The sequence below is a fragment of the Vibrio sp. A37 genome, from assembly GCF_059777565.1.
The window spans coordinates 288,358-346,028 of the sequence record NZ_JBLNLI010000005.1; the positions used below are offsets into that span (position 1 = coordinate 288,358).

At 42.3% G+C, this 57,671-nt stretch carries 60 protein-coding genes (2 of these 60 only partly in view); 34 read left to right on the top strand and 26 right to left on the bottom strand.

What is annotated here, in order from left to right:
• A protein-coding gene (locus tag ACM2FC_RS11425; RefSeq protein ID WP_498481032.1) for a DUF4910 domain-containing protein crosses the window boundary here: on the top strand, positions 1-167 show its end. Its footprint begins 1,126 nt before the window's first position; only the last 167 of its 1,293 coding nucleotides appear in the window; its start codon lies beyond the left edge, outside the window; the stop codon is at positions 165-167.
• Between the two features lie 386 nt (positions 168-553).
• Here ACM2FC_RS11425 and ACM2FC_RS11430 read toward each other — a convergent pair whose 3' ends face one another.
• The gene (locus tag ACM2FC_RS11430) at positions 554-709 is read right to left on the bottom strand and encodes a hypothetical protein (protein WP_498481033.1); all 156 of its coding nucleotides are present in this window, start codon (positions 707-709) and stop codon (positions 554-556) included.
• Between the two features lie 136 nt (positions 710-845).
• Positions 846-1,556 (bottom strand): class I SAM-dependent methyltransferase, encoded by a 711-nt coding sequence (locus ACM2FC_RS11435; protein ID WP_498481034.1) that lies wholly within the window; start codon positions 1,554-1,556, stop codon positions 846-848.
• Positions 1,557-2,034: 478 nt separating this feature from the next.
• Between ACM2FC_RS11435 and rfaD the strand changes: the two genes are divergently transcribed.
• The 14 genes from rfaD (at position 2,035) to ACM2FC_RS11505 (ending at position 16,924) form a co-directional block, all read left to right on the top strand.
• Complete coding sequence (gene rfaD / locus ACM2FC_RS11440; protein ID WP_498481035.1) at positions 2,035-2,976, top strand: ADP-glyceromanno-heptose 6-epimerase; 942 nt, start codon at positions 2,035-2,037, stop codon at positions 2,974-2,976.
• A gap of 386 nt (positions 2,977-3,362) precedes the next feature.
• Positions 3,363-4,529, top strand: coding sequence for a nucleotide sugar dehydrogenase (locus tag ACM2FC_RS11445; RefSeq protein WP_498481126.1), 1,167 nt, complete (start codon positions 3,363-3,365; stop codon positions 4,527-4,529).
• A gap of 16 nt (positions 4,530-4,545) precedes the next feature.
• Entirely contained in the window at positions 4,546-6,315 is a 1,770-nt protein-coding gene (locus ACM2FC_RS11450; protein WP_498481036.1) for a bifunctional glycosyltransferase family 4 protein/polysaccharide deacetylase, read from the top strand.
• Between the two features lie 34 nt (positions 6,316-6,349).
• Positions 6,350-6,910 (top strand): acyltransferase, encoded by a 561-nt coding sequence (locus tag ACM2FC_RS11455; RefSeq protein ID WP_498481037.1) that lies wholly within the window; start codon positions 6,350-6,352, stop codon positions 6,908-6,910.
• Positions 6,911-6,931: 21 nt separating this feature from the next.
• A complete protein-coding gene (locus ACM2FC_RS11460; protein ID WP_498481038.1) occupies positions 6,932-8,158 on the top strand; it encodes an O-antigen ligase family protein in 1,227 nt (408 codons plus the stop codon).
• Positions 8,155-9,189 carry a lipopolysaccharide heptosyltransferase II gene (waaF, locus tag ACM2FC_RS11465; protein WP_498481039.1) on the top strand — a complete coding sequence of 345 codons (1,035 nt, stop codon included), beginning with the start codon at positions 8,155-8,157 and terminating at the stop codon, positions 9,187-9,189. Before ACM2FC_RS11460 ends, waaF begins: the two co-directional genes overlap by 4 nt.
• A gap of 41 nt (positions 9,190-9,230) precedes the next feature.
• Positions 9,231-10,292: a glycosyltransferase family 9 protein gene (locus ACM2FC_RS11470; RefSeq protein ID WP_498481040.1), complete on the top strand. Its 1,062-nt coding sequence runs from the start codon at positions 9,231-9,233 to the stop codon at positions 10,290-10,292.
• On the top strand, positions 10,289-11,077 hold the full coding sequence (locus tag ACM2FC_RS11475; RefSeq protein WP_498481041.1) for a glycosyltransferase family 32 protein: 789 nt from the start codon (positions 10,289-10,291) through the stop codon (positions 11,075-11,077). Before ACM2FC_RS11470 ends, ACM2FC_RS11475 begins: the two co-directional genes overlap by 4 nt.
• Positions 11,074-12,339 carry a lipid IV(A) 3-deoxy-D-manno-octulosonic acid transferase gene (waaA, locus tag ACM2FC_RS11480; RefSeq protein WP_498481042.1) on the top strand — a complete coding sequence of 422 codons (1,266 nt, stop codon included), beginning with the start codon at positions 11,074-11,076 and terminating at the stop codon, positions 12,337-12,339. The genes ACM2FC_RS11475 and waaA overlap by 4 nt, the downstream gene beginning before the upstream one ends.
• Position 12,340: 1 nt before the next feature.
• On the top strand, positions 12,341-12,721 hold the full coding sequence (locus ACM2FC_RS11485) for an HAD-IIIC family phosphatase (protein WP_498481043.1): 381 nt from the start codon (positions 12,341-12,343) through the stop codon (positions 12,719-12,721).
• A complete protein-coding gene (locus ACM2FC_RS11490; protein WP_498481044.1) occupies positions 12,712-14,298 on the top strand; it encodes a capsular biosynthesis protein in 1,587 nt (528 codons plus the stop codon). Before ACM2FC_RS11485 ends, ACM2FC_RS11490 begins: the two co-directional genes overlap by 10 nt.
• Positions 14,295-15,029 (top strand): glycosyltransferase family 2 protein, encoded by a 735-nt coding sequence (locus ACM2FC_RS11495; protein WP_498481045.1) that lies wholly within the window; start codon positions 14,295-14,297, stop codon positions 15,027-15,029. Before ACM2FC_RS11490 ends, ACM2FC_RS11495 begins: the two co-directional genes overlap by 4 nt.
• Positions 15,030-15,034: 5 nt before the next feature.
• The gene (locus ACM2FC_RS11500) at positions 15,035-15,961 is read left to right on the top strand and encodes a WavE lipopolysaccharide synthesis family protein (protein WP_498481046.1); all 927 of its coding nucleotides are present in this window, start codon (positions 15,035-15,037) and stop codon (positions 15,959-15,961) included.
• A 12-nt stretch (positions 15,962-15,973) separates the two neighbouring features.
• A complete protein-coding gene (locus ACM2FC_RS11505; RefSeq protein ID WP_498481048.1) occupies positions 15,974-16,924 on the top strand; it encodes a WavE lipopolysaccharide synthesis family protein in 951 nt (316 codons plus the stop codon).
• On the opposite strand, the gene ACM2FC_RS11510 is transcribed toward ACM2FC_RS11505, so the two are convergent.
• Positions 16,909-17,616 (bottom strand): 3-deoxy-D-manno-octulosonic acid kinase, encoded by a 708-nt coding sequence (locus ACM2FC_RS11510; protein ID WP_498481050.1) that lies wholly within the window; start codon positions 17,614-17,616, stop codon positions 16,909-16,911. The genes ACM2FC_RS11505 and ACM2FC_RS11510 overlap by 16 nt on opposite strands.
• 95 nt (positions 17,617-17,711) lie before the next feature.
• Here ACM2FC_RS11510 and ACM2FC_RS11515 point away from each other — a divergent pair, with 95 nt between their 5' ends.
• From ACM2FC_RS11515 to ACM2FC_RS11525, 3 genes are all read left to right on the top strand, one after another.
• Entirely contained in the window at positions 17,712-18,767 is a 1,056-nt protein-coding gene (locus ACM2FC_RS11515; RefSeq protein WP_498481051.1) for a glycosyltransferase family 9 protein, read from the top strand.
• Positions 18,768-18,831: 64 nt separating this feature from the next.
• The gene (locus tag ACM2FC_RS11520) at positions 18,832-19,599 is read left to right on the top strand and encodes a glycosyltransferase family 2 protein (protein WP_498481053.1); all 768 of its coding nucleotides are present in this window, start codon (positions 18,832-18,834) and stop codon (positions 19,597-19,599) included.
• Between the two features lie 94 nt (positions 19,600-19,693).
• Positions 19,694-20,821: a glycosyltransferase family 4 protein gene (locus ACM2FC_RS11525; RefSeq protein WP_498481054.1), complete on the top strand. Its 1,128-nt coding sequence runs from the start codon at positions 19,694-19,696 to the stop codon at positions 20,819-20,821.
• Here ACM2FC_RS11525 and ACM2FC_RS11530 read toward each other — a convergent pair.
• Entirely contained in the window at positions 20,781-21,824 is a 1,044-nt protein-coding gene (locus tag ACM2FC_RS11530; RefSeq protein ID WP_498481055.1) for a glycosyltransferase family 9 protein, read from the bottom strand. The genes ACM2FC_RS11525 and ACM2FC_RS11530 overlap by 41 nt on opposite strands.
• Before the next feature lie 116 nt (positions 21,825-21,940).
• On the opposite strand from ACM2FC_RS11530, the gene coaD reads away from it, so the two are divergent.
• Entirely contained in the window at positions 21,941-22,435 is a 495-nt protein-coding gene (gene coaD / locus ACM2FC_RS11535; protein WP_498481056.1) for a pantetheine-phosphate adenylyltransferase, read from the top strand.
• A 2-nt stretch (positions 22,436-22,437) separates the two neighbouring features.
• On the opposite strand, the gene mutM is transcribed toward coaD, so the two are convergent.
• The 5 genes from mutM to radC form a co-directional block, all read right to left on the bottom strand.
• Complete coding sequence (gene mutM / locus ACM2FC_RS11540; RefSeq protein ID WP_498481057.1) at positions 22,438-23,247, bottom strand: bifunctional DNA-formamidopyrimidine glycosylase/DNA-(apurinic or apyrimidinic site) lyase; 810 nt, start codon at positions 23,245-23,247, stop codon at positions 22,438-22,440.
• A 30-nt stretch (positions 23,248-23,277) separates the two neighbouring features.
• Entirely contained in the window at positions 23,278-23,742 is a 465-nt protein-coding gene (locus ACM2FC_RS11545) for a hypothetical protein (protein WP_498481058.1), read from the bottom strand.
• Between the two features lie 126 nt (positions 23,743-23,868).
• A complete protein-coding gene (rpmG, locus tag ACM2FC_RS11550) occupies positions 23,869-24,036 on the bottom strand; it encodes a 50S ribosomal protein L33 (RefSeq protein WP_237363291.1) in 168 nt (55 codons plus the stop codon).
• Between the two features lie 13 nt (positions 24,037-24,049).
• A complete protein-coding gene (gene rpmB / locus ACM2FC_RS11555) occupies positions 24,050-24,286 on the bottom strand; it encodes a 50S ribosomal protein L28 (RefSeq protein WP_021704597.1) in 237 nt (78 codons plus the stop codon).
• 307 nt (positions 24,287-24,593) lie between these two features.
• Positions 24,594-25,268: a RadC family protein gene (gene radC / locus ACM2FC_RS11560; protein ID WP_498481059.1), complete on the bottom strand. Its 675-nt coding sequence runs from the start codon at positions 25,266-25,268 to the stop codon at positions 24,594-24,596.
• Positions 25,269-25,475: 207 nt separating this feature from the next.
• On the opposite strand from radC, the gene coaBC reads away from it, so the two are divergent.
• From coaBC to lpxM, 4 genes are all read left to right on the top strand, one after another.
• A complete protein-coding gene (coaBC, locus tag ACM2FC_RS11565) occupies positions 25,476-26,693 on the top strand; it encodes a bifunctional phosphopantothenoylcysteine decarboxylase/phosphopantothenate--cysteine ligase CoaBC (RefSeq protein WP_498481060.1) in 1,218 nt (405 codons plus the stop codon).
• 121 nt (positions 26,694-26,814) lie between these two features.
• Positions 26,815-27,405, top strand: a complete 591-nt coding sequence (gene slmA / locus ACM2FC_RS11570; RefSeq protein ID WP_498481061.1) for a nucleoid occlusion factor SlmA — start codon at positions 26,815-26,817, stop codon at positions 27,403-27,405.
• A 5-nt stretch (positions 27,406-27,410) separates the two neighbouring features.
• A complete protein-coding gene (gene lpxL, locus ACM2FC_RS11575; RefSeq protein WP_498481062.1) occupies positions 27,411-28,358 on the top strand; it encodes an LpxL/LpxP family Kdo(2)-lipid IV(A) lauroyl/palmitoleoyl acyltransferase in 948 nt (315 codons plus the stop codon).
• 32 nt (positions 28,359-28,390) lie between these two features.
• Positions 28,391-29,380: a lauroyl-Kdo(2)-lipid IV(A) myristoyltransferase gene (gene lpxM / locus ACM2FC_RS11580; protein WP_498481063.1), complete on the top strand. Its 990-nt coding sequence runs from the start codon at positions 28,391-28,393 to the stop codon at positions 29,378-29,380.
• Positions 29,381-29,434: 54 nt separating this feature from the next.
• On the opposite strand, the gene pyrE is transcribed toward lpxM, so the two are convergent.
• Entirely contained in the window at positions 29,435-30,076 is a 642-nt protein-coding gene (pyrE, locus tag ACM2FC_RS11585; protein ID WP_498481064.1) for an orotate phosphoribosyltransferase, read from the bottom strand.
• Between the two features lie 70 nt (positions 30,077-30,146).
• On the bottom strand, positions 30,147-30,863 hold the full coding sequence (gene rph, locus ACM2FC_RS11590; protein ID WP_498481065.1) for a ribonuclease PH: 717 nt from the start codon (positions 30,861-30,863) through the stop codon (positions 30,147-30,149).
• 174 nt (positions 30,864-31,037) lie between these two features.
• On the opposite strand from rph, the gene ACM2FC_RS11595 reads away from it, so the two are divergent.
• Positions 31,038-31,907, top strand: a complete 870-nt coding sequence (locus ACM2FC_RS11595; protein ID WP_498481066.1) for a YicC/YloC family endoribonuclease — start codon at positions 31,038-31,040, stop codon at positions 31,905-31,907.
• A gap of 44 nt (positions 31,908-31,951) precedes the next feature.
• Here ACM2FC_RS11595 and ACM2FC_RS11600 read toward each other — a convergent pair whose 3' ends face one another.
• Positions 31,952-33,874 (bottom strand): MHYT domain-containing protein, encoded by a 1,923-nt coding sequence (locus ACM2FC_RS11600; RefSeq protein WP_498481067.1) that lies wholly within the window; start codon positions 33,872-33,874, stop codon positions 31,952-31,954.
• Between the two features lie 294 nt (positions 33,875-34,168).
• Here ACM2FC_RS11600 and gmk point away from each other — a divergent pair, with 294 nt between their 5' ends.
• The 5 genes from gmk to recG all read left to right on the top strand — a co-directional run bounded on the left by gmk (position 34,169) and on the right by recG (position 40,204).
• Positions 34,169-34,792 (top strand): guanylate kinase, encoded by a 624-nt coding sequence (gene gmk / locus ACM2FC_RS11605; RefSeq protein ID WP_498481068.1) that lies wholly within the window; start codon positions 34,169-34,171, stop codon positions 34,790-34,792.
• Positions 34,793-34,887: 95 nt separating this feature from the next.
• A complete protein-coding gene (gene rpoZ / locus ACM2FC_RS11610) occupies positions 34,888-35,160 on the top strand; it encodes a DNA-directed RNA polymerase subunit omega (RefSeq protein WP_250610839.1) in 273 nt (90 codons plus the stop codon).
• Positions 35,161-35,192: 32 nt separating this feature from the next.
• Positions 35,193-37,313: a bifunctional GTP diphosphokinase/guanosine-3',5'-bis pyrophosphate 3'-pyrophosphohydrolase gene (gene spoT / locus ACM2FC_RS11615; RefSeq protein WP_498481069.1), complete on the top strand. Its 2,121-nt coding sequence runs from the start codon at positions 35,193-35,195 to the stop codon at positions 37,311-37,313.
• 45 nt (positions 37,314-37,358) lie between these two features.
• Positions 37,359-38,045: a tRNA (guanosine(18)-2'-O)-methyltransferase TrmH gene (gene trmH / locus ACM2FC_RS11620; protein ID WP_498481070.1), complete on the top strand. Its 687-nt coding sequence runs from the start codon at positions 37,359-37,361 to the stop codon at positions 38,043-38,045.
• A gap of 80 nt (positions 38,046-38,125) precedes the next feature.
• A complete protein-coding gene (gene recG / locus ACM2FC_RS11625) occupies positions 38,126-40,204 on the top strand; it encodes an ATP-dependent DNA helicase RecG (RefSeq protein ID WP_498481071.1) in 2,079 nt (692 codons plus the stop codon).
• Here the strand turns inward: recG and ACM2FC_RS11630 are convergent, their stop codons facing one another.
• From ACM2FC_RS11630 to ACM2FC_RS11660, 7 genes are all read right to left on the bottom strand, one after another.
• The gene (locus tag ACM2FC_RS11630; RefSeq protein WP_498481072.1) at positions 40,205-40,855 is read right to left on the bottom strand and encodes a Qnr family pentapeptide repeat protein; all 651 of its coding nucleotides are present in this window, start codon (positions 40,853-40,855) and stop codon (positions 40,205-40,207) included.
• A 232-nt stretch (positions 40,856-41,087) separates the two neighbouring features.
• Positions 41,088-41,684, bottom strand: coding sequence for a class I SAM-dependent methyltransferase (locus ACM2FC_RS11635; protein ID WP_498481073.1), 597 nt, complete (start codon positions 41,682-41,684; stop codon positions 41,088-41,090).
• A gap of 25 nt (positions 41,685-41,709) precedes the next feature.
• On the bottom strand, positions 41,710-43,023 hold the full coding sequence (gene envZ, locus ACM2FC_RS11640; RefSeq protein ID WP_498481074.1) for a two-component system sensor histidine kinase EnvZ: 1,314 nt from the start codon (positions 43,021-43,023) through the stop codon (positions 41,710-41,712).
• 76 nt (positions 43,024-43,099) lie between these two features.
• Positions 43,100-43,819 (bottom strand): osmolarity response regulator transcription factor OmpR, encoded by a 720-nt coding sequence (gene ompR / locus ACM2FC_RS11645; protein ID WP_237363314.1) that lies wholly within the window; start codon positions 43,817-43,819, stop codon positions 43,100-43,102.
• 246 nt (positions 43,820-44,065) lie between these two features.
• Positions 44,066-44,395: a DUF4870 family protein gene (locus ACM2FC_RS11650; protein ID WP_498481075.1), complete on the bottom strand. Its 330-nt coding sequence runs from the start codon at positions 44,393-44,395 to the stop codon at positions 44,066-44,068.
• A 49-nt stretch (positions 44,396-44,444) separates the two neighbouring features.
• On the bottom strand, positions 44,445-44,927 hold the full coding sequence (gene greB, locus ACM2FC_RS11655) for a transcription elongation factor GreB (RefSeq protein WP_498481076.1): 483 nt from the start codon (positions 44,925-44,927) through the stop codon (positions 44,445-44,447).
• A gap of 19 nt (positions 44,928-44,946) precedes the next feature.
• Positions 44,947-46,797: an ATP-dependent zinc protease family protein gene (locus tag ACM2FC_RS11660; protein WP_498481077.1), complete on the bottom strand. Its 1,851-nt coding sequence runs from the start codon at positions 46,795-46,797 to the stop codon at positions 44,947-44,949.
• A gap of 175 nt (positions 46,798-46,972) precedes the next feature.
• On the opposite strand from ACM2FC_RS11660, the gene ACM2FC_RS11665 reads away from it, so the two are divergent.
• Positions 46,973-49,276: a Tex family protein gene (locus ACM2FC_RS11665; RefSeq protein WP_498481078.1), complete on the top strand. Its 2,304-nt coding sequence runs from the start codon at positions 46,973-46,975 to the stop codon at positions 49,274-49,276.
• Between the two features lie 78 nt (positions 49,277-49,354).
• On the opposite strand, the gene ACM2FC_RS11670 is transcribed toward ACM2FC_RS11665, so the two are convergent.
• Both ACM2FC_RS11670 and bioH read right to left on the bottom strand, forming a co-directional pair.
• Positions 49,355-49,828, bottom strand: a complete 474-nt coding sequence (locus tag ACM2FC_RS11670) for an ATP-dependent Lon protease (protein WP_498481079.1) — start codon at positions 49,826-49,828, stop codon at positions 49,355-49,357.
• A 122-nt stretch (positions 49,829-49,950) separates the two neighbouring features.
• Positions 49,951-50,694, bottom strand: a complete 744-nt coding sequence (gene bioH, locus ACM2FC_RS11675; RefSeq protein WP_498481127.1) for a pimeloyl-ACP methyl ester esterase BioH — start codon at positions 50,692-50,694, stop codon at positions 49,951-49,953.
• Between the two features lie 81 nt (positions 50,695-50,775).
• On the opposite strand from bioH, the gene ACM2FC_RS11680 reads away from it, so the two are divergent.
• From ACM2FC_RS11680 to cysQ, 4 genes are all read left to right on the top strand, one after another.
• Positions 50,776-51,510 carry a ComF family protein gene (locus ACM2FC_RS11680; RefSeq protein WP_498481080.1) on the top strand — a complete coding sequence of 245 codons (735 nt, stop codon included), beginning with the start codon at positions 50,776-50,778 and terminating at the stop codon, positions 51,508-51,510.
• Between the two features lie 94 nt (positions 51,511-51,604).
• Positions 51,605-52,192: a Fe-S biogenesis protein NfuA gene (gene nfuA, locus ACM2FC_RS11685; RefSeq protein WP_498481081.1), complete on the top strand. Its 588-nt coding sequence runs from the start codon at positions 51,605-51,607 to the stop codon at positions 52,190-52,192.
• A 153-nt stretch (positions 52,193-52,345) separates the two neighbouring features.
• The gene (gene nudE / locus ACM2FC_RS11690; RefSeq protein ID WP_498481082.1) at positions 52,346-52,897 is read left to right on the top strand and encodes an ADP compounds hydrolase NudE; all 552 of its coding nucleotides are present in this window, start codon (positions 52,346-52,348) and stop codon (positions 52,895-52,897) included.
• Between the two features lie 22 nt (positions 52,898-52,919).
• Positions 52,920-53,747: a 3'(2'),5'-bisphosphate nucleotidase CysQ gene (gene cysQ, locus ACM2FC_RS11695; protein ID WP_498481083.1), complete on the top strand. Its 828-nt coding sequence runs from the start codon at positions 52,920-52,922 to the stop codon at positions 53,745-53,747.
• A 30-nt stretch (positions 53,748-53,777) separates the two neighbouring features.
• Here the strand turns inward: cysQ and ACM2FC_RS11700 are convergent, their stop codons facing one another.
• The 5 genes in view from ACM2FC_RS11700 to gspJ are tightly spaced (at most 6 nt apart) and all read right to left on the bottom strand, a layout consistent with a single transcriptional unit that may run on beyond the window.
• Positions 53,778-54,554 carry a type II secretion system protein N gene (locus tag ACM2FC_RS11700; protein WP_498481084.1) on the bottom strand — a complete coding sequence of 259 codons (777 nt, stop codon included), beginning with the start codon at positions 54,552-54,554 and terminating at the stop codon, positions 53,778-53,780.
• 4 nt (positions 54,555-54,558) lie between these two features.
• Complete coding sequence (locus tag ACM2FC_RS11705; RefSeq protein ID WP_498481128.1) at positions 54,559-55,050, bottom strand: type II secretion system protein M; 492 nt, start codon at positions 55,048-55,050, stop codon at positions 54,559-54,561.
• Positions 55,051-55,056: 6 nt separating this feature from the next.
• Positions 55,057-56,277 carry a type II secretion system protein GspL gene (gspL, locus tag ACM2FC_RS11710; protein ID WP_498481085.1) on the bottom strand — a complete coding sequence of 407 codons (1,221 nt, stop codon included), beginning with the start codon at positions 56,275-56,277 and terminating at the stop codon, positions 55,057-55,059.
• Positions 56,246-57,313 carry a type II secretion system minor pseudopilin GspK gene (gspK, locus tag ACM2FC_RS11715; RefSeq protein WP_498481086.1) on the bottom strand — a complete coding sequence of 356 codons (1,068 nt, stop codon included), beginning with the start codon at positions 57,311-57,313 and terminating at the stop codon, positions 56,246-56,248. Before gspK ends, gspL begins: the two co-directional genes overlap by 32 nt.
• Positions 57,303-57,671 carry the 3' portion of a type II secretion system minor pseudopilin GspJ gene (gene gspJ / locus ACM2FC_RS11720; RefSeq protein WP_498481088.1) on the bottom strand. The gene runs 294 nt beyond the window's last position, so only the last 369 of its 663 coding nucleotides appear in the window; its start codon lies off the right edge, out of view; the stop codon is at positions 57,303-57,305. The genes gspK and gspJ overlap by 11 nt, the downstream gene beginning before the upstream one ends.

The window sequence follows — 57,671 nt, forward strand, 5'->3', positions numbered from 1 at the left end:
CAGGAAAACAAGTAAGAGCGATGATGAACTTAATTACATATAGTGATGGCACAAAAGATTTACTAGAGATAGCAGAGTTAATTGAAGAAAGTTATATTTCATTATTAAGTATTGTTAAGAATCTAGTAGCTGCTGGGATAATGTCAACAAGTACAAAAAGTTTTTAAGATAAGTAATCTTCGATAGCACTCGTCACAAAATATACATCACTTACTTAGGCATGTTTGTTGTTACAATTTGGGCGATAAAGATCTATTGTTTACATTTGCTAGCTAACACAGTTTAGGACGCTTAGTTCTTACACTATAAATGGACCCACTCTTATAGCAAGAGACAATCAGAACAACTTCTGATACTCAACCTATCCCATGTATTCGGCTTTGAGTATCAGATTCACTCGCCATGATGGAAATCCGAGCATCGTTTTCATATCAATTACCACGGTTTCAATGAGGCCTTGGTATAAGCTGAGCAACATATTGAAGGGCAATTATCATGACGATATACTCGAACTGCTTAAAAACAGATCCAATAATGACACGCTCCGTAAGTTTCAATGGCAATAGTAAAAGGCCTCTTTATCAGCGAAATCGCTCACCAGTTTGTTTCTTGGCAGTTTGGCTTTTCTCAGTGTGCGCCCAAACGCATCCTTCTCAACAGTATGAAAGGTAGAATTGGCTTTATCTAAACCGACTATTGCGCTTGTCATAGGCTCCTCTCTTACTGTTATTGGTTGTCTTTTTCATCAATCAATATGGCTCATCTAAAGTCGATTCGATAGAGAGGGTCTATTACATCAATTTAAACAATATAGAGCCCTAAACGCATTGTAGATCCAAGTTTTGTTACTTTGGTCTTACATTGCCGATATTTTTATCTAGTTTTTTATTTGCTACAAATACAAACCATTTGTAAGCTAAACCAAACCATTCCATTTCAATTGTTGCAAGCCTAAAATCTGTAAAATAATCATTAAACGATTCCACCACTTCATCTTGATTCGACATACAACGCATGACTTGTCCATTTCGCACACCAAAATAGTCCTCAGTTACAATCCTGTACCCAGGTTGCTGATAAGCATCACTATTTTTAAAAATAAAACATTCACTAGTAGGCATGCTACATACAAATGTTCCTCCAGGTTTAATAACTCGCGCCATTTCAGAAACATGTGATGCAAAATCAACATTACCTTCATCCATGTAGTAACATGAGTTCCAAGAAAGTAATACATCCATACTATTCTCATCAAAGGGGATCGAACTTGCTCGACCAACTCTAACATCGCAGTTAATATCTCTCTCAAAAAGTAGTGATGATAATTTGTCAACAATCGGCTTTGATATTTCGACTGCATGGCACTCAAACTTTAAGGAATCAAACAACTGGATGTGCCTGCCATCCCCAGCCCCAAGATCCAACACTTTAGTCCCCTCACCTAAATGACCAAGGTCTAGATTCGGAAACTTACCTTTAAATATACGAATGACTCCTTCTGCAGGGTATGCTACGTTGGTGTTTTGTTTATAAACATTATTCCAATTATTTATCATTTAAAATATTTCCTTCGGGAGAATAAAATACTGCGAACAGATTTGAACCTTAAAAACTGACGCTTTCCAATCAGACTCAGATCATTCTACGGCATTTAGTTTTCAGTGTTAACTGATCATAGATAACTGTCTTGTCTTGGTATGTGATTACACATCAGAACTGTTATGACGACTTCAGAGAAATCTTACTTTAAGCGTACACAACGCGATTACACATTAGGCTTATTACATAATGATAGAACTGAGTTCTACTCCAACATAAACCAAATACAAAGTATGTATTCCCACAGTTAGACTCAGTGACCATGGCACTACCAATGCTCGAAAACTTACGTTAAGCCTGCTGGCTATTTAGCATAGCAAGAAATCAAACTCATCGTTTGAATCAAAGATTAAGTAACCAGGAGCCTACTTTTCCGTTTTTTTATTTAAGTGTTATAATTTCACACTTCAAATAACTTGAGAATTGGGAAAAAGCATGATCATTGTAACTGGCGGTGCTGGCATGATTGGCAGCAACATAGTTAAAACACTGAATAAGAAAGGAATTAGCGAAATTTTAATCGTTGACAACTTAAAAGATGGTAAGAAATTTCAAAACCTTGTCGACTTAGATATTGCTGATTACCTTGATCGTGATGACTTCCTTGCTCAAATTATGGCTGGCGACAATTTCGGCCCAATTGAAGCTGTATTCCACGAAGGTGCATGTTCTGCAACTACAGAGTGGGATGGAAAGTACATGATGCTAAATAACTATGAATATTCTAAAGAGCTTTTGCACTATTGCTTGGATAGAGAAATTCCGTTTCTTTATGCGTCGTCTGCAGCTACCTATGGTAAAACTAACAAATTCATTGAAGAGAAACGCTACGAAGGCGCTCTTAATGTATATGGCTACTCCAAACAGCAATTTGACAATTATGTGCGTCGGATATGGAAGGATGCGGAAAAGCATGGTGAAAAACTATCTCAAGTAACAGGCTTTCGCTATTTCAATGTTTATGGCCCTAGAGAGCAGCACAAAGGTTCTATGGCATCCGTTGCTTTCCACTTAAATAACCAAATGAGTGCGGGTGAAAACCCAAAACTATTCCAAGGTAGTAAAAACTTTAAAAGGGACTTTGTTTATGTCGGTGACGTAAGTGCGGTTAACCTCTGGTTTTTAGAAAAAGGAGTCTCTGGAATTTTTAATCTTGGGACAGGAAAAGCAGAATCCTTCGAGGCAGTAGCCAAGGCAGTCATAAATTATCACGGTATAGGCCACATCGAAACTATCCCATTCCCTAAACATCTAAAGGGAGCATATCAGGAATTTACCGAAGCAGACTTAACTCACTTACGTTCTGTTGGTTGTAACCATACATTTAAGTCTGTCAGCCAAGGGGTGAATGAATATTTAACAATATTAAATAGTTAGTGCGCGCGAAGCTGCTCATAATTATTTCACAAGTTGAGATTGAGTGGGTTATGCATGCTTTCGCTAAACTTTAAACAATTGAACCAATCCCTTTTTAATAGAGCACGTTTTACCGAGACTAGCGATGGCATTAAAATGGTTATCGTCACAGAGAGATTTAAGCCCTTTTCGACAATTAATAGATATCGATAACAGCTCAATGATTGGTGATTTGGCATAAAATCTCATATGTAATTGCGAACGCTCTGTCATTTGAAGACGGTTTCACTATCAGTGTAGCCCTCTTTATAGTTTAGGAAAGCTTAAACTATGTTCTTATGCTCTTTATCAATACACAGTCCTAATGTAACCTTGAATACGTTAGCTGGAAACAAGTGGAGAATATGTTGAAAATTACAGTTGTAGGTAGTGGATACGTAGGGCTTTCAAATGCTCTACTATTGGCAAAAAATAATGAAGTGATATCTTTGGATATTGTGGAAGAAAGGGTAGAAAGCTTAAATAAAAAGATATCTCCTATCTCTGACGCAGAAATAGAACGCTACTTAACAGATGATACTATAAACTTTACTGCCACGTTAGATAAAAAAATAGCTTATAGTGATGCTAACTATGTAATTATTGCAACACCTACGGACTACGATCCTACTACAAATTACTTCGATACATCCTCTATAGAGAGTGTTTTAAGCGACATCAGCACGTTCAATAAAAATGCTGTTGTTATTGTTAAATCTACGGTACCTGTCGGCTATACAGAACAGTTAAGGCAGAAGTTTTATCCCACTGAAATTATTTTCTCACCTGAATTTTTGCGTGAAGGCAAAGCTCTGTACGATAATTTAAACCCTTCTCGAATTATCATAGGTGACACTAGTAATAGAGCAAAAGAATTTGCAAGCCTTCTAGTTGAAGGCGCTGAAAAAGCAGATATTCCCGTTTTATTTACTAGCGCAACAGAAGCTGAAGCAATAAAGCTTTTCTCGAATACCTATTTAGCCATGAGAGTTGCTTATTTCAATGAGCTCGACTCTTACGCAGAAACTCACGGCTTGAATAGCCGACAAATTATTGAAGGTGTTGGGCTAGACCCTCGAATTGGAAATCATTACAACAACCCTTCTTTTGGTTATGGTGGATATTGTCTGCCTAAGGACACTAAACAATTACTTGCGAACTATAAAAATATTCCTAACAACCTTATTACAGCAATAGTAGAAGCCAATAAAACTAGGAAAGACTTTATCGCAGACGCCATATTGAAGCACAACCCGAAAGTAGTTGGCATCTATCGTTTAATTATGAAGTCAGGTTCTGATAACTTTCGTGTGTCTTCCGTGCAAGGCGTAATGAAACGACTTAAAGCTAAAGGTGTAGAAGTAATCGTCTATGAGCCCAACCTTGAAGAGAAGCATTTTTTTAATTCGAGAAAAGTAGTTAGCCTATCTGATTTTAAGCAAGAAGCGGACGTTATAATCTCAAATCGAATGGTAAAAGAGCTTATGGATGTATCCTCTAAAGTGTATACTAGAGACCTATTTGGTACAGATTAAAAATATTTAGCTAAAGATGAATATACTCATGGCACTATCCCAGTTGGAAGTAACTGGTGCTGAAGTTTACGCTACAACTCTAGGTAATGAGTTAACTCATCGAGGACATACTGTCCACTATGTTTCCGATACGCTAACAAAGCCACATAAGGGTTCTTACCATAAACTACGTTTTAATAAGCGCAGTATCGTCCAGCGTTTTTGGCAAGTTGGACGTTTAGTTTACCTAATTAGAAAACATCAAATTCAACTCGTTCACGCTCACTCACGTGCTTCTAGCTGGAGTTGTCATATCGCTTGTAAGATAACAAATACCGCTATGGTTACTACGGTGCATGGTCGTCAACCTGTTCACGCTTCTCGTAAGCGGTTTCATGCTATGGGTGATAAAGCATTACCTGTATGTGAAGCAATTTACGAGCAGCTCATATCAGAGCTTAATGTACCAGAAAATGCTCTAATTGTTAGCAGGAATGGCATTGAGACTAACCAATTTGCATGGAAATTGCCACCGAACAATAATAAGCCTGTTATCAGTATCATTGGGCGCTTAACAGGACCTAAAGGCGATCTATGCTTTCGGTTACTCGACGAATGCTTGGATTTTGAAAATCATCATATACAAGTTATATCCGGTTCAGCTATAGAAAAGCGTTTTAAAAAATTTTTAGGAAAGGCACAGTTTATTGGCTACTCTAAAGATGTGCCAGCAATTATGACGTCTTCTGACCTCGTTATTGGAGCTGGTCGAGTTGCGATAGAATCACTACTTTGTGGGAGACCTACATTGGCAGTAGGTGAAGCAAAGTCTATCGGAATAGTTAGCGTAGACAATATCCAAACTGCCATGGCTACAAATTTTGGCGATATCGGACCCAAAAACCTAGATATAGACTTTGCCAAACTAAGTCATGAGATACAAAAAGGGCTTCAAGAAAAGCACTGCTCAAAACTATTGACCGAACAGTTAAAGCAAGTCTATAACCTAAGCTCTGTTGCAGATCAGATAGAGAATATTTACCAAACTGTTTATGTTGAGAAATTAAAGCGTGAAATCCCGGTGATCATGTATCACCGGTTTATTACAAGCGATGATGATAAAGGAGTACATGGTACATACCTTCATATAGACATGTTGAGAAAGCACTTTAAACTTCTTAAGCGCATGGGTTTTGAAACTCTTACTTTTGAAGATATCGCACGTGAAGGGCTAATGCACCGTTTAGACCCACAAAAACGATATATCATTATTACTGTCGATGATGGATATAAAGATAACTACGAGCTACTATTACCTCTCCTAGAAGAATATAACTTTAAAGCCGTTATTTATGCTGTTTCAGGTGAATCTTTTAATCGTTGGGATGTCGAGGTACCAAGCAACATAGAGAAGAAATTACCTCTCATGACTCATGAGGAGATAATAAATATTTCCAACTCAGGGCTTGTGGAGATTGGTGGACATACAACCTCTCACCCCCATCTAAATAAGCTCAGCATTTTTAAACAAGAAAAAGAAATTATCGAGAATAAACGTATTTTGGAATCTTTAATTGGTAAGGAGCTCACTTCATTTGCTTATCCTTATGGTAGTCTTGATGAAAATACTAAGACACTGGTAAAGAAGTCTGGTTATAAGTTCGCAGTAGCGACTAACAGTGGCCCATTACTTTTTCATCAAGATCTACTGCAAATCCGACGAATTGGTATTTTTCCAAAGACATCAACATTTGGTTTGTGGCGAAAGGTTCGAGGCAACTATTTGTTTAAAAAAGTAAAACATTAGACTTAACATTAACATGGGTAGAGGTTGCCTATTTATGAGCGGATTTTCATTTATAAACAAGTTAAGAAATAAGATAAAAGTGGAGTCGAGTAACATTATAGAGATCGGCCCTGATTGTCGTATTAGATACTGTAATATTTATGTTGCTGGTAAAAATAATCGACTTGTATTTGAGAGCGGAGCTAATTTAAAACGGGTTAGCATAGAGTTAGTCGGTGAAAATTGTACAATAATTATAGGTTCTAACTGTGTTATCGGCGAAAATTGTTATTTGTCTTGCCGAGAAAAAAATACTGAGCTAACTATCGGCCAGTCTAGCATGTTTTCTAGGAACGTAAAACTTATGACAAGTGATGGGCATAATATTACTATCAAAGGTGAAAGGGTGAACCCCGCAAAAAGTATTCATATAGGGAAGAATGTTTGGCTAGCAGATAGTGTAACAATTTTAAAAGGTGTTACCGTTGGAGATAGTTCGATAGTAGGAATTAATGCAACATTAACAAAAAGCATCCCTAATAATTGTACTGCGGCTGGAAACCCTGCCAAAGTCGTATCTAAAAACACACAATGGTCTGAGAAATTAAACTATTAAGAAGAGCACAGTAAACTAGACATGTTACCTTATAAATTAGATGAAAATCAAATACTAAAGATTGGTATTTTTTTAGTACCCGCATTACTTCTTAGTACACCTAACCTTTCAGTTGTAATCATAGCTTTTTTTGTTATTTATTCAATTAAATACACTTTAATAAATAAAGTTAAATTCTCGAGCTTTGATAAATTAGTTTTTTTTAGTTTGGTGTTTTATTTCATATCCCATATTCCAAATGCAATTGTAGATTTAGGGAATTTTAGATATTTTAAAGGAGGTTTTCGGCTTCTCCTATGCATACCTATCTACTTCATGCTCAAGGATAAAATAAAGTCTGGGGTAGACATTAAAGCACCTCTTGCATGGGGAGTGTTTATTGGTTCAATGGGGGCATTACTAATAGCTCTATATGATTTTTATATTTTGAACGAGTCTAGGGTTAATGGGTTCTTATTTAGTATTAATTTTGGATATTTAGCCTGTTCACTTACGTTTCTTTCACTTTGTCTTATTAGCTATATTAATAGACGATATTTACTCTATATAGCCTTCTTAGCAGCTGGAATTTCAACAATACTAACAGGCACTCGCGGAGCTATGTTCGCAATGCCTATTCTGTATTTATTTTCTCTTGCTTTATCCTGGAAGAGCACATCTGTACGAACTCACGTAATTTTTATATCAATAGTTGCTGTGTTACTTTTTTCATCATATGCAATAAGCCCAACTATAAAAGAGAGAATAGACCTTGGTATACACGGAATATATCAAGTAGCGCAAGGTAAGAAAAACAACAACCAAGCAATTGAAGGAAGAGTGCTCCTTTGGAAAGCAGCTTATTATGCATTCAAAGAGAGCCCAATTATTGGCTTAGATTACCCACAAAGAGAAGAACTAAATAAAACGCTATATAAAGAAAAAAAGGTTGATAAATGGGTAGGATATGATGTTTCGAGAGGCCATGCACACAACCAATACTTTGAAATGCTCGCTAGCAGTGGTGTCTTAGGCATCATTGCCATTTTCGCCATGCTAGTCTTACCATTTTACATATTCCTCCGACATTACCTTAAAACTAAGTGTCAAATTTCGCTAACTGCATGTGTTTTTGTATTTGGTTTTATGATTTACGGCCTAACCGAAGTACCACTAATGCAAAACTTAATTAGTTCATACTATGGGTTTATGTTAGCTTTATTTTTCGCTTACATTAGCCCTAGTTATCTCGAAGAAAAAGCCTCATGAACATTTTAGTTATCGGTCCTTCATGGGTCGGCGATATGGTAATGTCGCAAAGCTTGTATTCTGAGTTAAAAAAGTTACGTACTGAAGCGAGTATTACAGTACTCGCTCCTAAATGGGCCAAGCCAATATTGGACAGAATGCCTGAGGTTGATGAAAGCCTTGAGATGCCTCTTACTCACGGAGAGTTTAACCTCCGTGAGCGTTTTAATATTGGACGACAGTTAAAGACGCGATCTTTTACTCATGCCATTGTACTACCCAACTCAGCAAAATCTGCCCTTATCCCCTTGTTCGCTCGAATTCCAAATCGCATTGGTTGGAAGGGAGAGTTTAGGTATGGATTACTTAATGACTTAAGAAAGAACAAGCGAATATTTCAATACATGGTTGAGCGTTACGTCGCACTAGCACACTCTAACGAGAGCATGCTTGAGAAGGTAAAGCTAAATCAATGCTCGAAACCAAACCTGCTCGTTAATGAAGCAAGCAAACAAGTTGTCTTGAGCAAGCTTGGCCTTTCTCTAAATAAAGTTGCCATAGGTATATGTCCCGGAGCAGAGTTTGGCCCAGCTAAAAGGTGGCCAGACCAATACTACGCTCAGGTAGCCCAAAAACTTTTAGAAAATGGCAAGCAAGTGTGGATTTTTGGTTCTCAAAAAGATCGTGAGGTCGGACAAAAAATTCTTGATGCGATACCTGAGTCATTACGGGCGTTTTGTTTCAACTTAGCAGGTCAAACCACATTAACGGAAGCACTCGACCTCCTCTCCGCGTGTCAAACGGTTGCAAGCAATGACTCGGGCTTAATGCATATATCTGCTGCAGTTGGCTGTAACATTGTTGCCATATATGGCTCTAGCTCACCAAATTATACACCTCCTCTTACAGAAAAGTTGCAGGTTGTGCATACTGACGAGGAATGTCGGCCTTGCTTCAAAAGAGAGTGCCCTCTTGGACATTTAAATTGCTTAAATAAGCTCCCGCCTCAAAGAGTTATAACGGCAATTGAAAGCTTCGACTTCTCTGGCTAAATTACTTTAAACCTTAAATAATTCGTTTAACGGAATAGACAATGCAGTATCTATGGTTTGAAAAAGGTGCATACGCATCAAAAAAAGCTCGCAATTATATAAATAATGAATTTAAACCTAATACGGTCAAAAAAATAGCTATCATTAGGCATGCCGCTTTAGGTGACCAAGTGATAACTAGACCTTTCTTAGTTGAGGCTAGAAAATTCTTCCCAAATGCTGAGCTTACGCTAGTCGGTGTTTCTAACTACCAATATGGAATGCCTTCAGACCTCGTAGATAAAGCGGTTGTTGCTGCAGGTCGAGAACAATCCAAGAATATGAGCGTTACCGAAAAAATCTCAGACTTTCGGCAACTTGGTGAACAAGATATCATTTTCGACTTAGCCGGTACCAATCGCTCATATTGGATGACGGCACTAACAAAAGCCAAGCTAAAAGTCGGCTTTCCCTATAGGCGCTACTTATGTGGAACTCTATACAACCTCGCAGTGTTCCGCTCAGACTTTCAACCCGAAGTTGAATGCATGTTGGATATGCTGAAAATCTTTGGTCACTTTCCAAATTATCCATTGGAATTTAGCCTGCCTGACAATAGAGAGCTATGCGACTACAATTCCCCTTATATTCTTTATTTTAACGGTGCCTCCCAACGTAGAAAATTACTACCTAAAGAAAAAATGCTTGAATTAATGGAAATGAGCGCAAAGAAGCTACCTCAATACAGGCATGTTTTTCTTGAAGGCAAGTGTGAGCATGAGAAAGGCGAATTCTTGCAAGAGTTAGTCAACAAGAATAAATTAAAGGTTCAACCTTGCTTACCACTGGAGGAACTCACTGAATATATCGCAAGAGCGACACTGGTAATATCTCCTGATACAAGCATACGAAATATAGCAATCGCCACACATACTCCAACTGTTGGATTTTTTTACTCTAAGGTTCCTTTTCGATATACTCCGCTTTACGAAAAACACTACGTTGCCATGAACGCTAACGGCAACATACCGACGAGTGATCAAATTTTACAAAGTATGTTACAGGCTTTGTCTGATAAAGCGGCTCCTCTTGAGCAAGAAAGTAAACGAGCACTAAACGAATGAATAATTTTCCAATCCTAATCGCTAATCGTTTGATAAGACTAACGGGTAATATCGGTAAAATATTATCTTACCCGTTTCATTGGTTGTTCCCGAAAAAGCGTTTTACGATTCCTGCTTTTTCTCCTGCGAAAGTTAGGCTATCCAGCTCTCGCCGTATTCCTCGCACCATTTGGCAAACTAACTTTACCGATCAAGCCTCACTGCCAGTTTATCTTAACTATTTATTAAATAGGCTGCTTACTCTGAATTGTGACTACCGTTATGTCAGTACTGAAGCTCGGGGGGAATACCTAAAAGCCAATGCATCCCCAGAAGTATATGAAGCATACTCGATGCTAACCAACGGAGCTGCACAAGCCGATCTATGGCGTCTAGTTGTACTCAATCAAGAAGGCGGCGTCTACATGGATATTGATGCCACAGTAGTCTGGAGCTTAGATAAACTGCTTGGCAACGATCATGATTCTCTATTCATAAAGATCGATAATGATACTCGCTTTACTAACTATTTTATCGCATCCGCTCCTGGTAATAGCGATCTTGAAAAAGCTATAGAACAAGTTGTATATAACGTTAATCACTATGAGCCATCGATGGGCGTTTATCATTCTACTGGTCCAACTGTACTGCATGATCTACTTATCGATAGAGATGACGTCAACTCACGCGACAGGAAATTTGTTTGTATTCAAGGAACCTTTACAAACGAATACTTTCAATATATTGATAAGCCGCGTGGAAAATGGATACATGCAGATCCGAACGAACTTGTTAAGAAAAAATGATAATTCGTTTTTTCTACACGATACTACTCGCTGCGATCGCTCCCTTTTTTTTATATAGCTTATTTCGCAAAAATTCAGATAAGCCAAGTATAGGTAAACGCTGGAAAGAGCATTTCGGCGTTTCTCCTGCTTTAGGAACAAGCAAACAGCCTATCTGGATTCATGCAGTTTCGGTTGGTGAAACCCTCGCAGTGAGTCCTTTAATACAAGCTCTGAAAAATAAGTATCCAGAAGTTCCAGTGCTACTCACAACAACTACCCCTACTGGCGCAGCTCAAGCTGACAAGTTAAAAGAGTTAGTTGAACATCGCTATATGCCAATAGACTTTTCTTTTGCAGTAAAAAATTTTGTTAGAGAACATAAGCCAAGCCAACTATTGATAGTAGAAACTGAACTTTGGCCAAACACACTTCATACTGTGCACAAATCGGGTATACCGATTACAGTGATCAATGCGCGTCTTTCTGACAAATCCCTTAATGGGTATAAAAAAATCTTACCTTTATTTAAACAGGCTAGCCGAAACATCACAAAGATCCTGTGCCAGCATCAGCAAGATGCTGACAACTTTCTTCGTTTAGGAGTCCCTCAACAAAAGCTTGAGATCACTGGCTCAATAAAATTTGATGTCACGATATCTCCAGAAGTCCTAGAAAGCGGATTAAAACTCAGAGAAAAACTAGGTACTGATAGGCCAGTTTGGATCGCCGCAAGTACTCATAAGGGCGAAGATGAAATAGTACTTTCAGCACATAAAAAAATACTCGATAAATACCCTACTGCGATCTTAATACTCGTTCCTAGGCATCCAGAACGTTTCATGCTAGCTGAAGAATTAGCAAAGAAAGACTTTGAGGTCGTCAATCGCACCAGTGAAGAACCTATAACCTCTTCAACAAACGTATATATCGGCAATACCATGGGAGAAATGTTGACATTACTTGGTGCTGCTGACATCTGCTTTATGGGGGGAAGCCTTGTAGGCAAAAAAGTGGGCGGCCATAATTTGTTGGAGCCCGCAGCCCTAGCCAAGCCCTGCATAACCGGGCCAAGCTATTACAACTTTACAGATATAACCGACTCATTAATAGCTGCGAACGCCTGCAGTATCATTCATGATGCAGACGAGCTTAGTAGTAAAATTTGCTATCTTTTAAGTAGTCCCGATACTATGACCAAGAACGGCAAGCATGCCCTAAAAGTTGTTCAAAATAGCTCAGGAGCTATTAACGCTACAATTAATCAATTACAAATCCATTAATATGAAAAGACTAATCGTTGACCTCGACGGAACAATTACCCAAGCAAATACGTCAGACTATAAAAATGTGCTGCCTAGACAAGATGTCATAGAGCAACTCAGGCTATACAAACAGCAAGGATTTGAGATTGTTATAGCGACAGCTAGAAACATGCGCACCTATGAGGGAAATGTCGGTAAAATTAACATCCATACTCTACCAATAATAACAGAGTGGTTGGATAAACACTCCGTACCATATGACGAAATATTGGTTGGAAAACCTTGGTGTGGCCATGAAGGCTTCTACATTGATGATCGCGCAATTAGACCCTCCGAGTTTGTAGACTTAACTCTAGAAGAAATAAACCAATTGATAGATAAGGAGAAGTCGTGCTCCTAATTATGTCAGCGGCTTATGTTGGCCAAGAGCTTGAGTCTGAGTTTGGCAGACTCCCACCGAGTTTTTTACCTCTTGGCAATCGCCGACTTTTTAAACATCAAGTATCTCTTGCACCTACCGGTGTACAAGTCTATCTATCCATTCCTGAGTCCTTTAAGGTGGCTCCACTTGATAAAGCTTGGTTAGACAAAACAGGAGTTGAAATAATTCAGACTCCAGATGGCCTGAGTTTAGGGGCCTCATTAGTCGCTGCAATTAACTTGAGCGGGCATGCTTTGGATAGACCTTTACATGTTCTATATGGCGATACATTGTACAAGCGCCTCCCCTCTGGAGATGACATCATTAGTGTTTCCTCAAACAATGATAGCTATAATTGGGCTGTGTTGACCAATGACACTGATCAATGGTTAAACGACGAAACTCCGGTGAGAACTACTGAAACAAATCGAATTATCGATGGTTACTTCAAATTTAGCCAACCTAGAGAGCTAATCAAATGTATTACACAAAGTGAATGGCACTTTATTGAGGGGTTAAATAAATATAACCAGAGTGTAGGTTTAACCCCAATTGAATCTGACGGCTGGTTGGATTTTGGACATGTAAATACTTACTATCATTCAAAAGCGGATTTCACCACTCAAAGAGCCTTCAATGAGTTAACTATTAATGCTAAATACATCGAAAAGTCGAGTATAAAAAATCAGAAAATAGCCGCTGAAGCAAACTGGTTCGAGCAATTACCTTTCTCTCTTCGAGGCTATACCCCACAATATTTAGGCAATAAGCATCAAGGCGAGAACGTATCTTATCGATTGGAGTACCTTCACCTTACCGCTCTCAACGAGTTATATGTTTTCTCAAAATTACCTAGTCATAGCTGGCAACGGATATTAACCAGTTGCATTGAGTTTCTTAGCGAGTGTACAAAAGAGCGGCCAGAAAAAGAATGTACTTCCAACACTCTAGATATATTGTTTGGTGAAAAAACCCAGCAACGCATAGACGAATACTGTAAAAGTAAAGAAATTAGCTTGACTGAAAAATGGTCATTTAATGGTCATCAAGCGGTAAGCCTTGAACAAATACTAAAAGACAGTGAACAACACTTACCTAATGCTGATTCTAAGGTTAGTGTTTTACACGGTGATTTTTGTTTTAGTAACATCTTATATGATTTTAGAGCTAGCAAAATAAAAACTATCGATCCCAGAGGCATGCTGCCAAACGGTGATCCTACTTTATATGGTGATATTCGCTACGATATTGCGAAACTTAGTCATTCTATTTTAGGCCTGTATGACTGGATCATCGCTGGCTACTGCGATGCTGAAATTAATCAACGAAACATTCAGTTTAATATCGAAGAAGACAATGATCATAAAGACACACAACAAGCCTTTATTGAGCTGATCGAACAACATTTTGGACTAGAAAGCCGTCATCTATATGCAATGCAAATTCAGCTGTTTTTATCAATGTTACCACTGCACGAAGACAGCCCTTCGAGGCAGAATGCCCTTTTTGCCAACGCATTTAGATTGCACCGCATATTAAAGAGATTAGTACAATGATAATTATCCCAATGGCTGGCCTAAGCTCACGTTTTTTTAAAGCTGGATATGACAAGCCAAAGTATATGCTTGAAGCGCATGGAAAAACCTTGTTTGAACATTCGGTCGGAAGCTTTGCCCACTATTTCAATGATAGGCCATTTTTATTTATTGTTAGAAAGGATTTTGATACGCCAGCATTTGTTACTCAACAAGCCGAAAAGCTTGGTATTAGCGAGTACTATATTGCGTCACTTGAAAACGATACTCGGGGCCAAGCAGAAACTGTAGCACTAGGTTTGGATTACTTAGAAAAGCAAGGTGTCGATTATCAGGGCAATATTACTATCTTCAATATTGATACATTTCGACCAAATTTCAGCTTTCCTGATGTCTCTCAAGCTGGTGCCGGTTACCTAGAAGTTTTTAAAGGTAGTGGCGACAACTGGTCTTTTGCTAAACCTGAATCAAATCAATCAACCAAAGTCATTCAAACCGCAGAAAAAAAACCAATTTCGGATTTGTGCAGCACAGGCTTATATCATTTTGCCTCTATTGAGCGATACCAAGATGCATATAAAGATTATCTAGCTAAGCCAAGTAGTGAATGGGAAAAAGGTGAACTTTATATTGCTCCACTCTATAACTTTCTCATCCAGCAAGGTTTAGACATTCACTACCACCTGATTGACAAAGATGAGGTAATCTTTTGTGGTGTCCCAAGAGAATACGATGAATTTTTGAAAAAGTAGAACACATGAAAATTGATGATAGTGATATCTCTTTTGTTATCCAAGGGCCCGTTAGTGCATTCAAGGGGCGCGAGCAACGTGAAGGCATTACGCAGAGGAATATAACCTCTATACGCCGACTCTTCCCTGAATCAAAAATTATCTTATCGACGTGGAAGGGACAAGACACGACTGGCTTAGATGTTGACCAAACCATACTACTAGATGATCCGGGCTCGAATCATGTCTTTAATGATGATGAAAAACAGACTCTGAATAATAATCGACAGTTGATCAGCTCACATCAAGGTTTGCTGGAAGTCAAAACGAAATATGCAGCAAAAGTACGAAGCGACAACATCATTGTTGATCGCCAGTTTATTGATCTTTATGAGCAATATGCTCATACAAAGAGAGATGAAGCATATAGCTACTTGCACAACCGCGTTATCACCAGTAGCACATTCTTTATTTCATCTCACGCAGGCCTACCTGTTTATTTTCATAAAAGTGATTTATTTGATTTTGGCGAAACAGCTGACTTACTGAAAATTTGGCCTAAAGAACCCCTTCCAGAGCTGCGCTTCCATAAGAAATCCGGGTATAAATCTCGATACCCGGCTACTGAGCAATTCCTATTTTTACATTGGTTTTCTCAACTGACGAATAAAGAACTACATATTAACAGTAAGTCTAATGATGATGCTGGACTTGGAAAAGACTTTTGGCGTAGATTTATCGCCAATAATCTAATCGTCTGTGAACCTGAAAAACTTGGCTTGGATATTACAGAGCGCTTTTATAAACGTGGTAACTTAGCCCTTGAGTACGATCTGGATGATTGGCAGCACCTTGCTGAACTAAAAGGAAAGCCAACCGATATTAAAAGAATTTACCGTGGCTATAGAGTATTAGAAAGCCGTTTACTACGCTTGCTATCTCTAAAATCATGATATAAAGCAATTATGAATAACGAACAAATAACATTTGTACTTCAAGGTCCTATCGTTGAAGAAGTGACAGTAAAGTCAATCAAAAATATACGCAGCCTATTTCCAGAAAGCTATATTATTCTTTCGACTTGGAAAGGGCAAAAGCATAGAGACTTAGAAGTTGATATTCTGCTGGAAAATGATGATCCAGGCCCGACAATAATGGCTTACGATAAAAAAGGGAAAGCTAGAACAACAAATGTTAACCGGCAAGTCCACTCAACCATTCAAGGGTTGAAAGCAGTTAAGACTAAATATGCCGTAAAATTAAGAACTGATAATTACCTTACGAGTAGAAAATTTCTTGATTACTTTTCTAGTTTTCCCAAAAGGGATGAAACTTTTTCTTTATTCAACAATAGAATTATATCAACAAACTTATTTGCTAAAGAAGTAGAGAAAGGACGAAAGATACCCTATTTTTTTTCTGATTTCTTTCATTTTGGCGAAACCGAAGATTTAGTCGGCTTGTGGAATATACCTCTCTTCCCCGATTATATCTATAACCCTAAACTCAAAGGAAAGATTCAACATCGAAACTATCCAAAGCGGCTAACACACGTAGAGCAAGAGTTATGGATTAGCTTTATAAATAAAACAAAGCCTCTTGTTGTAGCTGATGAATTAGGACGTAGAGAAAATATTATAGAGTCCTATAACCACTTACTAAACAACATAATAATTACCGACGGGAAACAAATCGACTTGCATATTCCTGAACGATTACAGCTAGATTATTATGGTTTCCCGTTTTATTTTTATACCTTTAAAAGATGGAAGTGGTTGTATGAAAAGACATTTAAAGTTGAATCTACTATTTCCGTAGGTTTTAAAGTTAAATGGTATTGTGGTTATCTCATTAGGTTCTTTCACAAAGGATTAAGAAATTGGATAAAATCCAAGTTATATTACGAACGGATGTAACCTGCGAGCACATGTTGCCAATCCGCCTCTCCCCAATAAATACTGCGCTTGTTTAACTCTTTGACAAACGAGCGCTTAAGTCTTTCCAAATTATTTTGCTTCCATTGCTCTTTCTTTTGTTGATAGCATTTATCAAAATCAATAATCCAAACCTTATCCATATCATCAATCAAAATATTGTGAATATTAAGGTCTGTATGGTTAACTTGTGCATCATGCATCTTGCGAATTTCTTGGCCAATTTTAATGTAAATTTCAGGTGGTAACGATTTTTCTTTTAGGGTGGCGACTAAATCTCGAGCACTCGCAATTTTTTCGCTCAGCAAGTCGGCTTGATAACCCAATTTCTTTTTAACGGCCCGCGCTGCTATTGGTTTTGGAACATTAACACCTGCTTTTATCAAGCCATTAAGTAATTGAAACTCTTGATAACTGCGGGTATGACTCCACCCTGAGAACCAATAAGTGTCTTTAATCAGCTTCCCAAATAACCCGCCACGTCGATAATGACGAAGTGCAGCTTCTCCATTCTCTGTTTTTACGAACCAAGTTGTTCCTCTACCCTTTGCACTACCAATTACTTTCCCACTACAGCGCCAAAATTCAGGATCGAAACAACGAGCAGGGTCCTCAACCAACAAAGTGTCGTCGTACCATATTGTTTGATTTGGTAAAGAGAGTTCTTTTGTCATCTAAGAGCTATAAGTATCTGCTAAAGGAAAAGGGATTTTACATCTAACACAACAAACTTCATAATCCAAGCTTAATCATAATAACGTATAGAAATATGGCTCTATTTACTTCTGTTCCCAAATCGATTTGTATTCTGCGCCTTTCAGCTATTGGCGATGTATGCAATACCATTGCCGCAGTTCAATCGATACAAAGAGAATGGCCTAATACTGAGATCACTTGGATCACTGGAAAGCTAGAGGCCAGATTGCTAGAAAATATAAAAGGCGTTCGAGTCATTGTTTTCGATAAAAAAGACGGTTGGAAAGGATACACGAAGCTCTGGAAACAGCTAAATGGGAAGCGGTTTGATGCACTTTTGCATATGCAATACGCATTGCGAGCCAGTATCGCAACTATCGGTATTAAAGCAAAATACAAACTAGGTTTTGACTCTGCGCGCAGTCAAGATTTTCAACATCTATTTACCAGTGTAAAAGTCCCCTCCCCCCAGAAAATGCATGTGCTTGATGGTTTACTTGCTTTTGCTGAAACTTTGGGCGTCAAAGATATCACGCCAGACTGGTCCGTTACATATTTAAATGAAGACAAAAATTGGGCGCTGAAACATATAAATAAAGAAAAGCGAAACCTTGTTGTAGTTCCCGCTGCTAGTAAAGCCTATAAAAACTGGCATGCAAAAGGCTATGCAGACCTTCTTACGCATGTGCACGAGCTGGGCTGGAATATCATTTTAGCTGGCAGTCCTGCACAGATAGAGGTTAATTTGTCCAAAGAAATAGAAGAACTAATTCCTTTCCCTGTCAATAATTTAGTGGGAAAGAGCAGTCTCAAAGAAATGCTAGCACTACTCGATGCTGCTGATATGCTCGTGGCCCCCGACACAGGACCTGCCCACATGGCCAATGCTATGAATACACCTGTGATAGGGTTATATGCCCACCACAACCCAGAACGCACAGGGCCATATAGGTACCTTGATTATGTAGTTTCTGTATACGAAGAAGCCTTAAAAGCAGAGACTGGAAAATCACCATCGGAAGTGAGCTGGCGAACTCGAGTAAAAGATAAGACTGCCATGAATCGCATTGAACCTAAACAAGTCATCGACATGTTCAACAAAGTAGTTCGTGACTTTGATTTGAAGTAGTTTCAGGCTGATATACAATACATCATTAATTTGATACCTCGCCACACATGCTTAAGGATACCGAGTGACTAAACCTACTTTAGCCGTCGCCATTATTGCAAAAAACGAAGCTCTACACTTAAAAGCTTGCTTAGATACTGTCAAAGGCTGGGTGGATGAAATCGTTATTCTTGACTCAGGAAGCACCGACGAAACCGAAGATATTGCGCGCGAATTTACCGACAAATTTTATGTTAACGACCAATGGCCGGGATTCGGCCCGCAGCGACAGCTTGCTCAATCCTACGTAGAATCTGATTACGTACTTTGGCTGGATGCCGATGAGAGGGTAACACCTGAGCTAAAAGAAAGCATTTTGTCGGCAATTACCAAAAACTCGTCAGACACAGTGTATCAATTTCCTCGTCTAAGCTGGGTCTTTGGCCGATATATTCGTCACTGCGGCTGGTATCCAGATAGAGTCATTCGACTGTATCCGACCAAACTTACACAATACAATGATGCACTTGTCCATGAGAAAGTCGAAGTCAATTTCCAAATAAAAGTCGAAACCTTACAAGGTGACGCCATCCACTATACTTACAATGATATGAACCACTATTTGGTCAAGTCAGCAGGCTACGCCAAAGCTTGGGCAGAACAAAGAGAAAAACGTGGAAAAAAAAGCAGTATCAGCCAAGGAATCCTACATGCTTTTGGCTGCTTTTTGAAAATGTATGTAGTGAAAGCTGGTTTCTTAGATGGCAAGCAAGGCTTTTTGCTCTCTTTATTATCTGCTCACTCAACCTTCGTAAAATATGCTGACCTGTGGATTCGAAATAACGAAAAGTGATACATAGTTAAAAACTTATAGCCAAAAAATTCGCACACTGAAACATTTAGCCTTAACATGCTGATGTTTAAAATCACAAAAGATGGATCTTATCGTGAAAAAGCAACCCTCTATTTTGCATATATGCTTGTCATCAGGTGCAGGAGGCTTAGAAGCCTACCCTGCTAAAGTTGGAAAAGAGTTTCTTTCCTTAGGCTATAAGGTCTATGGCCTATGCCTTAAAGATTCTTGGGTTGAAGGAGCGATGAACGAAAAAGGCTTCGAAACCTTTTCTGTCGACAGTAAAAAATCGCTACTTCTCACTAAAATCCCTTCGCTACTAAAGTGGCTTAAGAAGAACAATGTCGAGATTATTCACTGCCACAAATCCGGAGATATCCTAATCGCAGCGATCCTAGATAGCATAAGCGACTTTAAGGTTTATTTTACCGAACACATGGGAGCCAAGCGCCCTAAAAAGAGCCTTTTCCACCGCTGGTCATATTCACATGTTGACCAAGTTCTATCTATCAGCAATGAAACCTATCAACGTAACCTTAAAGCACTGCCTGTCGTCCCAGAAAAAATTGCAAAGCTCTGGCTTGGAACCTATATACCAGAGCCTACAGAGTTAGCTTTGCACAATTCCGAGAAAGTACGTGAAGAGCTAGGGATCAAAAAGGATAGTTATGTTGTGGGGTGTCTAGGCCGAATCTGCCCGGGTAAAGGCCAAATGGAGCTAGTTGAAGCAATCGCGTTAATGCGTAAACAGAAGCCAGATGTTGAGTTATTAATTATTGGTGGACTTAGCAATAAATTAGGATCTGAAGAAAAGTTCGTCACTAAGTTGAAGAAGCGCGTGAAAGAACTCGGTTTAAAAGGAGCAGTGCACTTTACTGGATATCGTAAAGATATACTTCATGTGCTATCTGCGGCAGATTCAGTCTGCTTACCTTATTATAACGAAGCGTTTGGTCTTACCGCCATTGAAGCCATGTCAGCGCAAAAACCCATCGTCGCGGCAAATACAGGAGCATTACCTGAAGTGCTCTCAGATGCGGCATTGCTTTGCGATCCCAGAGACCCGAAAGCCATTGCAAGCTCTATAGAGAAGTTCTACGACAAACCCGTACTAGCAGAAACAGTTTCTAAGCAAGCATACCAACGCGCAGAAACAAAGTTTTCACTCAAAGAACATATTGCTAAATTGGAGATTCACTATTGCAGAAGTTATAGCCATTAATCGCTCTAACTGCTGAATCTACGTCCACTCGAGACATATCCTCCTGCTGCTCCTTTCCATCAGCCTCAGGAGGACAAAAAGCGATATGTCTCCCTTCGGAATTAATAGGCTTCCATCTTAGAGGTGTCGCTGAGCGCTTGCTTGGGAAAAAGCCCACCGTTGGCACATCAGCTGCCGCTGCTATATGCAGCGGCCCTGTAGAGCCAGCGATAAATAGGTCAGCACACGCGATTGAGCGCGCAAAATCAACCAAGCCATCGTTTTTGCTATAAACCTTAGCTTGCCTTTCTTTCTGTTCAATCAAAGCTTGCAAGTCAACTGCTTTTTCTTCTTCTCCTGGCCCGGCGGTAAGAATGATTTCATGTTCACCTTCCAAGCCACAAATTAACTGGCAATATTGCTGCAAAGATAAGTTATTGGCAGAACCACCACTCCCCGCATGAACAAAATACCAAGGTTTGCTTTTGTCTAAACCTATTGCAGACGAGAGCTTCTCCTTTTGAGCTTCTAATTGCTCTAAAGAAAATTCCAAGTATGGCGCGCTAGGCTCAACAACAGGCTTGCCTATATCCGTTAAAAAAGCTCGAACTAAATCTAGGTTGTATTCATACTCAGGCTTCGCCGATTGAGAGCGCTTTTGTTTAATTCTCTTGTTATAAAAAATTTGGGCGATTTTCGTTGCAGGCGCTAGGCGATAAGGAATCTTTGCTTTCCACGCTAACTTCGCGTTGTAAGTCGTAGAGAACAGGTTGATTGAAGCATCAAAACGCATCGATTTGATCTTTTCGATGAGAGTCTTCTGAACCTCTTTTGCGGCTTTTTTACCGCAATCGATAATAACTTCATCAATCCAAGGGCATAAGTTCGCAAGGTCTGCCGTGTAGCTAGGTACAAGCGCGGTAATATGACAATCGGGCATAGAATGCTTAAGCATGGCAAAACTTGGCCATGCCAACATGAAGTCACCAATCTTATCGTTTCGAATTACCAATAATTTTTTCACTCTAACTACCTAGACACGCTTAGTGGACGATATGCTGCCAATAATACCCAGTTAAATAGGTAATTTCGAAGCTTTTTGATACTATTGAAAAAGATAACCTATCTGAGTAATGGAATGTGAGTAAAAAACAAATCTCCAGAGTGATTTATCCCGGCACCTTTGATCCATTAACCAATGGACACCTAGATCTCATAGAGCGCAGTGCTGATATGTTTGACGAAGTGATTATTGCCGTTGCGGCAAGCCCAAGCAAGAACACCCTGTTTACGCTAGATGAACGGGTAGAATTCGCAAAACAAGTCACTCAGCACCTTGGTAACGTCACTTCAAAAGGATTTTCAGGTCTATTGGTTGACTTTGCACGTGAAGAGAAGGCCAATGTGCTCATTCGGGGTCTTCGAACTACGGTCGACTTCGAGTACGAGTTTGGTTTAACCAATATGTATCGCCGTTTGATGCCAGGGCTAGAAAGTGTGTTTCTTACCCCAGCGGAAGAACACGCCTTCCTATCGTCTACGATAGTACGTGAAGTAGCAATCCATGGTGGTGATGTAGATGGTTTCGTCCCTGAAGTGATAGCTAAAGCTCTAAAAGATAAGGCAAAAATTTAACGCTAAATTTGGCAAATTGAGCAGAAAAACGTGTTTCTTTGCCCGATTTTCTGCTCTTGGATCTTCTCGCCACAATTTGGGCATGGCTGTTTAGCTTTACCATATATTTTCAATTCCTGAGCAAAATAACCGGGCTTACCGTCCGCCTGTGCAAAATCTTTCAAAGTCGTTCCACCCTGTTCGATTGCTGTCGTCAGCACTCGCTTTATTTCAACGACCAATTTACTCCACTCGGAGCTAGTTATCTTTCCCGCCGCTCGCATAGGAGAAATGCCTGCAGTAAAAAGGGACTCATTTGCATAGATATTGCCAACCCCCACCGCTACTTTGTTGTCCATAATAAATTGCTTAATCGCCACACGCTTACCTTTAGCTTTCTCCAGCATATATTGAGAGTTAAAAGCGTCAGTTAACGGCTCAGGGCCAATATTTACCAGTAGATCGTGTTCAGTGCCTTTTTCACACCACAACCATGCGCCAAAACGTCTTGGGTCGTTGTAGCGCAGCACTTTGCCACTATCAAGATGTACATCAACATGATCGTGCTTAGCAGCTGGGTAGTCAGAGTCTAGTACCCTTAGTGAACCAGACATGCCCAAATGAACCATCGCACTGCCCACATCGGTTTCAATCAACAAATACTTGGCTCTGCGAGATACTCCTGTGATCTTATGCCCTTGTAGTGATTCCAATTGGCTGGGAATATCCCATCTCAATTTGGGTATGCGAAAAATTATCTTCGTGATTACACGACCAACGAGATGAGGGGTAATCCCCATACGACTCACTTCAACTTCAGGTAATTCAGGCATAACAATGGGATTCCGACAAAATAAATTATCTCATAATAGTAAGTAGCTAGGATCGACAGAAATTGCTATCCAGCGATCTTGCCAATTCTTGAACAACAAAAAACGTGACGTTTTATACAAGGTAATTCTCTGTGGCTCTTCCTGATCTGCATACCAAACTTCAATACTCTCAGGCGCACCTAGCTTCGCTTGTATTGTTGCAAATGTTTGTTCATCAACATCTGTTCCTAACAATCTTTGCCAACGTTCGAGTAACTCTGGTCCAGTTAACGTTCCTTTGGGGCTAAGTAGCCATTGCCCTTGGTTACTCTCAAGCGACCATTTTGCATACTGAATTAACTGCAACTGCTTACTTGGATTAAGTAAGTAACTTTGGTTTGGATGCTCGTCCTCAATTAGGTAGCTTTTTATGATGCTAGGTAGGTTTAACAATAAAATAAACGCGATGATCGAGAAAATAAGAATATTATTCCAACGACGACGATTGTATTTCATACTGGCGATCCGTGCCTAAAGCCTATCAATCGTTTGAGATTATCATAGAGAGAAGGAATTTTAGACAATAAAAAACCCAACTTTAGAAGTTGGGTTTTCACACTATCAAAAAGAAGAGAGTCAAGATTACTTGATTTTCGCTTCTTTATACATAACGTGCTTACGTACAACTGGATCGTATTTCTTGATCTCGAACTTGCCTGGCATGTTGCGCTTGTTCTTATCAGTTGTGTAGAAGTGACCAGTACCAGCAGATGATACTAGACGGATTTTCTCACGAATGCCTTTAGCCATTGCTTAATTCCTCTTAAACGTTTTCGCCGCGTGCACGGATATCAGCAAGAACAGCATCGATGCCTTTCTTGTCGATAATACGCATGCCTTTAGCAGTTAGACGTAGTTTAACAAAACGTTTTTCGCTCTCTACCCAGAAACGATGAGTTTGTAGGTTCGGCAGAAAACGACGCTTAGTAGCATTTCGTGCGTGTGAACGGTTGTTACCCGTTACTGGACGCTTACCAGTTACTTGGCATACTCGGGACATGAATGTCTTCTCCAAATCGTTTCAGCTCGATATCAACCTTGGTGGCCGAACCTCTCTCTCATAATAAAAGAAGTTTGAGGTTAAAAACCGTTATGGAAAGTCCATACAAGGCTATCAAAGGTCGCGCATTATACTAACTTGACATGCATTGCTCAAGACCCGAACAGATCCTTTTTACAGGTTTTCGTGATCTTTTTTGAGCAGAGCTGAATTCAGGTTCAAATTTTGTCGGGCGATTCTATCAGATTTTGCTCAACTAACAAGACATAAATGTGCGTCAAATCAATTGATGTTCTTTTAATGAGCTTCAAATCAGCCCCCTCTCTGCAAACGACACGATATCAGGATCACCTACCACAAAATGGTCTAGCACACGTATCTCAACTAAACTGAGCGCATCAATCAGCCGCCGGGTTATTCTTTTATCTGAATCACTCGGCTCGGCAATACCAGAAGGGTGATTATGTGCAAAGATAACTGCAGCCGCATTTTTTTCCAGTGCGCGCTTGACCACAACCCTTGGATAAACTGCTGCGGAGTCTATGGTGCCTTGAAACAATATTTCGTCGCAGATCACTCTATGTTGGTTGTCTAAAAATAATACATGGAACGCTTCTCTAGTATGACTTCTCAGTAAAACAGACAAGTATTGCTTTGTATGCTCTGGGTTCGTTAACGGATCGCTTTTCTTAAAGGACTCGGCAAGGTAGCGCTTTGCCATTTCTAAAATAGCCAAAACTTGCACATACTTGGCCCTACCCAGCCCGTTATGCCGACAAAATTCCATTTCAGAGGAAGAGAGTAGAGCTGACAGCGAGCCAAACTCCTTTAGCAAATGATCGGCCAGCTCCAGTACATTCATTGAGCGCGTGCCTGTTCTCAGGAAAATCGCGAGTAGCTCAGCATCACTTAATGACTCTGCACCGTGGTTTAGTAGCTTCTCCCTAGGCATACTTTCTTGCGGCAAGCACTTTAAACTCATTTTGCCTCCAGTTGTGTTAATACATTTAGAGTAAAAAGAAAAAAGTCTCTGTGCTGAAAACAGACTCATATTCGAGAGCGACAAGATTAAATGATGCAAATGCCATGTTAGAAATAAATGAGCAACTGTGCTGGTCTTGCTATAAAGCTAGGCACTACAAGGTGTTTCTGATATCTTAGCGGCATAAAATTGAAGGAAAAAATGAACATGCAGACATTAGCAGGAAAGAAAATTCTCCTCGGCATCAGTGGTGGTATTGCAGCATATAAATGTGCTGAATTAACACGTCGCCTAATTGAGCGTGGCGCAGAAGTGCGCGTTGTGATGACCAATGCAGCAAAAGAATTTATTACACCTTTAACTATGCAAGCCGTGTCGGGACACCCAGTATCCGACAGCATATTTGATCCAGCTGCTGAAGCGTCAATGGGGCACATCGAGCTAGCGAAGTGGGCTGATCTGGTATTGCTAACACCAGCGACTGCCGATCTTATTGCTCGCATATCTGCTGGAATGGGCAACGATCTATTGACGACACTAGTGCTTGCTACCGACTCTCCGATTGCGGTTTCTCCTGCTATGAATCAGCAAATGTATAGCAACATCGCGACACAAGAAAATATCGCTACTCTAGCGCGTCGTGGCATGGAAATCTGGGGCCCTGCGGAAGGTGAACAAGCCTGTGGTGATGTTGGTCCAGGCAGAATGCTGGAACCAATGCAACTCGTTGAAAAGTGCGAGGCTTACTTCCAACCAAAGCTATTGGCAGGCAAGTCAGTCCTCATCACCGCTGGACCAACAAGGGAGGCGATTGATCCCGTCCGCTACATTTCCAATCATAGCTCTGGCAAGATGGGTTATGCGCTAGCTGAAGCTGCTGCCCAACACGGCGCAACCGTGACAATAGTCAGCGGGCCAGTGAACCTACAGACACCAAACGCTGTCAATCGAGTCAATGTTAACAGTGCCCTAGAAATGCATGAGCAAGTGATGAGCCTTGCAACCCAACATGATATTCTCATTGGTTGTGCTGCTGTTGCCGACTACCGCCCAACGAACATCGCCGAGAACAAAATCAAAAAAACAGATGGCAAAGACGATATGTCGATAGAGATGATTAAAAATCCTGACATCATTGCCTCTGTTGCTGCTCTCGAAGCTGACCGCCCATTCACTGTTGGTTTTGCTGCAGAAACTCAAGATGTCGAGAAGTACGCAAAAAGCAAGTTAACGAAAAAGAACCTCGATATGATTTGCGCAAACGATGTGTCTATCGAAGGACAAGGGTTCAATAGTAACGATAATGCGATAACTTTATATTGGCGTGGCGGAGAACAACGCTTACCTCTATTGTCTAAAAAAGAAATAGCCAAATCGATTATGCAAAATATCCACGAAAAGTTAACTGGCTCAAAGAGCGAGTAGTCAACTCATCACCAACATCTAGCATTAATAATCTCAAGCTACCTAACTTAACAAACTGTGTTTAAGCTCTAGGTAGCTTTATATTTATCGGTACGCACTTTGGGTTATAAGGATACGATTAATGGCCGGGACTAGAAAATCGAATCGTCGCGAAGAAATTCTACAAGCTTTAGCTGAGATGCTTGAATCTACTGAAGGAGCATCGCGCATTACAACGGCGAAGCTTGCAAAACAAGTAGGAGTATCAGAAGCGGCTCTCTATCGCCACTTTCCAAGTAAAGCTCGCATGTTTGAAGGCTTGATTGAGTTTATCGAAGAATCACTCATGTCACGTATTAATCTTATCTTGGACGAAGAAAAAGACACATTGAATCGGCTACAGCTAGTATTGCAGCTTATCTTAGCTTTTTCTGAACGAAACCCTGGACTCACTCGAATCCTATCTGGCCACGCCTTGATGTTTGAAAATGAGCGATTACGCGATAGAATCAACCAACTTTATGAGCGTATCGAAACGTCTCTAAGACAAATACTCAGAGAGCGAAAAATTAGGGAAGGTAAGGCCTTTCCTGTAGACGAATCTATATTAGCCGCCCAACTTCTAGGTCAAGTAGAAGGCAGTTTGAATCGATTTGTTCGCTCTGATTTTAAATATCAACCAACTGAAAACTTTAAAGAATATTGGGCGCTACTCAGCGCTCAAATACTGTAACCATTATGAATGATAACTACGTGGGAAAACCTGCGTTTTCTCTATCTCTTTTGCACCCTAAATATTGGGGGGTCTGGCTTGGCTTTGGTTTGCTTGCATTAGTCGTCAACCTATTGCCTTACTCAATGCTACTTAAATTGGGCCGCTCTCTTGGCAAGTTTGCGAATTTGATTGGCAAAAAGCGTGTATTAATAGCCAAAAGAAACTTAGAGCTCGCTTTTCCCGAAAAATCAAACGCTGAAGTTGAAGATTTTGTCCAAGAGAACCTAAAAAATACAGGTATGGCTCTCATTGAAACTGGGATTACTTGGTTCTGGCCAACTTGGCGATTTAAGCGTGCAATCATCGAAAAAGATGTGCAAGTAATGAGGCAGCTTGAAGCCGAAGGTAAAGGTGCATTGCTTTGTTGCGTTCATGCCTTGAACTTAGAAATCACAGCTCGTGCTTTTGCCGTGCTGGGCTTATCTGGTTATGGCGCGTACAGGCCTCACACCAACCCCGCTTATGAGTTTATCCAATATCGCGGTCGCACTCGTAATGGCAATAAACTCATCTACCGTACAGATCTCAAGAAAATGATCCGTGTATTGAAAAGGGGTGAACGCTTATTTTATTTACCCGATCAAGATTATGGTCACCATAAATCGGTATTTGTACCATTTTTTGCCGTAGAGGAAACTTGCACGACAACAGGGACAAGCATTCTCGCTTACACCAGCAAAAGCGCCATCATTCCTGGCTCAGGCTTTAGGAATAAGAATGGCAAATATGAAATTATTGCTGACAAGAATATTGAGCCCGACTTCCCTAAAAAAGATCCAGAAGCTGCCGCAGCCTACATGAATAAGTTTGTCGAAGAGATTATACTTCGCGCACCCGAGCAGTGGCTATGGCTACACAAACGTTTCAAGTCACTACCAGATGAATCAAAAACTAACTCGCGCTACCTTTAGTAAGTGGCAAATTTTTAAACAGGTATTTGCCAATGAGCACCGATAAAAACAGCGTTGAAAAACACTTACACAGCCCAACCTTCCAGTGGAGCTTTTTACATCCTAAATATTGGGGAACATGGGTTGGCATTTTCTTCGCCGCATTACTCGCATTCATGCCAGTAAAATTACGAGATGCAATGGCGGCCAAACTTTCTAGGTTAGTATTGAAGAAAAACGGCCGCGTCGTAAGACGAGCAAGAACAAACCTAAAATATTGTTTCCCTGATAAGTCGAAACAAGAACGCCAACAAATTTTAGAAAATACGTTTGCGAAAGCCGCACAATATATGCTGGGCTATTCTGAATTTTTGGTCCGCTCAACAAAGCACAATCAAAACCGTGGAGTAATGATTGGGGAAGAAAACCTGTTACCGCTTTTGGATGCAGGGGAAAATGTCATTATATTAGCGCCACACGCTTGGGCCGTTGACTATCCCGCTGTCATGCTGGCCGCCAAAGGTTATAAAGTTACTACAATCATGAAGCCGCAGCGTGACCCAATTGGGGACTGGCTGATGCAAGTACAGCGCATGCAATATGGAGGACGAATTTTCGCTCGAGAAGCCGGAGTGAAACCTTTCGTCCGCTCCATCAAAGATGGCTACATCGGCTATTGGTTGCCAGATGAAGACTTTGGCCCACAGAACTCTGTGTTTGTGCCATTTTTCGGCACTGAAAAAGCCACCTTGAAGGGCTTTGGCAAAATGGCGAGACTATCCAAAGCTAAAGTCGTTCCTGTATTGCCTACCTATAACGACAAAACGAGTAAGTATGAAGTACATATTTTACCCGTGCTGGAAAACTTCCCAACAGGTGACGAAGAGCTTGATGCTCGAGCAATGAATGAAGCCATCGAGCGCTTGGTGACACCGCATCCAGAAAACTATATGTGGAACCTAGCCTTGTTAAAAACTCGGCGAGATGGCAAAGAAATTTATGATAACTCCCATCGCGGCGATCGCTCCGAGTTAGACGAATAGAAAAATCCCTGTAGCCAACCAAAGGCTACAGGGATTTTTTATCTAGTAGATGCTTCAAACACCATATTCTTCGCGATAAGCCTTGACTGCTTCAAGCTGATCCGCGCTATTTCCCTTGTCTTCGAGATACGTAATCAAGTCACTTAGACTAATAATCGACACAACTGGGCAGCTAAAGTCACGCTCAACTTCTTGGATAGCAGACAATTCACCTTTACCTTTTTCTTGACGGTCGATAGCCACAAGCACTCCTGCTAAGCCAGCATTGCACGATTTAATGATTTCCATCGACTCACGAATGGCTGTGCCAGCAGTAATCACATCGTCGACCAGCATAATGCGCCCTTCAAGTGCGCTACCAACTAGATTGCCACCTTCACCGTGGTCTTTTGCTTCTTTACGGTTAAAGCAATATGGAGTATCGACATTGTGTTGGTCTGCTAACGCGACTGCGGTTGTTGTAGCAATTGGAATACCTTTATAAGCTGGGCCAAATAGTACATCATACTTAATTCCGGATTCCATCAATGCTGCTGCATAAAAACGACCTAAACGCGCCAAATCTCGTCCAGTATTAAACAATCCAGCATTAAAGAAATAAGGGCTTTTACGACCAGACTTTAAAGTAAACTCACCAAACTTTAGGACTTCTTTTTCAAGTGCAAACTCAATAAATTCACGTTGATATGCTTTCATGTGCTCTCTCTACTACTTCTCTTATATTTATATAAAAAAATAGCCCCGAAAATCGGAGCTTTTTATGTTGTTAGTTATAACGCGCCAACCTTTGCGCTTCAACAATATTTGCAATGCCAACCTTGGCTGACTCCAGCAAAGCCATCAACTGCTCTTGGCTAAACGGTTCACCTTCTGCCGTTCCTTGAATCTCTATCATCTTACCATCTTCGGTCATGACAACATTCATATCAGTATCTGCTGCTGAGTCTTCGACATACTCAAGATCGCAAAGAATGTCTTCTCCAAGAATGCCAACTGAGACTGCTGCAACATGGCCTTTCATCGGGTTACTTTTTAGCTTGCCACTTTCAACTAGGTAATCGAAAGCATCTGCCATTGCAACACTTGCACCGGAGATAGATGCGGTACGAGTACCACCATCCGCTTGGATGACGTCACAATCAACGGTAATCATGATTTCACCCATCGCAGGCAAATCAACCACCGCACGCAAACTACGAGCAATGAGGCGTTGAATTTCCATCGTGCGACCACCTTGCTTGCCGCCTGCCGCTTCGCGGCGAGTACGAGAATGCGTAGCACGTGGCAACATGCCATACTCTGCTGTCACCCAACCTTTACCTTGGCCTTTCAACCAACGAGGTACGTTTTCTTCGACAGTTGCATTACACAACACTTTCGTGTTGCCAAACTCAACCAATACTGAGCCTTCTGCGTAAGCAGTGTAATTGCGAGTAATTTTAATTGGGCGAACTTGGTCCGCTGCGCGATCATTTGGACGCATAGATACTTTCCCTTATGGCTAAGAAGTGACCAACAGAATTGGAGCAGCATTATATAGGAATTCACAGCTCGTTCCTAGGCTAGAGCAAAGTTACAGCGAGCAGATAAATTTTAAGCAGATGTATGCTACTATAGCGGCAATTGTTTTCAATAATCCGCTAGCAAGGACAAATCAATGATCTACAGCATGACGGCCTACGCACGTAAAGAAGTCAAGAAAGACTGGGGTTCAGCCGTATGGGAAATTCGCTCAGTCAATCAGCGTTATCTAGAAACCTATTTTAGAATGCCTGAACACCTGCGCAGCCTAGAACCCGTTCTTCGCGACCGATTTAGAAAGCGCCTTGCTCGCGGAAAAGTAGAGTGCAACCTCCGTTTTGAAGCTAACCCTGCTGCGCAAGGCGAGTTGTCTATCAATGAAACCATGGCGAAACAGGTGCTCTACGCAGCCCATCAAGTGATTCAAATTACAGGTGGTGAAGAAAGCCGTATCAACCCATTTCAAGTCATGCAGTGGCCAGGTGTGATGGAAACGCCTGAGCAAGATATGGACACCATTAAGCAAGAGTTATTGACTGCCTTTGACGAAGCACTCAGTGAATTTATCGAAGCCCGCGGCCGTGAAGGCGACAACATGAAGTCGCTAATCGAGCAGCGCTTAACTGCAATTAGCGAAGAGGTGGTGAAAGTACGCGCCAGAATGCCAGAAATTATCAACTGGCAACGTGAAAGGCTACTGACTAAATTCGAAGAAGCTAAAATAGAACTAGATAGTTCAAGAGTAGAGCAAGAGTTAATCATCCTCGCTCAAAAGTCTGATGTAGCAGAAGAGCTCGATCGTCTGGATTCGCATGTAAAAGAAACCACTAACATCTTGAACAAAGGTGGAGCGGTTGGCCGTAGACTCGATTTTATGATGCAAGAGTTTAACCGCGAATCAAATACGTTAGCCTCCAAGTCAATCAGCACTGACGTAACCGCTTCTGGTGTTGAACTTAAAGTTCTAATCGAACAAATGCGTGAGCAGATCCAGAATATCGAATAAGATATTGGGCGACAACAAATCGCCCACCTAACAAAAAAAGAAAGTTAGGCCTCTAAATACGGAATGGAAATATCAAACGACACACCATAACCCTGTTTAGAGTTACACGATATTTTTCCTTTTAACAGCTGCACAACGATATTGAATACCACATGAGCACCTAACCCATGGTGCTCTCGCTGGCCTCGTTTACTGGTAACGAAGGGCTCAAAAATTTGCCCTTGCATATCTTCGTCCATACCGCAGCCAGAGTCTTGATACCGGATATACAATCGATTCGCTTCTTTCTTCAAACTAATACAGATTGTCTTGTCTCCGCTCCAATCAGTAAAGCCGTGATTGAGTGAATTCAAGATTAAGTTAGTATAAATCTGCGTGAAGCTAGATGGCGTACCAAAAAAGCTCAGCGATTTATCGCAGTCGATGTTGACCTTGCACTGAGCGAGTTCTAGCTGCCCTCTAAGAGTTCCGATAGATTGAGTCAGGTTGTCGTACAGATTAAACTTTCCGTCCGCTTCATCATCTCTCGCTTCGAGTACTGATACCTGCTTAAACCCACTGATCAAATCCGAAGCCCTTTTTAGGTTCTCTTGTAGCAAGTTTGCCGACTGCTCCATATCAGCAACAAATTCAGCTAATTCTTCCTGCGAGATCTTTCCATGATTGAGACTTAACGCTACCTGATGAACTTGGTCTTTCAAATAGGTAGCTGCAGTCGTACTCACGCCAATAGGCGTATTAATTTCATGCGCGACTCCCGTAACTAACCCTGCTAAAGAAGACATTTTCTGAGCTTCTAGTAGATCTTTTTTCTGATTGATATCTTGAGTCACGTCAGACCAAGTATGAATAATACCGTTAATATTGGTTTTGTTTTTTCTCAACAGCCACCATTTATCATCATGAGACTGTATTTGGATAGAATCTTCCTTACCATCCATATCAAATATATTGTTCAATACGGCTCGCTTTTCGTCCTCATCAGAAAAACGGAATTTCGTTGAAATTAGGTCTTCATACATATCAAATATGCTACTGTCATCATTTTTAAACAATTCTCTATGCTGACCAAATTCGTCATTAAACCTTTTGTTGATAAGGAGCATCTCTCCTTTATCATTAAAGAATACAAAGCCATCACGCATATTGTTGATAATATCCAAGGTTCGCTTGTATTCTTTCAGCGAGTCTAGCTCTAAAATGCGAATTTTATTTTTGTAGTGAGTTATTACTAGAAGAAGAAGCATTAAAGTAATGATGCTACCAACAACCGCACGTTCAATTACCTTGTTCGCAACTCCGTGTACAGCCAAAGATTCATCGATAAAAAAGTAGCTGGCAGCCATGGCCAAATAATGCATACTGGCAACCGCAAAACCAAAGAAAAACGCCCCTAGTATGGTTCTCTGGACCTCATTTAGCTTTTTTGCGGCTAATCCAGTAATCACCAATAACATCCCTGCAGACATCAGCCAAGAAATAACGACGGACACGCTCAAAATGCGCAGGTCATACACCATATAGGCTTTCATCGACATTGCCGTCATTCCGACAATATGCATTGATGAAATGCCTAACGTTAGAACCAAGGCGACTCCCGCAACTTGCTTCTTGGTAATGTTTGGTTTGCTGAGGTAGTGCAAGACAATTATTGCAGCCAATATGGCAGGAAGAACCGATATCACAGTAGTGAGTACATCGTAATATACCTTAACAGGTAAGGTAAATGCACTCATCGCGGCAAAGTGCATACTCCAGACACCAAAGCCTAAAATAACCCCTCCAATCACTTTAAGGTGTGTGGTTGAGCCAGTCTTCTGAGAAACAATAAAGTGATTAACGCTTAAGGCACAAAAGCCAGCAATCACGGCAATAAGAAAAGAGATGAGCACAATGGTAGGCTCATAATTTCCTTCTGCGGCATGTTGGGTATTTACTGCTATTTGATAATGATCATGAGAAGTCATGTATTCAGTCCGTTGAAATGTAAATTATTGGCTAACAATATTACTAGGGCGTATCCGGCTCTCAATTTGAGTATAGAACTGTGCACATATTTCCTGCAAAGTGAATGCTGAATTACGACGTGCAATTACCTTAATGAGTCTCTCGCTTCTCTTGTAGTTCGATAACAATTTGTGCTACGCTTCGCCTCCATTTTTCTGACCTGATTTGCTACTCAAATTGAGGTCAGTGCTATCTTTAATACTGAGCCAATCATTCTCAGAAACATAAAATCCAACAAGCGTGGAACTATACCTATGGGCAAAGGCACTCTTTATATCGTTTCGGCACCTAGCGGAGCTGGTAAATCTAGTCTGATTGCAGCGATGTTAGAAACTAACCCGACTTACGCAATGAAAGTTTCTGTGTCACATACCACTCGTGGCATGCGCCCTGGCGAGCAAGATGGTGTCCACTATCACTTTGTGCAGAAAGAAAATTTCGAAGAACTCATCGCAAAAGATGAATTCCTAGAATACGCCGAAGTGTTTGGTAACTATTACGGAACCTCTCGAGTTTGGATTGAAGAAAACCTAGAAAAAGGTATCGATGTTTTCTTAGATATCGATTGGCAAGGCGCGCGCCAAATACGTGAGAAAATGCCACTGGCACGTAGCGTGTTTATTCTGCCACCATCGAACGGTGAGCTAGAGCGTCGGCTAAATGCCCGCGGACAAGATAGCGAAGCTGTGATTGCAAAACGCATGGCTGAAGCAAAAGCAGAAATTTCACACTACGACGAATACGATTATGTTATCGTCAATGATGATTTTGATGCCGCTTTAATGGACTTTAAAGCAATAATTCGCGCAGAAAGATTGAAGCAAGATAAACAAGCTGCTAAATATAACGGTATGCTGAAAGCGTTGCTGTCCGAATAAACAGCCTGCTCAATTTGTTTGGGTATAGAATATATCTTGTTAAGACTGTATACTTTCTCGTCATTCAAAAATTTAGTTAACTATTTGGAGTTCTCATGGCACGCGTAACTGTACAAGACGCTGTTGAAAAAATTGGCAACCGTTTCGACCTTGTTCTCATTGCGGCACGCCGCGCACGTCAAATGCAAACTGGCGGTAAAGATTCCCTAGTGCCTGAAGAGAACGATAAGGCAACGGTTATTGCTCTACGCGAAATCGAAGAAGGCCTTATCACTAAAGAAGTCCTTGATGCACGTGAGCGTCAAGAGCAGCAAGAGCAAGAAGCTGCTGAACTAGCCGCGGTAAGTAGCATCGTACACAACCGTTAATTTAAAGTTCGATAACTTCCCGGGTATATAATTTGTATCTATTTGATAGTCTCAAAGACGTTGCCCAAGAATACTTAGCAGAGCCTCAGATTGAGGCTCTGCGTCAATCTTATGTGGTAGCAAGAGACGCCCATGAAGGGCAAACTCGAACCAGCGGCGAACCCTATATCATCCACCCTGTTGCCGTCGCTCGTATCCTCGCAGAAATGCGCCTCGATATCGAAACACTTCAAGCTGCACTCTTACATGATGTCATCGAAGATTGTGACGTCACCAAAGAAGAGCTTGGCGTCAAATTTGGTAATACCGTTGCTGAGCTGGTAGATGGTGTATCAAAGCTTGATAAGCTGAAATTCCGCGACCGTAAAGAAGCCCAAGCTGAGAACTTCCGTAAAATGGTTCTCGCCATGGTGCAAGATATTCGCGTTATCCTCATCAAGCTTGCTGACCGAACCCATAACATGCGTACTCTTGGCGTGTTAAGGCCAGACAAAAAACGTCGTATTGCTCGTGAAACACTAGAAATCTATTCTCCCCTTGCTCACCGTCTCGGTATCCACAACATTAAAGTGGAGTTGGAAGAGCTAGGTTTCGAAGCGCTTTATCCAAACCGATACCGCGTACTAAAAGAAGTGGTTCGCGCCGCTCGTGGCAACCGAAAAGAAATGATTCAGCGCATCCACAGCGAAATTGAAGGTCGCTTGGAAGATGTTGGCCTCAAAGCTCGCGTGGTTGGTCGTGAAAAGAACCTTTACTCCATCTACAACAAGATGAAGACCAAAGAACAGCGTTTTCATACCATCATGGATATTTACGCGTTCCGTGTTGTTGTCGAAGATGCCGATACTTGTTATCGCGTGCTTGGCCAAGTGCATAGTTTGTATAAGCCTCGTCCAGGCCGTATGAAAGATTACATCGCAGTTCCAAAAGCGAACGGCTATCAATCACTGCATACTTCCATGGTTGGCCCCCACGGCGTTCCTGTTGAAGTTCAGATAAGAACCGAAGACATGGACCAGATGGCCGACAAGGGTGTTGCCGCTCACTGGTCATACAAAGGCAATGGCGATAGCACTGGTACAACAGCGCAAGTGAAAGCCCAGCGCTGGATGCAAAGCCTACTTGAGCTTCAACAAAGTGCAGGTAACTCGTTTGAGTTTATCGAGCATGTTAAGTCTGATCTGTTCCCAGATGAAATCTACGTCTTCACACCGAAGGGACGAATCGTAGAATTGCCTGTTGGCGCTACAGCGGTCGATTTTGCTTACGCGGTTCATACCGATGTTGGTAACACTTGTGTCGGCGCGAGAGTGGATAGAAATCCATATCCACTGAGTAAGGCGCTGAAAAACGGTCAAACAATCGAAATCATCAGTGCTCCGGGTGCCAGACCAAACGCAGCATGGCTTAACTATGTCGTCACGTCTCGCGCCCGCACTAAAATTCGTCAAGTACTGAAAACCATGCGCAGAGAAGAATCGGTCACACTAGGGCGCCGCCTTCTCAATCATGCTCTCGGCGAACTGTCACTGTCGGATATCGACCAAGATAATGTGCAAAATGTTCTTACCGACCTTAAAGTCGAAACAGAAGAAGATTTGCTGGCTTCGATTGGTCTCGGCGAACTCATGAGTATCGTGATTGCGCGCCGTCTTTTAGGTGATAGCGACGAGCTCACTGACGTTGCGAGCAGTGATGGCAAACCGAAGAAAAAACTGCCAATCCGAGGAGCGGAAGGTATTTTGCTCACCTTTGCAAACTGCTGTCATCCGATCCCAGACGACCACATCATCGCTCACGTTTCACCGGGTCGCGGCCTTGTTGTACACCGAGAAACCTGTCCGAACGTTCGTGGTTATCAGAAAGAGCCTGATAAGTATATGGCCGTGGAATGGTCTGACGATTACGACCAAGAGTTCATTTCTGAGCTGAAAGTCGACATGCAGAACCACCAAGGTGCTCTGGCAGAACTCACCAATGTTATCGCCAATACTGGCTCGAACATTCATGGTATCTCGACCGAAGAGAAAGATGGCCGCCTGTATACAATCACGGTTCTCATTACCACTAAAGATCGTGTGCACCTTGCCGGGATCATGAAGAAAATTCGTGTTATGCCACATGCTTTGCGCGTAAGGCGTCGGAAAAACTAACCTCTATGGGCTACCATTCGGTAGCCCTGTTTTATTATCAACACTATGAATTTAGAACGTTATCAACGCATCCAACAAGTCCTCAAAGCTCGCCAGCCTGATCTCACCTTGTGTTTGGAAGAAGTGCATAAACCTAACAATGTGTCTGCTGTAATTCGAACCGCCGACGCAACTGGCCTGCATAAGGTTCACGCGGTTTGGCCAACTGAGCAAATGCGTACCCTAAGCCATACCTCAGCCGGTGCAAGAAACTGGGTTGAAGTCGATACTCACGACAGCATCGAACAAGCAATAAGCGCTTTAAAGGCCGAAGGGATGCAGGTATTGGTCACCAATTTATCCGATACCGCGGTAGATTTTCGAGAGATCGATTACACCAAGCCTATAGCGGTAATTTTAGGTGGCGAAAAGTTTGGCGCCTCAAAAAAAGCTATCGAGCTTGCAGATCAAGACATCATAGTCCCTATGATGGGTATGGTTCAGTCTCTTAATGTCTCCGTCGCCAGTGCCATCATACTTTATGAGGCGCAAAGGCAGCGCCAAGAGAAAGGGATGTATGACAGGGACGTCAGTGCACTGCCCGAAGAAACCATTCACCGAACTTTATTCGAGCGCGGTCACCCAGTGTTAGCGAGAGTTGCCAAAGGTAAGGGGTTACCTTATCCCCCACTTGATGAACACGGCCAAGTCGTAGCCGATGACGAGTGGTGGCAAAAAATGCAGAGCAAATAACACCGCCAACATAAATTTCCTGTACAAATACACAGTCTAGTGATTAACTATTTGTTGTGTATCTCGTTTAGGCCCTTGCTATGAGTCAGTTATTATCTGCCATTCCACTTTCATCTTTAACGGGCGTTGGAGCTAAGGTTGCAGAAAAGCTGGCTCGAATTGGCCTCCACAACGTTCAAGACTTACTTTTCCATTTACCTGCTCGCTATGAAGATCGCACTCGCGTCTATCCGATGGCAAAAGTGCACCCCGGACTCTGGGCTTCAGTGCAGGGGAAAGTCATGAGCACCGATACCATTTTCGGTCGCAAAAAAATGCTGACGGTCAAAATCAGTGATGGCAATGGCACAATCACGCTGCGCTTTTTTAACTTCACCGCGGCAATGAAAAACAACTTCGCGCCCGATAAACAAGTTCACGCTTATGGTGAAATAAAACGTGGTATGAATGGGTTAGAAATCATCCACCCTGACTACAAATTTTTTCAGCCAAGGCAAGAATTACAGCTAGAACAAAGTCTAACCCCTGTTTATCCCACCACAGATGGGCTACGACAATTAACACTTAGAAGCCTCACCGATCAAGCTCTAGAGCTGTTAGATAAGTCTGCTGTGCAGGAGCTTTTTCCACAAGGGCTTTATCCAAATCAATTGACGATGAATGAAGCCATACGCATCATTCACCGCCCTGATCCAAGCATTGATTTGGAAGCATTTGAGCAAGGTAAGCACCCAGCACAAGTTCGACTCATATTAGAAGAGCTCATCGCGCAAAATCTGTCGATGCTAGCGGTTCGCAGCAAAGGGCAGCAAGATTCAGCATTAAGGCTACCCGCTTCAACACAATTAAAAACTCAACTGCTTGAGCAATTGCCTTTTTCTCCAACTAATGCGCAAGCTAGAGTGGTTCAAGAAGTAGAGCACGACCTGGCTAAACCTTTCCCTATGATGCGCCTTGTTCAGGGCGATGTCGGCTCAGGCAAGACCTTGGTTGCCGCTTTGGCTGCGCTCACCGCTATTGAACAAGGCTACCAAGTCGCGCTCATGGCACCAACTGAGATTCTCGCTGAACAGCATGCGCTCAATTTTGCTAACTGGCTAAAACCATTAGATATTAAAGTTGCTTGGGTAGCGGGCAAACAGAAGAGAAAAGAAAAGGACAGCCAACTTGAAGCCATCGCGCTCGGCACAGCCAAAATGGTGGTGGGCACTCATGCACTATTCCAAGAAAACGTACACTTCGCCAACTTGGCTTTAGTCATCATTGACGAGCAACATCGCTTTGGTGTCCACCAACGCCTAGAGCTTAGAGAAAAAGGCGCTAAACAGGGCCATTACCCGCACCAGCTCATTATGACCGCAACGCCGATCCCAAGGACGCTGGCTATGACAGCTTACGCTGATTTAGAAACCTCGGTGATTGACGAACTACCGCCCGGCCGCTCACCCATCCAAACTGTTGCGATACCTGACACCAAGCGCGGCGATATTATAGAGCGCGTGAAAAATGCCTGCTTAAATGAAAACAAACAAGCCTATTGGGTGTGTACACTCATTGATGAATCTGAAGTGTTAGAGGCGCAAGCTGCAGCGGACACAGCCGAAGAGTTATCCAACAAACTCCCCGAATTAAAGATTGGCTTGGTTCATGGCCGAATGAAGCCTGCCGAAAAGCAAGCCGTGATGGATGCTTTTAAACGTAACGAGCTGAGCTTATTAGTGGCCACCACAGTGATTGAAGTCGGTGTAGACGTCCCAAATGCGAGCTTAATGATCATTGAAAACCCTGAGCGCTTAGGCTTAGCTCAATTACATCAGTTAAGGGGCCGAGTGGGCCGAGGCAGTGTCGCCAGTCATTGCGTGCTTTTGTATCACTCGCCATTATCAAAAACGGCGCAAAAGAGGTTAAGTGTACTCAGGGAAAGTAATGACGGCTTTGTTATTGCCCAGCGAGACTTAGAAATTCGTGGACCGGGTGAATTGTTGGGCTCCAAGCAAACCGGAATGGCTGACTTTAAAATTGCGGACTTGATCCGCGATCAACACTTGGTGCCGGAAGTACAGCGCATTGCCAACCATATCCACCATAAGTATCCTGACAACGCGGCTGCTATAATCGACCGGTGGCTTGGAAACCGAGATCAGTACTCCAACGCCTAGCTAAATCACGATAAGCCCAAATGGTTCGAGTAGTTGGGCTTGCTGCCAATCACAGATTTTGACGCCATGTAGAGAAACTCTGCGAACATCCAGACCTTCCAGTTCAACGTGAGTGAGATCAGCATTCTCTAAGCTAAATGTCCCCCATTGTTCAGAGCTAAATTCTCCACGCGACAAGTCCGCACCGTTCAAGCTTGCACCCGATAAGTTTGCCCCATTCCAACGATTCTCGAACAACTCACACTTTTCAAGCAGAGCATGTTCAAAGCTACTGTAACTGAGGTTGCATCCCGTTATGTATGCTGAGCAAAAGTAAGATTTCGCAGTGATGTGGTTGGCGAAATTGGCCAGCTGAAAGTCTGCTCCTTTTAAGTCACATTTGTGTAACTCGATACCGAAACAATCCGCTCGATTAAACTGGCACATCGCCAGCATACAATTGGTAAAGCTAGCATCTTTCAAGTTCGCATTTCGGAAGCTACAACCGATGACGTCGGTGGGCTCTATAAAATGGCAATTTTCAAATTTCGCATCTCTCAAATCGGCATATTCAAAACTGCAATTGATAAACTGACAGCGTTTAAATGAACTGTACTGTAGGTCTTGTTTAGAAAAGTCTCTTTGATCGAAAACTGTATCTACTTTGTTCATGGCTACTCCTTATTTTTCAGTAGCCTAACATCACACAGCATCAATTTTCTATGAATATAACTCTTTAATAATCAACATGATAAAACCCCTTAAAATCGCCATTTTAAGGGGTCTAGGAGCACTTCTAATGGGGTTATTTTTCATTAAGAGAAGACTCGGACAAAGAAAAAAGTTTTACTCGGTTTCGTTGATGATATTGATTATTGGTTCCGGGACAATTGTGGCTAGATACTCAGCGGCGTTTTACCGCTAGGACAGAATAGGTGTGCCACCACTTTGTTTTACCTAAAGAGGTTTTGCCCAGCTCGTTGCGCTCATCGAACTCAAGCAACTCAAAGCCAGTCAAAAAGGCTTTAATCTGGCTTTTCTCTAAAGGGCTAGTCGGACTTCTATACCCAGAAGCCCAACTATCATTGTTACCCATAAAATCTCCAGCGAATACGCCGCCAAGTCGTAGACTCGACTCTATATTCGCCCAAATGCCTTCTATGTTGCTAGGGTTGGCAAAAAACAAACTAGAATTTGCTAAAATGATTCCAGATTGAGGGTACTGAAAAGCCTCAAATGAGTGCTGAGAAACCTCAACATTTGAGTTTTCTGCAAATCGGCTTTGACAAATATTGACTGAATCTTGGTTAACATCGAAACCATGGACTTGATACCCCTGCTGAACTAAGTAGGCGATATCACTTCCCGTGCCGCACCCGCAATCGACAGCAGCCTTTAGGCCAGATTGGTTCAAGTAAACCGCCATTTCGGTTCGCTTACAGTGACTCCTAGTTAACGCTTTCTCGTAGTACTGCCGCCAAAGCTCAGCGTTTTCATCCATGAAATTCAGTCCTCAGTTGATAACTTTACTTCGTCTGCTTAGTCGGAAAACTAATTTGAGCCCTTAAGCCACCTTCACTTCGGTTGTTAATCACAACCGAACCATTGTGCTGACTGATAATTCGTTTCACGATGGCAAGGCCTAATCCTGTTCCCTCGCTACCACGAGCGGTATCTCCCCGGGTAAACGGTTCAAAGAGCTTCGCGATTTGTTCTTGCTCTATGCCGGGGCCGTTATCTTCCACGCAAACCCAAACCAGTTTCTTATCTGCCGTCATACCTGTGCTGATTTTTAACCAGCCGTCACCATAGCGAATCGCATTCACCACAAGATTGGTCACCGCACGTTTAAGTGCGATTGGGCTGCCTATCGCAGGCAATATCTTTTCACCTAATTCGACGTCAATCTCAGCGTCTTTTGAACCCTCAGCATTGGCGACATCTTGTGAGATGATATTGACATTAACAGGCTCGAAAGACTGTTTGTTGACGGGCTTGAGGTAGTCCATAAACTGATTAATGATTTCATTACATTCTTCAGTATCGCTAATAATACCGTCTGCCAAATAACTCTCTTCCGGCGACATCATTTCAGTTGCTAAACGAATTCGTGTTAATGGGGTGCGCAAGTCATGACTGATCCCTGCCATCAGCAATGCCCTATCTTCCTCAAGTGCCTGAATCCCTCGTGACATTTGATTAAAAGCCCGAGTTACTGCTCGAATTTCTGACGGTCCTCGTTCATCTAATGGGGGCGGGATCTCTCCACGTCCCACTTCTTTGGCTGCTTTTTCCAACGCAATCAATGGACGGTTCTGTAATCGAACAAACAACCAGCCACCAGCCACAATCAGGATTGCCATAAACAAGCTATTTCGAAATAGCGGTGCAAAGTCACCTTCTCGTAACTCGGTAAGTGGAATGCGTAGAAGCGAGTTTGGCATTGAGTCAATCTTCATCCACAGCACATAGCTGTGACTGTCCACTGTCATACGTACTTCTGTTTTCACTCCCAATTCATGGCTCATATCTTCGCTCATGAGTTCGATTGGCACTGATTGGTTGTACTCTTTCTCTACCAATGGATTTTTGATGGAATGAATAGTAACCCCAAGTTGTTCCAGAACTCTATGACGAGCAGGATCACTAATTTGCAAAGAATCTTGGTTGTTGGACTCATCCAACATCAAACTAATTTCGTGACCAAGAATCTTGTTGAACTGTTGCAAACTCGGCATCAACGCATAGTTAAACACCGCGTAGTAAGAATAAACTTGGCTAGCAATCAAGAGCGTAAAAAAGATAATGATCGATTGTGTAAAGGAGCTGCGGAAGCGCATTGGATAGATCCGAAATTGAAGTGACTAAAACAAAAAAAGCACTGACTTCTCGGTCAGTGCTTTATAAAGCGAGATTTTATACCTCTTTACCATCTGGGACGAAGACATACCCGAGTCCCCAAACGGTTTGGATATAGCGCGGCTTGCTTGGATCAACCTCTAACATCCGGCGTAGGCGAGAGATCTGAACGTCTATCGAACGCTCCATTGCTGAGTATTCGCGACCACGGGCCATGTTCATCAGCTTATCACGCGACATTGGTTCTCTAGCATTAGTGACTAGGGTTTTTAGTACTGCAAATTCACCAGACGTAATTGGCATGGATTCTTCACCACGGAACATTTCACGTGTTCCTAGATTCAAACGAAAATCACCAAATTCAACGATAGATTCTTCAGTGCTTGGCGCTCCTGGAGCTTCGATAGTCTGACGACGCAAAACTGCTTTGATACGAGCTAATAATTCTCTAGGGTTAAATGGCTTCGGCAAATAGTCATCAGCGCCGACTTCAAGGCCAACTATTCGGTCAACTTCATCGCCCTTAGCCGTCAACATTAGAATTGGCAGCATATTGTTTGCATTACGCAGACGGCGACAAATAGATAGACCATCTTCGCCAGGCAGCATCAAATCAAGCACCATTAAATGAAAGTTTTCACGTGTCAGCAAACGGTCCATTTGTTCGCTATTCGCAACACCACGAACTTGAAAACCTTGTTCTGTTAAATAGCGTTCCAACAGTGAACGTAATCGTGCGTCGTCATCGACCACTAAAATTTTGTAGTTTTCTTGCATCTTTCGACCCTACCCACTTCAATTAGGCTCGACAACTTAACGAGCCTCAAAAATGTAACATCCTTTTTGCAGTCAGTGACACAAAGAATTGTTAACGTATATTTCTTTTTATCGGATACGTAGCCGAGTTGCAATTCACTACAGCGTATAACTTGATTAAAAACACTAATATTTCACTTGCTCTAAAAGTATTGGGCTCTACCTATAGAAGGTAAGTATAAAGACTCGTATTTGCAGCTTGCTGACTTATGAATATACTCGCCCAGATAGCGCAGTTGCGAGACCTTTAACTATTCGATAAATCGACCAAATATAAGTCAAAAACAAAATCACATAGCCAATCATTAAAAATAAAGTCAAACTTCCAAGAATAGACAGCAACAAAGAAACCCAAAAAGTGGTGATCATATTGGTGAAATGATGGTAGTAAAGCGTACCTTCCGCGCTGGACTTTTTCACCATCGCCCATATGGCACCGAGCAACCAAAAAAGGCCAGTTACAAGGCCAATCGCCATAAGAATATACGCTATCAGTGCATGAGTTTTCGCGTCCGCTTCTCTTTCAGATTCGAGCATAATTCAATCCTTTTATCATTGATAAGAAATTAACCTCGGCTTCGGTTAATCAAGATTTCTCATATTCAATGGAATTTACAAACCACTCTTTCTCGCCTTCCGGTGTCTTCACGACAAATTCTTCATCGACTTGCTTTTTTAGCAAGGCTCTTGCCATCGGCGAGTCAATGGAAATATAGTCTTTTACGTCATCGCCATAAATTTCTTCAGGGCCAACAATACGAAACTTTTTCACCTCACCTGCTTCATTTTCTATTTCAACCCAAGCACCGAAAAATACTTTGCCTTCCTGTTGAGGCGCATAGTCAACGATAGTGACTTCTGGGAGTAGTTTACGTAGAAAGCGCACACGCCTATCAATTTGCCTTAATAGCTTTTTATTGAACGTGTAGTCAGCATTTTCTGACCGATCGCCAAGGCTTGCCGCCCAAGTCACTATTTTCGTTACCTCTGGGCGTTTTTCGTTCCACAAGTAGTCGTGCTCTTGTTTGAGTTTATTGTATCCTTCACGGGTGATCAGTTTGGTTTTCAACTCTCTTCCTCAATCCACATTACTTACCTAATCGATAGTTTTTATCACTACCTACTAACACACCATATTTTAGAAAATTTTGTCCTAATATCATGCTGTAATCAAACCGAGATCGGTCTTGTAAATTCACCCGAATCGTCTCTTCTAAGTCGCCGACTTTCACTTTCAGTTTCACCACTGGGCGCTGGTTGGCTTTTTCGCCTTTTTTGGCTTTAATTTTCATCATATCAATCACTGGCAGAGTAAAAATTTTGCCATTGTCTTGCTTGTCTTGATATAGGAAGCTCACCATCTGTTTGCCGTTTTCTTTAAATAAGCGAATATTCTCTGCACTAATGGAACTTATGTCTGCGCCAGTGTCGAGCTTAGCAGAGAAAGTCATACCTGCGACTTGTACTTTTTCAATGTGCCCCGCTCGAAATAAAGGATGCTCTGTTAACAAGTGGTCAACTCTAGGGTTAATAAGCACCGGGGCATCATCCAACTTTCGACCTATAGTTAGGTAAGAGAACTCTTTATTTCCGCTCAGTAGCTGCAATGCGAGATCGATTGATTGAGCTTTACCTAGAATTGTCACTTTGTCAGATACTATTGGTCGGCGATGCTTGCCTACTTTTATCCAACGTAGAACCGGTTTAGTTATGGTTATCTGCTCACCAAGTTCATTGTTTAGCGTATACGTCACCTTCTCTTTCTTACCTGAGCCTACAAAGGACATGTCTACAACTCTAAGGAGTGGTGTAATAAGGCGTGAAGATACTGTTGTTCTAATTACCATACCATCAAGAGAAAGCTCTTCGAACGGCGACACCGCCAGCGCTTCATGGGACTCCTCCCACTGGCTATACGTCGTCAATTTCTTTTTAAATAAGTATTCCTGATCTGGTTCAATCAACAAATAGCGGCTGATCGTATTGTTGCCAACACGAAGCGAACTGACGCTTTCTGGTGAATTAGTAATATAAGCCAGCCAATATTGCTTAGTGGATTTGTTTAAATTCACTGGCAGGTATACGAGAGGCTTCATCTTTCCGCTGACTTTCAACATTCTTGCAACTGGTAACGTTAGCGTTTTACTCCCTCTATGGTCTTCAACTTCAAACGTAACCCATTGCTTATCCTTATCTAGCTCAATATTGTCTGCATACAAACGGCTAAAGTTATGCTTAAAAGAAAATTCAGCTTTCAAGGCGACACCATCAATAGAAACCATTTCTTTTCTACCAGCAATAATGGCACTTGGCTGTTCTTGCAAATACTTGTACCCACCAAAAACCCAAGCTTTGTCTTCCAGCAATGTCCGCCCAATCAACACTTGTGCAGAGAAGTGGCTACGGTCGGTAAGATTCACTGCGGTATCAAAAGTTTTGCCTGCAATGGTAATTGGCATGGTGACTAGCGGGCGCAAAATCGGCTCATCACTGCTGCGACTGCGTATCTGACTTACTTTGACAAGAGGACGCTCGACTTCACTAGACTTTCCTGTGTAGGGGTTCATTAACTTAAACGAAACAAATGTGGCATTTGCTTTCTTCTCCAACCATTCAGCAGAATGTCGTTTGGAGGCACTAAGAATTGCAGCTAATAGCGCCTGATCTTTCAAATGACTCAGTTTTGAATTCTCAGTGCGAACATGGATATCACGTGCATCGATGGAAGTTGAGTCTGCACCAGTGTCAATTTTGGCAATAAAAGGGACTTTCTCTAACCCTTTAACTGATGAAAAGTAGACATTTTCTTCTTCACCCAGCACCAGCTTACCATCAAGTTCGTAGGCCGGATTTCTGACTGAATAGCTATCTAACGCAAAACTCATACTAACACTGGCACAGGTAACGATAACAACAGCAAAGAGCGCAAATTTTTTCATTTATCATATCCATATTGATGACGTTTTAGCCTTCCTAAAACAAAACTAACATAGCTAGGATGGAATGTTGTCGTAATTTTCACCTTAACTATGACATTCCATTCCATAAATAATTGCAAAATTGTTGTATTGCCCCAACGTTATTGAAACATAAAAATTTTAAGAGATTCACCGGATGAGCCAAGCAATCTGTCAATTAATTGCCAACGAACTGCAAGTTCGCCTTGAACAAGTCACCGCCGCAGTCACCTTAATCGATGATGGTAATACTGTCCCATTCATCGCCCGCTATCGCAAAGAAGTGACTGGTGGCCTAGATGATACTCAACTGCGGAATCTGGATAGCCGCTTATCTTATCTACGCGAACTAAACGACCGTCGAGACACGATTGTTAAATCGATTAAAGATCAAGGTAAGTTAACGCCTGCACTGGAAAAACAACTTGCCGAAGCAGATACCAAAACTCGCCTTGAAGATCTTTATCTACCATACAAACCAAAACGTCGCACTAAAGGGCAAATTGCTATCGAAGCAGGTTTAGAGCCTTTAGCCGATACTCTGTGGCAACAACCACAAACAAGCCCAGATCAAGAAGCTGAAAAATACTTTAATGCAGATAAGGGCATTCAAGACAGCAAACAAGCTCTAGATGGCGCTCGCGCGATTGTGATGGAGCGAATCGCAGAAGATGCGGAGTTGATTGCTAAGCTTCGGCAGCACTTGAACAAGAATGCAATGATCTCTTCACGAGTTATCGAAGGTCAACAAACAACAGGCGAAAAGTTTAAAGACTATTTCGAACACGATGAGCTTTTAAGTAAAGTCCCCTCTCACCGTGCTTTAGCTATGCTACGTGGCCGAAATGAAGGTATTCTGACACTCTCGATGAATGCCGACCCAGATCAGGAAGCGTCAGTAAAAGAGTCGTTTTGTGAAAACCTGATTTATCAGCATTACGGTATTCATCTTAGCGAAGCTCCTGCCGACCCTTGGCGCAAACAAGTTGTCAGCTGGGCATGGAGAATCAAGCTTTCCATGCACATGGAAACGGAAATGATGAGCGCGCTAAAAGAGCGTTCAGAGATAGAAGCGATCAACGTGTTTGCAACCAACCTCAAAGACCTATTGATGGCCGCTCCAGCGGGGCCTCGTGCAACTCTTGGTCTCGATCCTGGCTTGCGAACAGGTTCAAAAATCGCGGTAGTCGATGCGACGGGTAAAGTACTCGCCACCGAAACCATTTATCCTCATCCACCTCAAAAACAATACGATAAGTCAGCACAAATTGTTGAAGCATTGGTAAGAAAGCATCACGTTGACTTAATTGCTATCGGTAACGGTACCGCTTCGCGTGAAACGGATGCGTTTGTCGCCGATATCATAAAACGCAGCAAGCTGAACGTTCAGAAAATTATGGTTAGTGAAGCTGGCGCATCGGTTTACTCAGCTTCAGAGTTAGCTGCAAAAGAATTTCCAAACATGGACGTGTCTTTAAGAGGTGCGGTTTCTATTGCTAGACGTTTACAAGACCCACTGGCAGAGCTAGTAAAAATTGACCCGAAATCTATAGGTGTCGGCCAATATCAACATGACGTAAGCCAATCGCTACTGTCCAAACAGCTCGACGCCGTAGTAGAAGACTGTGTAAATGCTGTCGGTGTAGACGTAAATACCGCTTCTCCTGCCTTACTTGCTCGCGTTGCTGGCCTTAGCAGCACGATCGCGCAAAATATCGTTGCGTATAGAGACGAAAACGGCCGCTTTGAGTCACGTTCAACACTAAAAAAAGTCGCCCGCCTTGGTCCTAAAGCGTTCGAGCAATGTGCCGGATTCTTACGGATCCTCAATGCCAAAAACCCTTTAGATAGCTCAGCCGTGCACCCTGAGGCTTATTCTCTAGTGAAAAACATCGCCGAGAAGAATCAGAAAAATATTAAAGAGTTAATCGGCAACAGCGACTACTTAAAACGCCTACAGGCAGCCGATTATATTGATGAAAACTTTGGCCTGCCAACGGTACGTGACATTATCAAAGAGCTCGATAAACCGGGCCGCGACCCGCGTCCTGAGTTCCAAACCGCTACGTTTGCTGAAGGCGTCAACGAAATCTCCGATCTCGAGCCCGGAATGGTATTAGAAGGCGTTGTGTCAAACGTAGCCAACTTCGGTGCATTCGTCGATATCGGCGTTCACCAAGATGGCTTAGTGCATATTTCAGCGCTTACTAACAAGTACGTTTCTGACCCGAGAGAAATTGTGAAAGCAGGCGATATCGTCAAGGTGAAAGTGATGGAAGTGGATGTGAAACGAAAACGTATTGGATTGTCGATGCGTTTAGATGATGAAGTAGGTCAAGGCTCTGCTTCACGTCAAACGGATAATCGCTCTTCACGAAACCAACAAAGAAAGCAGCAAGCACCACAAAACAGCGCTATGGGTGGTGCTTTTGCCCAAGCCTTTGCAAAAGCTAAGAAGTAACTCTTTTAAACGATATAATACCCACTTACCTATTAGGTAAGTGGGTATTGTTTGGACGGTTTTAACATCTGGCTTGCGCTATAAAACCGCTATCACGTCAGAAGGTGTGTTAGGTAAAACAGCTTGCCCGTAGTGATACTTGATCACTGTGCGCCGACACGCCATTCGCCCTTCTGTTATCGCTGCATCAATAACGCGCTTAGGTAGCCTAAATCGCATTGTATAGCCTTTCCCTTGATGCTGACTGTATGTCTCTAGTGATAGTAAGCTGAACAGTTTATCGAGATGCTCTCGATTCTCTTCCTCTTCGGCAGCAGTCTCCTCATCTGGAGGGTTCTCCATCTCATAGCTCGGATGTTCTGAAGGATCCCATGATGGTCGATTCCGCTGCTTGTCGTCACCTTTGACTCTTCTTTCAGCATTGGTTTTGGCCAGTTCAACCGTTGGCACTATTGGTTCACGTGACTTATTGTCATGCGCAACCTGTTCCGTCTGCACATTTACTGATGGGGCGATAAGCGGCACACCAACGTTCGCTGGTGACACGATCATAACTGAAACCTCCTCAGTATCGCCCGCTACCCAATAGTGCATTTGCGCTAAATCACCACCAGGTTAACTCCTTATCGACGAAACTGAGCAAAAGTTTAGAATTGTTTACATTTCGTGCGGACTTAAACTGAAAGGCTAAACTCTATTATCTGCTCACAAAAAGCATCTAACTCTGTCATAAAGGGCGCATGGGAAGACTGCGAGAAGATAAATTGAGATGAACTTGGAAGCAGTTCCTGCAAGTCATGAGCGACTTTTATCGGCACCAAACCATCCAAACGGCCGTACAATCTAAGTATTGGTAATGCCAAGTTTTTTAGTGCCTCACGTTGGTCCACGTCAGCGAGTAAACTTAAACCATACAAAAGTGCTTCAGTATTTGGCTCAGGCCTTGTTAGCACAGATTTCTTCAACTGTTTCAAATCACTTTTAGCGGTTGGACTACCCATCGCCTGCAACGCCATAAAACGCTCAACCGTTACTTGAAAGTCTTCGAGTAACTGCTGGGTAAAATTTTGTAGAACTTTAGGTTGAATACCACGCCATGGTTTTTCAGCAGCAAATTTTGGCGAACTCGATACTGTTATAAGCTTTTCCACTCGCGCTGGATGATGAATAGCAATATGAGAAGCAATCAAACCACCGAGTGACCAGCCAACCCAGATAGCGCGTTCTGGCGCTTGCCGAAGTAGCAGCTCACAAATGGCATTGAGGCTGGAGGCTTCAACTGAGTGACTATGTCCGTAACCAGGCAAATCAACAATATGAACTTTAAATGACTCACTAAGCTTCTCGGCCGTTTGCAGCCATACAGCACCGTTCATTCCCCAGCCATGCAGCAAAACAATATCCCCACCTTGACCCATTGTCTGCCAATGTAGACTTGTCGGAAAGTTCACACTATCTACCACTAATTTCGTCCTCTAACAGCTTTAAACTATATCAATATGGCAAGACCAAAGTTTGCCGAACGCTGCGTCATGTTATATCAATGGATACGAAATTGCATTCACCACACTTTGCATGCGCAATGCGATCTATGCCGCCTGCCTATTCAGGAATTCAATCAAACGTGTTGGTGCGCTCATTGCCAAACCCTAATGAAGCCCCGAACTCAATGTGCTCGCTGCGGAGCTCCACTACCAGCCAGTAAAAACAGCTGTGGAAACTGTTTAACGTCCCCACCATTATGGAGACGATTACATAGCGTAGGCTTATATCAACCGCCACTGTCTAGGTACGTACATAAACTCAAGCATGGAAAACAGTTCTGGCATGCACAAAACCTAGCCCGCCTGCTTGCACCAAGAATTGTGGAGCATCCCGACGTCATTACCTTTGTTCCCCTGCATTGGAGAAGGAAGCTCATAAGAGGATTCAATCAAAGTGAATTGTTAGCAGATGAGTTAGGTCAACTACTTAATGTACCCGTAGCAAAACATATATTTTCTCGTACCAAATCAACGAAGCAGCAGCAAGGCTTAAACAAAAAGCAAAGACAGAAAAACGTCAACAATGCGTTTCGACTCCACACCCCACCTGTTGTAAAGCATGTCGCGATTGTCGATGACGTAGTGACTACTGGGGAAACGGTGAATCAAATGGTAAAACTACTTTTAGATCAAGGTGTAGAGATTATTGATATCTATTGCATTTGCCGAACATCAAGCGATCATGCCTAAATTCAACGGGTTTATTAAACTAAAATACTAGATCTCTGGATATACAAGAGTAGAATAGTGGCTAATAACTTACGAAATTAGTCAGGTATTAATTGTGTCCGATTCCATTACTATTACTGAAGCAGCACAAAGCCACTTTGTGAACCTACTAGAGCAACAGCCAGAAGGCACCAACATCCGAGTGTTCGTGGTAAACCCAGGAACTCAAAACGCGGAGTGTGGCGTTTCTTATTGTCCAGTTGAAGCGGTTGAGGCCTCTGACACTGAGCTGAAGTTTGCAGGTTTTTCTGCCTACATTGATGAACTCAGCCTCCCTTTCTTAGAGGATGCAGAAATCGATTATGTATCTGACAAAATGGGCTCTCAGCTGACGTTAAAAGCGCCAAATGCAAAAATGCGTAAAGTTGCTGACGATGCACCGCTCATTGAGCGAGTTGAGTATGTTATTCAAACTCAAGTGAATCCTCAGCTTGCTGGTCATGGCGGCCACGTAAATGTAGTAGAAGTGACCGATGAAGGTGTCGCTATCGTTGCATTCGGTGGTGGTTGTAATGGTTGTTCGATGGTTGATGTCACTCTGAAAGAAGGCATTGAAAAGCAATTGCTTGAGCAATTTTCTGGCGAATTAACTGCTGTTCGTGATGCGACAGAGCATGACCGTGGCGAGCACTCCTATTACTAACTCGTAACAGCCAATTTAAGCTAGAGCAACTCTGCTCTAGCTATTTATTCCCCTCAAATAGCTCTTCAAATCCATCTACTGCTTTTCAAGCGCCCCCATTTTCTCATATAGTTAAGGAATATATTAGTAGTATCATGCTCAGGGGAGTGTACAGTGAGCAAGAGAAAGCCACCTGTTATTTTAGCCAAAAATTCAGTCGCTAAATCAAAGCTATTTACTATTGAGTCACTCGATCTTCGTTTTAGCAACGGAGTAGAAAGAACCTACGAGCGCCTAAAGCCGTCGGGCCGCAGTGGCGTTATGATGGTGCCAATTACCGATAAAGGTGAGATATTACTGATCCGTGAGTACGCAGCAGGCACCGAAGATTATGAGCTGGGCTTTCCAAAAGGGCTGGTTGACCCGGGAGAGTCAGCAGAGCAAGCCGCTAATCGTGAGCTAAAAGAAGAAATCGGCTTTGGCGCCAACTCACTGACTCAATTAAAACAAGTCGTCGTTGCACCCTCATATTTTTCCAGCAAAATGACTCTTTTTCTTGCACAAGACCTATACTCAGAGACATTAGAGGGTGATGAGCCAGAGCCGCTAGAAATTGTACGCTGGCCTTTATCACAGGCTCAAGAATTGCTATCTCACCTTGATTTTTGTGAGTCTCGCTCAATCACTGCATTAATGCTTACATTAAAGCATCTGGAACTATTATAGTATTTAGGCGTTAGGAGCCCATATGCCTGCCACTTCAGATTTATCTCACCTACTGCCTTCAATCATTAAGATTGCACGCTCTGCTGGCCAGCTCATTCTTGATATTTACGAAAACAAGCAGTACCAAGCCTACACCAAAAGCGACCAGACTCCCGTCACCAGTGCCGACATCGCGGCACATAAATTGATTCTTAAGCAACTTTCTGAGCTTACCCCAGATATCCCCATTCTTTCTGAAGAAGCTGCTGATATCAGCTTAGAAGAGCGCGGACATTGGGACAGATATTGGCTTGTCGACCCGCTAGACGGAACTCAAGAATTTATCGCACGTAGCGGCGACTTTGCCACAATCATTGCTCTGATTGAAAACCATCAACCTATCATGGGTGTAGTCTATGGACCTGTCTCGGGAGTCACTTACTATGCCTACAAAAATAAAGGCGCATGGAAAATCCCAGATATGGATGACAGCATTCGCATCAATACCCTCAAGCATGAGAACAACACGTCGTCAATTTCGATAGCCATTAGTCGTAGGCAAGACATCAATCGGATTACCAATCGAATGAGCAGTGCTTATGACTATGATCTCGTTCCTCTTGGTTCTGCAGCTTTAAAAGCCTGCCTCGTGGCGGAAGGGGCCGTCGATTGCTATCTGCGCATCGGCCCTACAGGTGAGTGGGATACTGCAGCAACGCAATGCATCGTTGAAGAAGCTGGCGGTCGCATTTTAAGTACTCAGCTTGAACCCCTTTCTTACAACGAAAGAGAAAGCTTGGAAAACCCAAACTTTATTGTGCTAGGTGATGAAGGCTTACCTTGGGATGAAGTGCTAAAAATAAAGGACTAACCTGCGGGTTAGCCCTCTAACATGAAGTACTTAGATTCGGCCAGATTGGTTGAAATGAAAGCGGCCTTGATTATCCGGGCGACCCAACCATTGCAGCTGCTTGACTAAATCAGTCGGAAATTCAGCGCCCGGTTTAAACCAGCCTTTCACGCTGTATCCACTTCTATTATTTAACTGCGCTGAAAAATCACTGCTCAACTGATCATTATTTTGCTTGCCAGATAATGACCATTGGCTGTTGGCGTAGTTTAAGTCTGCTATGACAGGCCCCAACTTCAAGCTGCCTATAGGAGAGCCTAAGTAACTGTCATTCCATACCAAAGTGCCGACCTTATTTTCAGGTTGAGGTGCAGCAAAATCGATATGCCGTAGCGACAGTTCCATCTGTCCACCCAGCGTCACTGGCAAGTTTGGGTTAACAAAGCTCATTACTTTCTCTGCCGACATAGAAGCGATGAGGTTTTTCGCGTATGGTCCGCTAAGTTTATAACCAACAACACCTTTGCCTCGAAGTCCTAATTCACTTCCGCGTCCAAAACGGACATGCGCTTCAATATTGGCCCAAAAGAGTGGAAGAACATCGATGTTCCAGTCTACTTCACCGATAGACGTACGCTGCCAAGTGACATTGCTTGAGCTCCCTTTCCATATGGTGCCATTCACCCCAGATAAGCTTAACTGCGGCGGTAGCGGTAAATGCTTGACCACCAATGATGCTGGCATATGTGCGATCAGACTTACCACAAAAACGAGCACCAACACTACAATCAAAGACGCCTTACTACTGAATATCGCTTTCACACGCACTAGGCTAACCTCGTTTAAACTGCAATCGATTTATTTTCACCACACCAGGAGTATCCGTTTTGGATATATCCATAAACGCTATCACCACTCCCTGCTTCTCAGACAGATAATCAAGCCATTGAACGAGCTGCTTAAATGGTATCGGTTGAGTCCATACTTGTAGCATGTCAGCATTGGGTTGTACTCGAATAAGTTCAATATTAAACCTACGCGTTGAAGAGGAGATAATTTGGTTAAGAGTTTGGTTTGATGTCGATACACCGCTTTGCGCTCGCAGAGTCGTAATTTGATCCGCTTTCTCTCTTACCCAAGTTAACAACTCTCGGTCGCTATTGATGCGCATGTGTGCGGTTTCTGTCGCCTGAGAAAGCGGCTGTAAAATGGCGCTGTAGATAATGAATACCGCAAATACGACCGAACAGATGATGACCAGCCGCTGCTCTCTTTGTGATATGGTTGCCCACCACGCTTTGGCAGGTTCAAGTAATTTCTCCATCATACTTTAGCCTCCCTTCTTAGTGAGTAAGAATGTGCCACTAACCACAGTACCATCTCGGCCTAATTGGCCTTCTTGCACTTTAAATTGCTTTTGCAACGCAATTCTAGCTTTTTCAAAACTTTGGAAATCTTTACTGGTCGCCTCAATTCTCAGTTCACCACGAGAACTGTCATACTTGATACTTTGCAGTTCCATTCCAGGTACAGTTCCAACCGTTTCTGGTAATTTGTTTAACCATAGCAGCAGCGAGTCGTTGTTACTGGAACCAGAAAGGTGCTGAACTTCCTCTTCCATCAAGCGTTTTAAGTAACTCATGGTTGGTATACGGTGTTTGTTAGGGAAAATCTCGCGAAAGATTCTTTCACTTTCAGCACGGTATGCTGTGGCTTGGTTTTCGTATTGATTGACTTTCAATAAGTTGTAACCAGTCATAATGACAATTAAGACAACGGCAGCAATAGCCGCTTTTTGCCAAACCTTCCAATGCTTTAACAAGGCAGATTTGGCTTTAAATACCCCAGTAAGCAAATTAATTGAGCTATGAGATGCTTGAGACGCTAAAAGTGAAAGAATCGACCCTTCAGCCTTCACTGACCATTGTTGATCTTCAACCTCTACCAGATTCGGAAGTGCAGAATAAGAAGTAAGGGTTAGATACTCCTCTTGCTCTTTCACCCAATCTGAGCGCTTTAGCGCTTCAAGCCAGCTTTCTTCAACAGAAACCCCCTGAAACTCCCCTTTTTTAACTAGCCAGCGACCATCAATAGATGCTGCCGACAAATCATTTTCATCCAACGGTAGCGCAAGTACATCTGGCAATACCCGTTTGATTTCTATACCCAGAGTTTCGAATTCGGACAATACTTCACTCAGCCAAGAGCGATTAACACCACAAACATAAGCTTGCTGGCCTTTTTTCGACAATACTGAGAAATGCAACTCGTCTACATCTTGAGCAACATCGTCCTCTAGCAAATAAGGCACTAGCCCCTCAAGCTGACGAGATGCACCAGCAGGCACTTCAACCTCAGATAAAATGACGTCGGCAGCATCCAGTAACAAGACTATTTGTCTTTGCTCTGCAATCTTTTGTATTTGTGATAAATCTTCCCATGTTGCCAACTCACCCGACTCAACTGCAGCATTTTGGCTCAAGGACCAAATCACCCAATGTATGGTCGCAGTTTTTTGACTACTCAGACGAACGATCAAGCACTCGCTCACTGATTCCTCCAAAGCGACGGCGAATGACCGTCGCAGTTTTTCTATCTTTACTAAACAATAAGCTTCGAATTCTTACTCTCGAATCTCCAACGAATACTTGAGCATCCAAACCAAAATAGGAACTATCCACTGTTAGATATTTCTCAGCCGCTTCACGCACGGCATCACTCAGGCCAGTTAAAACCGAAGATGAAGACATAAAGGCCGAGACACTATCCCAACCTTTCTCCGGACGACCATCAATAATTCCTTTGGCATCAGATACACTTAAATTAGGGTAAAACAACGCAGCCAACAAGTTTGCTTGATTCGGTTCCAGCGTATTCACATTCATCTTCCATTCCGTTGTCGGCAACGCGCAGATAAATGGCTGTATCTCCAACATAATTTTGCCAGTCATTTCGTTGACTGCGCGGAGTTCACTGCTGTCTGCCATCATCCCATTTGGCGGTAAAAAAGACGGTTTCAACGACTCATAATGACTATCAGCAATACCTGTTTGTGCCCGAACAGACTCATTTGAGCTGACATATGACCATGTTGAGTTGGCAATCACTTCTGCTTTGTAGCTTTCAACGCCAACACTCTCAAGCAGGTTCTGGAAAAATTGAACCAAGTAAGGCCCAGTACCACTGGCAGTCGTATTAGGTGTCACCGCCGAAAGAGCATTTATATTAAAGCACGCCTGCTTATCGACAATTTTCCCTTCCAACGTGCCGTAATCAAGCGGAAAGTTCATCTGCTTACCGTCGTTTGCCCAAGGCTGAGACAAATTGGTCGTTTTATTACTGTCGTTTTCAGTTTCTTTGTAACTTTCTTCAATGGCTTTTTCAGCTAGAGCTTCAGCGCCAATCGCATACCAATAAGCCTGTTGGTGGTTTATTTGATTGCCTGCTCTTTTAAACTGGGTAAATAAGCGCTCTGACATTGTGGCCGCTATTCCAGCCATGATAGCCACCAGCATCAAAATAATGATGAGTGCAACGCCGCGCTGTCTAACAGAGTTCTTAAGATGTCGCTTGCGATTAGGTATCACTGCTACCTCCGCTAGAACTCGAACTATTATCGTCGCTCGCAACTAAATAAATTCGTTTGATTTTGCCATAGTCAGCCAACGTAAGGTCAACTTCGATAGCTTTCGGCAACTTGTCATCCTGATCCCACTCATCAAGCCACTCCGAGCCGTCATAAAAACGCAAGCCAAAGGATTCTACGCCTTTCAACAAAGGCATAACTTCGCCTTTATCTCCTGCTGGTGTGTCTGGATAACGCCACCACACTCTCTGCAGCACTTTATTTTTAACGCGGTAGCCAACCTTGGTTACTTCACCACGAGGAAACTGTTGCAATGGATTAAAGAATCCATAATGGGTGAACATGACTCCTTTACCATC

Excerpts from the sequence above, each read along its gene's own strand:
- ACM2FC_RS11430 (WP_498481033.1), bottom strand. The coding sequence starts at position 709 with ATGACAAGCGCAATAGTCGGTTTAGATAAAGCCAATTCTACCTTTCAT.
- ACM2FC_RS11435 (WP_498481034.1), bottom strand. The coding sequence starts at position 1,556 with ATGATAAATAATTGGAATAATGTTTATAAACAAAACACCAACGTAGCA.
- rfaD (WP_498481035.1), top strand. The coding sequence starts at position 2,035 with ATGATCATTGTAACTGGCGGTGCTGGCATGATTGGCAGCAACATAGTT.
- ACM2FC_RS11450 (WP_498481036.1), top strand. The coding sequence starts at position 4,546 with ATGAATATACTCATGGCACTATCCCAGTTGGAAGTAACTGGTGCTGAA.
- ACM2FC_RS11455 (WP_498481037.1), top strand. The coding sequence starts at position 6,350 with ATGAGCGGATTTTCATTTATAAACAAGTTAAGAAATAAGATAAAAGTG.
- ACM2FC_RS11460 (WP_498481038.1), top strand. The coding sequence starts at position 6,932 with ATGTTACCTTATAAATTAGATGAAAATCAAATACTAAAGATTGGTATT.
- waaF (WP_498481039.1), top strand. The coding sequence starts at position 8,155 with ATGAACATTTTAGTTATCGGTCCTTCATGGGTCGGCGATATGGTAATG.
- ACM2FC_RS11470 (WP_498481040.1), top strand. The coding sequence starts at position 9,231 with ATGCAGTATCTATGGTTTGAAAAAGGTGCATACGCATCAAAAAAAGCT.
- ACM2FC_RS11475 (WP_498481041.1), top strand. The coding sequence starts at position 10,289 with ATGAATAATTTTCCAATCCTAATCGCTAATCGTTTGATAAGACTAACG.
- waaA (WP_498481042.1), top strand. The coding sequence starts at position 11,074 with ATGATAATTCGTTTTTTCTACACGATACTACTCGCTGCGATCGCTCCC.
- ACM2FC_RS11485 (WP_498481043.1), top strand. The coding sequence starts at position 12,341 with ATGAAAAGACTAATCGTTGACCTCGACGGAACAATTACCCAAGCAAAT.
- ACM2FC_RS11495 (WP_498481045.1), top strand. The coding sequence starts at position 14,295 with ATGATAATTATCCCAATGGCTGGCCTAAGCTCACGTTTTTTTAAAGCT.
- ACM2FC_RS11500 (WP_498481046.1), top strand. The coding sequence starts at position 15,035 with ATGAAAATTGATGATAGTGATATCTCTTTTGTTATCCAAGGGCCCGTT.
- ACM2FC_RS11505 (WP_498481048.1), top strand. The coding sequence starts at position 15,974 with ATGAATAACGAACAAATAACATTTGTACTTCAAGGTCCTATCGTTGAA.
- ACM2FC_RS11510 (WP_498481050.1), bottom strand. The coding sequence starts at position 17,616 with ATGACAAAAGAACTCTCTTTACCAAATCAAACAATATGGTACGACGAC.
- ACM2FC_RS11515 (WP_498481051.1), top strand. The coding sequence starts at position 17,712 with ATGGCTCTATTTACTTCTGTTCCCAAATCGATTTGTATTCTGCGCCTT.
- mutM (WP_498481057.1), bottom strand. The coding sequence starts at position 23,247 with ATGCCTGAATTACCTGAAGTTGAAGTGAGTCGTATGGGGATTACCCCT.
- ACM2FC_RS11545 (WP_498481058.1), bottom strand. The coding sequence starts at position 23,742 with ATGAAATACAATCGTCGTCGTTGGAATAATATTCTTATTTTCTCGATC.
- rpmG (WP_237363291.1), bottom strand. The coding sequence starts at position 24,036 with ATGGCTAAAGGCATTCGTGAGAAAATCCGTCTAGTATCATCTGCTGGT.
- rpmB (WP_021704597.1), bottom strand. The coding sequence starts at position 24,286 with ATGTCCCGAGTATGCCAAGTAACTGGTAAGCGTCCAGTAACGGGTAAC.
- radC (WP_498481059.1), bottom strand. The coding sequence starts at position 25,268 with ATGAGTTTAAAGTGCTTGCCGCAAGAAAGTATGCCTAGGGAGAAGCTA.
- coaBC (WP_498481060.1), top strand. The coding sequence starts at position 25,476 with ATGCAGACATTAGCAGGAAAGAAAATTCTCCTCGGCATCAGTGGTGGT.
- slmA (WP_498481061.1), top strand. The coding sequence starts at position 26,815 with ATGGCCGGGACTAGAAAATCGAATCGTCGCGAAGAAATTCTACAAGCT.
- lpxL (WP_498481062.1), top strand. The coding sequence starts at position 27,411 with ATGAATGATAACTACGTGGGAAAACCTGCGTTTTCTCTATCTCTTTTG.
- lpxM (WP_498481063.1), top strand. The coding sequence starts at position 28,391 with ATGAGCACCGATAAAAACAGCGTTGAAAAACACTTACACAGCCCAACC.
- pyrE (WP_498481064.1), bottom strand. The coding sequence starts at position 30,076 with ATGAAAGCATATCAACGTGAATTTATTGAGTTTGCACTTGAAAAAGAA.
- rph (WP_498481065.1), bottom strand. The coding sequence starts at position 30,863 with ATGCGTCCAAATGATCGCGCAGCGGACCAAGTTCGCCCAATTAAAATT.
- ACM2FC_RS11595 (WP_498481066.1), top strand. The coding sequence starts at position 31,038 with ATGATCTACAGCATGACGGCCTACGCACGTAAAGAAGTCAAGAAAGAC.
- ACM2FC_RS11600 (WP_498481067.1), bottom strand. The coding sequence starts at position 33,874 with ATGACTTCTCATGATCATTATCAAATAGCAGTAAATACCCAACATGCC.
- gmk (WP_498481068.1), top strand. The coding sequence starts at position 34,169 with ATGGGCAAAGGCACTCTTTATATCGTTTCGGCACCTAGCGGAGCTGGT.
- rpoZ (WP_250610839.1), top strand. The coding sequence starts at position 34,888 with ATGGCACGCGTAACTGTACAAGACGCTGTTGAAAAAATTGGCAACCGT.
- trmH (WP_498481070.1), top strand. The coding sequence starts at position 37,359 with ATGAATTTAGAACGTTATCAACGCATCCAACAAGTCCTCAAAGCTCGC.
- recG (WP_498481071.1), top strand. The coding sequence starts at position 38,126 with ATGAGTCAGTTATTATCTGCCATTCCACTTTCATCTTTAACGGGCGTT.
- ACM2FC_RS11630 (WP_498481072.1), bottom strand. The coding sequence starts at position 40,855 with ATGAACAAAGTAGATACAGTTTTCGATCAAAGAGACTTTTCTAAACAA.
- ACM2FC_RS11635 (WP_498481073.1), bottom strand. The coding sequence starts at position 41,684 with ATGGATGAAAACGCTGAGCTTTGGCGGCAGTACTACGAGAAAGCGTTA.
- envZ (WP_498481074.1), bottom strand. The coding sequence starts at position 43,023 with ATGCGCTTCCGCAGCTCCTTTACACAATCGATCATTATCTTTTTTACG.
- ompR (WP_237363314.1), bottom strand. The coding sequence starts at position 43,819 with ATGCAAGAAAACTACAAAATTTTAGTGGTCGATGACGACGCACGATTA.
- ACM2FC_RS11650 (WP_498481075.1), bottom strand. The coding sequence starts at position 44,395 with ATGCTCGAATCTGAAAGAGAAGCGGACGCGAAAACTCATGCACTGATA.
- ACM2FC_RS11660 (WP_498481077.1), bottom strand. The coding sequence starts at position 46,797 with ATGAAAAAATTTGCGCTCTTTGCTGTTGTTATCGTTACCTGTGCCAGT.
- ACM2FC_RS11665 (WP_498481078.1), top strand. The coding sequence starts at position 46,973 with ATGAGCCAAGCAATCTGTCAATTAATTGCCAACGAACTGCAAGTTCGC.
- ACM2FC_RS11670 (WP_498481079.1), bottom strand. The coding sequence starts at position 49,828 with ATGATCGTGTCACCAGCGAACGTTGGTGTGCCGCTTATCGCCCCATCA.
- bioH (WP_498481127.1), bottom strand. The coding sequence starts at position 50,694 with ATGGGTCAAGGTGGGGATATTGTTTTGCTGCATGGCTGGGGAATGAAC.
- ACM2FC_RS11680 (WP_498481080.1), top strand. The coding sequence starts at position 50,776 with ATGGCAAGACCAAAGTTTGCCGAACGCTGCGTCATGTTATATCAATGG.
- cysQ (WP_498481083.1), top strand. The coding sequence starts at position 52,920 with ATGCCTGCCACTTCAGATTTATCTCACCTACTGCCTTCAATCATTAAG.
- ACM2FC_RS11705 (WP_498481128.1), bottom strand. The coding sequence starts at position 55,050 with ATGGAGAAATTACTTGAACCTGCCAAAGCGTGGTGGGCAACCATATCA.